General features: G+C 43.4%; 65 protein-coding genes (1 of these 65 cut by a window edge). 18 read left to right on the forward strand and 47 right to left on the reverse strand.

The features are described from left to right. The 29 genes from IT233_07650 to IT233_07790 form a co-directional block, all read right to left on the reverse strand. Positions 1–1586 (reverse strand): recombinase family protein (locus tag IT233_07650; protein MCC7302498.1); only part of this gene is annotated, 1586 nt, incomplete at its 3' end. After that, complete coding sequence (locus IT233_07655; protein ID MCC7302499.1) at positions 1583–1819, reverse strand: hypothetical protein; 237 nt, start codon at positions 1817–1819, stop codon at positions 1583–1585. The genes IT233_07655 and IT233_07650, both read right to left, overlap by 4 nt. 105 nt (positions 1820–1924) lie before the next feature. Next, positions 1925–3649, reverse strand: coding sequence for a hypothetical protein (locus IT233_07660; GenBank protein ID MCC7302500.1), 1725 nt, complete (start codon positions 3647–3649; stop codon positions 1925–1927). 12 nt (positions 3650–3661) lie between these two features. Continuing rightward, the gene (locus IT233_07665; protein MCC7302501.1) at positions 3662–8806 is read right to left on the reverse strand and encodes a strawberry notch C-terminal domain-containing protein; all 5145 of its coding nucleotides are present in this window, start codon (positions 8804–8806) and stop codon (positions 3662–3664) included. Between the two features lie 3 nt (positions 8807–8809). Beyond that, positions 8810–9337: a hypothetical protein gene (locus IT233_07670; protein ID MCC7302502.1), complete on the reverse strand. Its 528-nt coding sequence runs from the start codon at positions 9335–9337 to the stop codon at positions 8810–8812. Position 9338: 1 nt separating this feature from the next. After that, a complete protein-coding gene (locus tag IT233_07675; GenBank protein MCC7302503.1) occupies positions 9339–9542 on the reverse strand; it encodes a hypothetical protein in 204 nt (67 codons plus the stop codon). Next, a complete protein-coding gene (locus IT233_07680) occupies positions 9539–10186 on the reverse strand; it encodes a hypothetical protein (GenBank protein ID MCC7302504.1) in 648 nt (215 codons plus the stop codon). Before IT233_07680 ends, IT233_07675 begins: the two co-directional genes overlap by 4 nt. Next, the gene (locus IT233_07685; GenBank protein MCC7302505.1) at positions 10183–10446 is read right to left on the reverse strand and encodes a hypothetical protein; all 264 of its coding nucleotides are present in this window, start codon (positions 10444–10446) and stop codon (positions 10183–10185) included. Before IT233_07685 ends, IT233_07680 begins: the two co-directional genes overlap by 4 nt. Continuing rightward, positions 10430–11107, reverse strand: coding sequence for a hypothetical protein (locus IT233_07690; protein ID MCC7302506.1), 678 nt, complete (start codon positions 11105–11107; stop codon positions 10430–10432). The genes IT233_07685 and IT233_07690 overlap by 17 nt, the downstream gene beginning before the upstream one ends. Further along, positions 11107–11541, reverse strand: coding sequence for an N-acetylmuramoyl-L-alanine amidase (locus IT233_07695; protein MCC7302507.1), 435 nt, complete (start codon positions 11539–11541; stop codon positions 11107–11109). Before IT233_07695 ends, IT233_07690 begins: the two co-directional genes overlap by 1 nt. Beyond that, on the reverse strand, positions 11538–12419 hold the full coding sequence (locus tag IT233_07700) for a hypothetical protein (protein ID MCC7302508.1): 882 nt from the start codon (positions 12417–12419) through the stop codon (positions 11538–11540). The genes IT233_07695 and IT233_07700 overlap by 4 nt, the downstream gene beginning before the upstream one ends. A gap of 1 nt (position 12420) precedes the next feature. Beyond that, positions 12421–13107, reverse strand: coding sequence for a hypothetical protein (locus IT233_07705; protein MCC7302509.1), 687 nt, complete (start codon positions 13105–13107; stop codon positions 12421–12423). A gap of 4 nt (positions 13108–13111) precedes the next feature. Beyond that, positions 13112–13294 carry a hypothetical protein gene (locus tag IT233_07710; protein MCC7302510.1) on the reverse strand — a complete coding sequence of 61 codons (183 nt, stop codon included), beginning with the start codon at positions 13292–13294 and terminating at the stop codon, positions 13112–13114. Further along, positions 13291–13596 carry a hypothetical protein gene (locus IT233_07715; GenBank protein ID MCC7302511.1) on the reverse strand — a complete coding sequence of 102 codons (306 nt, stop codon included), beginning with the start codon at positions 13594–13596 and terminating at the stop codon, positions 13291–13293. The genes IT233_07710 and IT233_07715 overlap by 4 nt, the downstream gene beginning before the upstream one ends. Continuing rightward, positions 13583–14395 (reverse strand): hypothetical protein, encoded by an 813-nt coding sequence (locus IT233_07720; GenBank protein MCC7302512.1) that lies wholly within the window; start codon positions 14393–14395, stop codon positions 13583–13585. The genes IT233_07715 and IT233_07720 overlap by 14 nt, the downstream gene beginning before the upstream one ends. 5 nt (positions 14396–14400) lie before the next feature. Then, positions 14401–14682 carry a hypothetical protein gene (locus tag IT233_07725; GenBank protein ID MCC7302513.1) on the reverse strand — a complete coding sequence of 94 codons (282 nt, stop codon included), beginning with the start codon at positions 14680–14682 and terminating at the stop codon, positions 14401–14403. 16 nt (positions 14683–14698) lie between these two features. Beyond that, positions 14699–15301 (reverse strand): hypothetical protein, encoded by a 603-nt coding sequence (locus IT233_07730; protein MCC7302514.1) that lies wholly within the window; start codon positions 15299–15301, stop codon positions 14699–14701. Continuing rightward, the gene (locus IT233_07735; protein MCC7302515.1) at positions 15298–15681 is read right to left on the reverse strand and encodes a hypothetical protein; all 384 of its coding nucleotides are present in this window, start codon (positions 15679–15681) and stop codon (positions 15298–15300) included. Before IT233_07735 ends, IT233_07730 begins: the two co-directional genes overlap by 4 nt. A gap of 72 nt (positions 15682–15753) precedes the next feature. Then, entirely contained in the window at positions 15754–16482 is a 729-nt protein-coding gene (locus tag IT233_07740) for a hypothetical protein (protein MCC7302516.1), read from the reverse strand. A gap of 131 nt (positions 16483–16613) precedes the next feature. Then, positions 16614–17228 (reverse strand): hypothetical protein, encoded by a 615-nt coding sequence (locus IT233_07745; protein MCC7302517.1) that lies wholly within the window; start codon positions 17226–17228, stop codon positions 16614–16616. Positions 17229–17262: 34 nt separating this feature from the next. After that, a complete protein-coding gene (locus IT233_07750; GenBank protein ID MCC7302518.1) occupies positions 17263–18762 on the reverse strand; it encodes a hypothetical protein in 1500 nt (499 codons plus the stop codon). Next, the gene (locus tag IT233_07755; GenBank protein MCC7302519.1) at positions 18762–19241 is read right to left on the reverse strand and encodes a hypothetical protein; all 480 of its coding nucleotides are present in this window, start codon (positions 19239–19241) and stop codon (positions 18762–18764) included. Before IT233_07755 ends, IT233_07750 begins: the two co-directional genes overlap by 1 nt. Then, positions 19238–19438, reverse strand: coding sequence for a hypothetical protein (locus IT233_07760; protein MCC7302520.1), 201 nt, complete (start codon positions 19436–19438; stop codon positions 19238–19240). The genes IT233_07755 and IT233_07760 overlap by 4 nt, the downstream gene beginning before the upstream one ends. A gap of 119 nt (positions 19439–19557) precedes the next feature. Continuing rightward, positions 19558–19797, reverse strand: a complete 240-nt coding sequence (locus tag IT233_07765) for a MerR family transcriptional regulator (protein MCC7302521.1) — start codon at positions 19795–19797, stop codon at positions 19558–19560. 12 nt (positions 19798–19809) lie between these two features. Further along, a complete protein-coding gene (locus IT233_07770; GenBank protein MCC7302522.1) occupies positions 19810–20442 on the reverse strand; it encodes a hypothetical protein in 633 nt (210 codons plus the stop codon). A 217-nt stretch (positions 20443–20659) separates the two neighbouring features. After that, entirely contained in the window at positions 20660–21022 is a 363-nt protein-coding gene (locus tag IT233_07775; GenBank protein MCC7302523.1) for a hypothetical protein, read from the reverse strand. A gap of 1 nt (position 21023) precedes the next feature. Further along, on the reverse strand, positions 21024–21422 hold the full coding sequence (locus IT233_07780) for a hypothetical protein (GenBank protein MCC7302524.1): 399 nt from the start codon (positions 21420–21422) through the stop codon (positions 21024–21026). 27 nt (positions 21423–21449) lie between these two features. Next, positions 21450–21656: a hypothetical protein gene (locus IT233_07785; GenBank protein ID MCC7302525.1), complete on the reverse strand. Its 207-nt coding sequence runs from the start codon at positions 21654–21656 to the stop codon at positions 21450–21452. Positions 21657–21686: 30 nt separating this feature from the next. Further along, entirely contained in the window at positions 21687–22733 is a 1047-nt protein-coding gene (locus IT233_07790) for an ImmA/IrrE family metallo-endopeptidase (protein ID MCC7302526.1), read from the reverse strand. Between the two features lie 203 nt (positions 22734–22936). Between IT233_07790 and IT233_07795 the strand changes: the two genes are divergently transcribed. From IT233_07795 to IT233_07835, 9 genes are all read left to right on the forward strand, one after another. Then, positions 22937–23242 (forward strand): helix-turn-helix transcriptional regulator, encoded by a 306-nt coding sequence (locus IT233_07795; protein ID MCC7302527.1) that lies wholly within the window; start codon positions 22937–22939, stop codon positions 23240–23242. A gap of 236 nt (positions 23243–23478) precedes the next feature. Continuing rightward, entirely contained in the window at positions 23479–24063 is a 585-nt protein-coding gene (locus tag IT233_07800; protein ID MCC7302528.1) for a hypothetical protein, read from the forward strand. Beyond that, positions 24051–24578, forward strand: a complete 528-nt coding sequence (locus tag IT233_07805) for a hypothetical protein (GenBank protein ID MCC7302529.1) — start codon at positions 24051–24053, stop codon at positions 24576–24578. Before IT233_07800 ends, IT233_07805 begins: the two co-directional genes overlap by 13 nt. Then, positions 24568–26484 (forward strand): AAA family ATPase, encoded by a 1917-nt coding sequence (locus IT233_07810; protein ID MCC7302530.1) that lies wholly within the window; start codon positions 24568–24570, stop codon positions 26482–26484. The genes IT233_07805 and IT233_07810 overlap by 11 nt, the downstream gene beginning before the upstream one ends. Positions 26485–26505: 21 nt before the next feature. Beyond that, positions 26506–28374 carry a DEAD/DEAH box helicase gene (locus tag IT233_07815; protein ID MCC7302531.1) on the forward strand — a complete coding sequence of 623 codons (1869 nt, stop codon included), beginning with the start codon at positions 26506–26508 and terminating at the stop codon, positions 28372–28374. A 31-nt stretch (positions 28375–28405) separates the two neighbouring features. After that, positions 28406–29434, forward strand: a complete 1029-nt coding sequence (locus IT233_07820) for a hypothetical protein (GenBank protein MCC7302532.1) — start codon at positions 28406–28408, stop codon at positions 29432–29434. A 22-nt stretch (positions 29435–29456) separates the two neighbouring features. Beyond that, positions 29457–30212, forward strand: a complete 756-nt coding sequence (locus tag IT233_07825; protein MCC7302533.1) for a glycosyltransferase family 2 protein — start codon at positions 29457–29459, stop codon at positions 30210–30212. Continuing rightward, positions 30209–31228 carry a radical SAM protein gene (locus tag IT233_07830; GenBank protein MCC7302534.1) on the forward strand — a complete coding sequence of 340 codons (1020 nt, stop codon included), beginning with the start codon at positions 30209–30211 and terminating at the stop codon, positions 31226–31228. The genes IT233_07825 and IT233_07830 overlap by 4 nt, the downstream gene beginning before the upstream one ends. Further along, entirely contained in the window at positions 31228–31758 is a 531-nt protein-coding gene (locus tag IT233_07835; GenBank protein ID MCC7302535.1) for an AAA family ATPase, read from the forward strand. Before IT233_07830 ends, IT233_07835 begins: the two co-directional genes overlap by 1 nt. 33 nt (positions 31759–31791) lie before the next feature. Here IT233_07835 and IT233_07840 read toward each other — a convergent pair whose 3' ends face one another. The 11 genes from IT233_07840 to IT233_07890 form a co-directional block, all read right to left on the reverse strand. Continuing rightward, complete coding sequence (locus tag IT233_07840) at positions 31792–32451, reverse strand: NAD(P)H-binding protein (protein ID MCC7302536.1); 660 nt, start codon at positions 32449–32451, stop codon at positions 31792–31794. A gap of 3 nt (positions 32452–32454) precedes the next feature. Continuing rightward, positions 32455–32835, reverse strand: a complete 381-nt coding sequence (locus IT233_07845) for a DoxX family protein (protein MCC7302537.1) — start codon at positions 32833–32835, stop codon at positions 32455–32457. A 60-nt stretch (positions 32836–32895) separates the two neighbouring features. Continuing rightward, on the reverse strand, positions 32896–33348 hold the full coding sequence (locus IT233_07850; protein ID MCC7302538.1) for a hypothetical protein: 453 nt from the start codon (positions 33346–33348) through the stop codon (positions 32896–32898). A gap of 96 nt (positions 33349–33444) precedes the next feature. Beyond that, on the reverse strand, positions 33445–33810 hold the full coding sequence (locus IT233_07855; GenBank protein MCC7302539.1) for a nuclear transport factor 2 family protein: 366 nt from the start codon (positions 33808–33810) through the stop codon (positions 33445–33447). A gap of 84 nt (positions 33811–33894) precedes the next feature. Next, positions 33895–34161, reverse strand: coding sequence for a helix-turn-helix transcriptional regulator (locus tag IT233_07860; GenBank protein MCC7302540.1), 267 nt, complete (start codon positions 34159–34161; stop codon positions 33895–33897). Positions 34162–34308: 147 nt separating this feature from the next. Further along, on the reverse strand, positions 34309–34779 hold the full coding sequence (locus IT233_07865; protein MCC7302541.1) for a GNAT family N-acetyltransferase: 471 nt from the start codon (positions 34777–34779) through the stop codon (positions 34309–34311). A gap of 41 nt (positions 34780–34820) precedes the next feature. Beyond that, positions 34821–35588, reverse strand: a complete 768-nt coding sequence (locus tag IT233_07870; GenBank protein MCC7302542.1) for a menaquinone biosynthesis protein — start codon at positions 35586–35588, stop codon at positions 34821–34823. Positions 35589–35958: 370 nt separating this feature from the next. Continuing rightward, entirely contained in the window at positions 35959–39363 is a 3405-nt protein-coding gene (locus tag IT233_07875; GenBank protein MCC7302543.1) for an efflux RND transporter permease subunit, read from the reverse strand. A 34-nt stretch (positions 39364–39397) separates the two neighbouring features. Next, entirely contained in the window at positions 39398–40501 is a 1104-nt protein-coding gene (locus IT233_07880) for an efflux RND transporter periplasmic adaptor subunit (protein ID MCC7302544.1), read from the reverse strand. Between the two features lie 35 nt (positions 40502–40536). After that, positions 40537–41895, reverse strand: coding sequence for a TolC family protein (locus tag IT233_07885; protein ID MCC7302545.1), 1359 nt, complete (start codon positions 41893–41895; stop codon positions 40537–40539). A 16-nt stretch (positions 41896–41911) separates the two neighbouring features. Next, entirely contained in the window at positions 41912–42526 is a 615-nt protein-coding gene (locus tag IT233_07890; GenBank protein MCC7302546.1) for a TetR/AcrR family transcriptional regulator, read from the reverse strand. A gap of 250 nt (positions 42527–42776) precedes the next feature. Between IT233_07890 and IT233_07895 the strand changes: the two genes are divergently transcribed. Then, positions 42777–43418, forward strand: coding sequence for a hypothetical protein (locus IT233_07895; protein ID MCC7302547.1), 642 nt, complete (start codon positions 42777–42779; stop codon positions 43416–43418). A 51-nt stretch (positions 43419–43469) separates the two neighbouring features. Next, entirely contained in the window at positions 43470–43931 is a 462-nt protein-coding gene (locus IT233_07900) for a MarR family transcriptional regulator (GenBank protein MCC7302548.1), read from the forward strand. Positions 43932–44450: 519 nt separating this feature from the next. Here the strand turns inward: IT233_07900 and IT233_07905 are convergent. After that, positions 44451–45671 (reverse strand): DEAD/DEAH box helicase, encoded by a 1221-nt coding sequence (locus IT233_07905; protein MCC7302549.1) that lies wholly within the window; start codon positions 45669–45671, stop codon positions 44451–44453. A 60-nt stretch (positions 45672–45731) separates the two neighbouring features. Here IT233_07905 and IT233_07910 point away from each other — a divergent pair, with 60 nt between their 5' ends. The 6 genes from IT233_07910 (at position 45732) to IT233_07935 (ending at position 51245) form a co-directional block, all read left to right on the forward strand. Continuing rightward, positions 45732–47048: a M23 family metallopeptidase gene (locus tag IT233_07910; protein ID MCC7302550.1), complete on the forward strand. Its 1317-nt coding sequence runs from the start codon at positions 45732–45734 to the stop codon at positions 47046–47048. Between the two features lie 193 nt (positions 47049–47241). Beyond that, complete coding sequence (locus IT233_07915) at positions 47242–48399, forward strand: homogentisate 1,2-dioxygenase (GenBank protein ID MCC7302551.1); 1158 nt, start codon at positions 47242–47244, stop codon at positions 48397–48399. Between the two features lie 46 nt (positions 48400–48445). Beyond that, positions 48446–49606 carry a 4-hydroxyphenylpyruvate dioxygenase gene (hppD, locus tag IT233_07920; GenBank protein ID MCC7302552.1) on the forward strand — a complete coding sequence of 387 codons (1161 nt, stop codon included), beginning with the start codon at positions 48446–48448 and terminating at the stop codon, positions 49604–49606. A 10-nt stretch (positions 49607–49616) separates the two neighbouring features. Further along, a complete protein-coding gene (locus IT233_07925) occupies positions 49617–50129 on the forward strand; it encodes a hypothetical protein (GenBank protein ID MCC7302553.1) in 513 nt (170 codons plus the stop codon). Continuing rightward, positions 50126–50632 carry a hypothetical protein gene (locus tag IT233_07930; protein ID MCC7302554.1) on the forward strand — a complete coding sequence of 169 codons (507 nt, stop codon included), beginning with the start codon at positions 50126–50128 and terminating at the stop codon, positions 50630–50632. The genes IT233_07925 and IT233_07930 overlap by 4 nt, the downstream gene beginning before the upstream one ends. Positions 50633–50669: 37 nt before the next feature. Further along, positions 50670–51245 carry a nicotinate-nucleotide adenylyltransferase gene (locus IT233_07935; GenBank protein MCC7302555.1) on the forward strand — a complete coding sequence of 192 codons (576 nt, stop codon included), beginning with the start codon at positions 50670–50672 and terminating at the stop codon, positions 51243–51245. Here the strand turns inward: IT233_07935 and purQ are convergent. After that, the gene (gene purQ, locus IT233_07940; GenBank protein MCC7302556.1) at positions 51235–51927 is read right to left on the reverse strand and encodes a phosphoribosylformylglycinamidine synthase subunit PurQ; all 693 of its coding nucleotides are present in this window, start codon (positions 51925–51927) and stop codon (positions 51235–51237) included. The two genes, IT233_07935 and purQ, sit on opposite strands and share 11 nt — an antisense overlap. Positions 51928–51974: 47 nt before the next feature. Next, on the reverse strand, positions 51975–52964 hold the full coding sequence (locus IT233_07945) for a hypothetical protein (GenBank protein ID MCC7302557.1): 990 nt from the start codon (positions 52962–52964) through the stop codon (positions 51975–51977). Between the two features lie 54 nt (positions 52965–53018). Between IT233_07945 and IT233_07950 the strand changes: the two genes are divergently transcribed. Next, complete coding sequence (locus IT233_07950; protein ID MCC7302558.1) at positions 53019–53198, forward strand: hypothetical protein; 180 nt, start codon at positions 53019–53021, stop codon at positions 53196–53198. A gap of 10 nt (positions 53199–53208) precedes the next feature. Here the strand turns inward: IT233_07950 and purD are convergent, their stop codons facing one another. The 4 genes from purD to IT233_07970 all read right to left on the reverse strand — a co-directional run. After that, positions 53209–54483, reverse strand: a complete 1275-nt coding sequence (gene purD, locus IT233_07955) for a phosphoribosylamine--glycine ligase (GenBank protein ID MCC7302559.1) — start codon at positions 54481–54483, stop codon at positions 53209–53211. 53 nt (positions 54484–54536) lie between these two features. Beyond that, positions 54537–55166: a hypothetical protein gene (locus IT233_07960; GenBank protein MCC7302560.1), complete on the reverse strand. Its 630-nt coding sequence runs from the start codon at positions 55164–55166 to the stop codon at positions 54537–54539. Positions 55167–55247: 81 nt separating this feature from the next. Next, positions 55248–56027: an Omp28-related outer membrane protein gene (locus tag IT233_07965; GenBank protein MCC7302561.1), complete on the reverse strand. Its 780-nt coding sequence runs from the start codon at positions 56025–56027 to the stop codon at positions 55248–55250. A gap of 140 nt (positions 56028–56167) precedes the next feature. Next, positions 56168–57355 carry the 3' portion of an acyl-CoA carboxylase subunit beta gene (locus tag IT233_07970; protein MCC7302562.1) on the reverse strand. It continues 354 nt past the right edge of the window, so the window shows 1188 of its 1542 coding nt (coding positions 355–1542); the start codon falls outside the window, past its right edge; the stop codon is at positions 56168–56170.

Raw genomic sequence — 57355 nt, forward strand, 5'->3', positions numbered from 1 at the left:
TCCGCAAAAAGGGACTTCCAACTTAAAAAAGGGGGAAGTCCCTTTTCTTCTTCCCCAAAACTGCCTGATAATCGAGCGATTTCAGCAATTACCGAATTTATTTTTACGGTTCGAAATGCGCCTAAATTCTTGTCATAGGCTAAACCGGAAGGAAAGACAAGTTTCTGCAATTTCTCCCGTAAGTTCAATCCTCCCTGCGCCCATAATGAGGTGAGATTCAGGCAGAAATTTACTGCTTGCTTGAGTTTTCCTCCGAGGTTCGAAATGGCAACCCCCACTTTAGTCAACTCTGCGAGCATTTTCTCCCGATCACCCGCCAGTTTGCTCGTTAGGCGTTCAAAAACTTCCCTGGTCATTTCTTCCTTGACATAGAATTTTTCTTCCAGCACAACCAAGCCGTTTTCCAGCTCTCCTAATTGCTTTTGGAAGCGTATTTCCTTTTCAGAGCTATCCTTATTAGCTTCATTATAATCATGCTCCAGCTTCCATATAATAGCATCTATAAGGGATTCCTTCACTTGATACTTTCCCAACTCCTCCAGGAACAGTTTGTGCATATCCTTTGCGCTTTTATTACACTTGCATCCTACTTTGCGGCACTTGTAGTAATAAAGATTCTTTTTCTTAACGATGTAGCCTGTTAAGGGTTCGTTGCAATCCGCACATTTTAGAAACACCTTCAGCGGCACTCCCTCGTTCTCCCTTTTATGCGGTACTCCATATTTTGTGGAGCTAAGGCGAATGTCATTAACCTTATAAAACACTTCCTTGCTCACCATTGGCTCGTGTTTACCTTCAACCACCTTGCCGTCCAAAATTCCGTGTGCGATTAGACCAGCGTAAAATGGATTTTTAAAGATTTTATAAATACGCTGCTTGTAGGTTTTCACACCGATCTTTTCCAGCATCTTAATGATCTCTTCGTTCTTATACCCCTCCAGCTTCCATTCCCAAGCCTTTCGGAGCTTCTTGCCGTATTCATTCAACACGATCTTTCTCTCTCCATTGATCTTGACCGTATCATATCCGACAGGGGCTGGAATACACCATTCCCCTTGCTCATACTTTGACTTCAAACCGGCATGAGTTACCTGTTGTCGTTGTACGTTGTCCCATTTTGCGAAGATGAGTTGCATTTCCTGAAAGAGAACACCATTGCTGTTAGAAGTATCAATAGGTTCGGTTACAGCAATAATGTGAATGCCATACTTGCTTCTCAGTTCATCAGCAATAGAAATAGCTTTGCCTCCAGTGCGGCTGAACCTCGTCATTTTATAGACTAAGATAGTGCTGATCTTTCCCTTACTCCGTTTGCAGAACTCGATCATGCGTTGAAATTCTTTTCGCTCATCGGTCTTTGCGCTCTCATATGTTGCACCAAAGCCCGCTACGATTTGCAACTTGAATCTCTTGGCAAATTCTTCAATCGCCTTGTTTTGGTTATCTATGGATTCGTTCGTATCAAACTGTTTTTTGCCCGACACCCGTGTGTACTTAATGACCATACGCGAATCCACTTTTTTAATCGTGGTTTTACTCTTTCGCCCGAACTTGTGATTCAAAGCCGCTTGTACTTCTGTATTCATGCTGCCTGTTTTAAATTATCCTGGTTATTTTTTTCGTTTAGCTCCTGCTGATATTGGAATTCAACAATAATGCTCACCAATGCTTCAATAGCGAAAAGGATTTCTTGCGCCTGTTCGTCTGTTAGCTTTTCACCTTTCATCAGTTCCTTTAATTTTTGCACCGTTAACGGTTCCTTCTTTGGATTGATTCCCTGGTACTTTCTTAGCTCAACTATTTTTCCTTTTTCCTTCATGTTTCTATAATTGGAAAAAGGCCCCGCGTATCTTATTAATATATTGATTATCAACATATTACAAATGTACGGAGCCTTTTTGAATTGGCAAAATCCTAAATAATCCTACTCAAAAATGTCCATCGCCCCGCCCTGGTTATACCGTCCGAACTGCACGGCTTTACCGGGCTGGGGTATTTCGATCACCACGTCCACATCATGCTGGAATTCGTTCTTGCCCCGGAAGTTTCCGTCTTTGGTCGTCTGAAAAACAAAAATGAATGACTTACCCTTGTGGGTTTTGCGAAGCGAATCCAGGTGAGCAGGTGAAAGACCGAGCTTGTTCACGCTGTCCAGGAAAATAAAATCATAGCCCGATAAATCTTCAGGAAGGTAATCGCTCACAAAAAGATTCGGGTGCTTTACGTTTTTATCATTAAGTTTTATCTGTAAGGTTTTGTCAAGCCCTTCTTCCCTTGCCACATACAATACCTTTCCGTGATTACGGGCCAGATATCCGGCAAACTCCACGCACAGGTAAGACTTACCCATCTTTGGCCGTCCAAATACCATTGCTGAGAATCCTGGTGCGGGATCTCCTATCAGCTCTCTCCACTTTCCGGTAAAGCCGATGGAATCAAATGTCATATCCGCGAATTCCATGCTGCTCATCAGCTTATTGTCCTCGCCTTCCTCGATTCCATTCAATCCGCATTCGCACCCCTCAAGATCATCTCCGCTGTGAACTTGTTCCATCCATTCCCAATTAATCGCATTTAACAAGTCATCCATGCTTTTATACCAATCGGAATCAAAGCCGAATCCTTCGAGCTTAATGGCTCCAGATTTTTCCTTGCGAATACCTGTAATTAAAATCTGTATTCTGCTCTCATCGGAAGTTCCTCTCGGATAAAACGGCTTTTTGAATGTGACTATGTTTCCCTTTTTTATCGTCTTAATTCTTTTCTCCCGCGTATCGTATAGCTTTTCTCTTTTACGTGTTCCCAATAATCCTAACAAGCCATTCAGCTCTGCCGAATTCATCGGAAGGGTTTTTGCTTTTTTATCTTCTAAAAATTCTTTGAGGGATTTCCAGATTTCATTGAGCTTAACTGCGTACTTATCGTCCTTTACGATCTTTCCCTTTTTTACCGCCCGATTCATCTGCTCATAAAGCTTTGCTGCCTTCTCCTTTATACCGACCTTCCCATGCAGGCTCACGTATCGCTTGATAAACTGGATTGACTTGAAAACACTTTCTCCATTGATCTCTTCCTTGAACTCAGCAATGACCTTTCCAGGAATCTCGATTTCAGCCGTGCGGCCTTTCATTCCATTGTAAACTTTGAGCAGGTTCTCCTGGATATAAAGCACTTGCTTTGCCCATTCAGATTCCTTCCTTATTCTGCGCTCCAGTATCGCCCGCTGAAGGCCGTTGATAAACCGAAGCAGTTCATCTTTGGTCTTGCGCTTGCCATTCAGGTTGAGATACCTTTTCATAAAACGTAGTTCTTCCGGTATGCGTTCTACAAGCTCGACATCTTCTTCCTCCTCAGCCGCAGGTTCCTTTTCCTTGCGCTCCTTCCTGGGCTTTTCTTCTTTTGGTTTGCGCTCCTGCTTCTGCTCGGAGGATCGCTGCTTTTTCTCCTCCTTTACAGGAAGATGGCTCGACAGCTTTTCAAAATAGTCATCCACGACTTTCTTAATGGTGGGACTGGAGTGATAGGTATTCCAGTCCATTCCGCTTTGCGTAACCTTGTTCACGAATTCGTGTCCCTTCTGCAAAGGAGCAGGCAGGGATGAAATGTCGAGGGAGTTTACCTTGCTGTAATAATTGTCTGCGTTTATCATGGTAATTAGTTTTTATGCTGCCATTAGTTCGAGTTCAAGAGCCAGGGCTTCTGCTTCCAGCTCATATATTTTCATCATGTCGCTATTTTCTTCCTCTGCCGGAGGAGCCAGAATCTTCCTTCGGGACGAACTGCGCTTGTGCTTTTCATCCTTTATCATATCAAACTGGAAGTTGGTGAGGGTTATGGCGGAACTGAATTTGTCCTGGAGGATTTCAATAAAGGGTTCAATCTTTTTGAAAGGAAACGTAGAGACCATTTTATCTGAAACCTTATCGAAATTGTTCCCGTCCACGATCTCCAGAATATCTCTATCCAGGTAAATTTCTCCGCCCTTAACACGCGAAGCAGGTACGATCACCTTGAACCCTTCGCCCTGCCGGAATATCCCGATGTTATTATTGGTGTAGATAGCAGCACCGTTAGCCAGGGATTTTATAATCGTGATCGCTTTACCAATAGGAACAACCACTTTATCTCCGATATGCTCTGCTGGAATCCAGTTCTCAGGCATCAGGATTCCCTTCTTGACCTCTCCATCCTTCATAGTATAGCTCACCAGCTTTCCCTTGAAATCGCTGAACGCTTGGAGCAGGTTTCCGGTTATGATATGCCGGGTCTTGCGGTCCGTTACATTGTTCTTAATAGCCTTTTCCCAATCAGCCAGGAATTCTTCCTTCCCTGTGTCCTCAACCCCTGTGCTGGCTCCCATGATGGCTGTAATGTCATCCGAATAGCTGGCAGGAATAGCGATGTACTTGCTGCTGTTTGCAATGGCAAAGCGCAGCTTCATCGCGCTGGGTGCGTACGGATTCTTCTTTTTCTTGTCTATAATGAATCCCAAAAAGGTTGAAAGGATGAGTTCCTGCCCTTCACTATATGACTGAATGGGATAACTCAGCCTCTTACCGATATGGAAGTATTTGAATATCCGCTTTAGATACTGCGAACGATTTTCAAATGAGGTTTGCGTTTGCTCAAGCTGTTTCTCTCTTGCATCGTTGAGCTCTTTCTCGCGTTCATTTATAGCATCAAGCCTTTGCTTTTCGCTTTTGATCTTCTGAATTTTCTTTTCACCTGGAATCTCCTTTATCAGTTCATCATATTTATCATTCACTTCTTTCGTTTCTTCCTCCAGGCGTTTAGCAACGAAGATTTCATATTCGCTCTGAAGCTCTGCCTGTAACGCATGAGCGTCCATTTTGCCGAGCGATTCTTTAAGCAGGTTCTCCAACTCCGTTTTTGAGAAAGGTTTTTTCAGCACGTTAGCTTTTACCGTTTCCAGGATGCTGTCATCTCCGAAAGTGCTGTCACCGCCTTTGCCCATCTTGATAATGCTCCTGCCGGTACGCTCTGCTTGCAAATCCATTGCCTCCACTTCCAGATCATATTCGCCTATCTGTTTGAGGTATTCGGTAAAGTCATTGTACCGCTCCGCAATTTCATTGTAGAAGTCCTGCTGCATTTTGGTGGAAAGAACGGCTACTCGTCCGGAGACCTTGTGCGCTGCATCTTCCACCGTTTCCTTGTCATCACTTTTGGTTGTTTTCAGGTGAAGGGGATCATTGAGCAGTTCGTTTACTGCGGGATTCTCGATCAGGTATTCCTTCACGATCTTATCTCCGTATTTATTCAGGAAATCCGGCACATCAAGAATTTTAGTGCTTTGCTTTTGATTGGAGGTAGTATTTGCATCCAGGGACTTGAGTTTCTTCTGAAGCATCATCATCAGCCGCTTCTCTGCTGGTATTGCAGAGTTCACATAGTCGTAAATCGGTTTTAGAATTTGACCCGTGCGGTTAATGCGACCGCGCTTCTGCACTTCGGTATTGATGTCAAGCTCTGCCTGAAGCACGATCATTACACGCTGTTTTACTTCCGAGGCCGGAACCTTCGCAGTAGGAATTGCATGAGCCGATGCACCCGTGCTGCCGGACTGATTAATCATCAACACATCCACTTCGTTGTTGTTGAATTGACGGAAAGCATCATTGGTGTTGATGCGTTTGCGCTGAAGCACCAGCCCCTTGCTTGTTTTTGAATTGATTTGGAGTTCGTATTTCCTTCCGGTTACTTCGGCAACGGAATATCCTGCGTCCTGGATTTTCTTTATGACAATATCAATCGGAGAAATGGTGATCCCGGTGGAAGCCGCTTTTATCCTCTCCATGATCCGAGTGTACTCTACCTGGGCTTCTACCGATAAATCCGAAATCTCAAACTTTTTGTGAATGGGGTTTCCATCTACATCCCGCTCCGTATAGCGCAGAATTCCTTCAAGTCCGCGCTTGAGAACTTCGGTGAAGTCAGCATTGATAACATCTCCATCCGAAACGAACACGCCTTTTTCATTTTCCATTTGCTCAATGAAACTGCCCATTGTGGAAGCAAATGCAATGATGGGTTTCTTGCCTTCTTTGAGCCGCATGATCGCTCTTTCGGCAACCGCTTCGGCTTTCAGGGAGAAAAGCATCTGGTTAATGACGTTGAAGACCTTTGAGAAATAAGGTTGGCTATCAACTCCGGCCTGTGAAGTTCCTTCACGCAGTTCCACTTCCTTTCCCTCCGCAGCCGCTATTTTGTCAAGCTCCTCAACCTGCTTGTCAACGAAATGCTTTTGAAAGGAAATAATATCGCGGAGGATTTCCGTAATGTTATCGGCAATGGCGTAGTGTTCCTGCTCCAAGTTGTCCAGCGTGATGTAATTCACTTCCACCCCCTCGAATGAACGCTCCCTGCGAAGCATCTGTCCTTCGGCTACAAGCTGACTGGATAAAACCTCCTGCAAAGCCACGCCTCCCCGGATAATGGCCTCTACAAGTTCATCCTTTGTCATGTTCGCATCTGAGATTGCAGTCTTCATCGCGTAGATGGGCATATTGTCCGCTCGTTTGGCGAAAGTTGCCGAGAGAAACACCACGCCCTTTGTATCGGCCACGACAGACTGCATGAACTCTCCTGTGTTGGATGATCCGCTTGAGTTATGAGCTTCATCCAGGATCATAATGTTTCCCTGGGCAATTTCCCGCAGGAAGCCGGGCTTCTCCGGTTTTTTCTCCGGTGAATTGAACTGAGAATAGGTAGCAAGTACAAAGTGATACTTGCCGGGAACTTTGCGGCTTTCAAAAACCCTTTGCTGCTCATTAGCCGGTAATGCCTGGTGAATCACATTGCCGTCTTCGTCTTTTACATCTGTTTTGGATTCCCTGCCGTTCACAATAAACGGAATCAGGTTGGCCGAGCCTATTGCCGCAAGGTCGCGGTAGATGTCAGAGAAAAGATTGGCCTTTTCAGTAATAAAAACTGGCTTTAATCCCTGCTTTACCCCGTAACGGATCATCGAAGCTGCCACACGACCTTTGCCGATGCCTGTCTGATCCCCGATAATCATTCCCTGGCTTCGCGCCTCGATATTGTAGATAGCCATTGCAACCGCATCAATCTGCTCTGCGGATAAAGACTTGCAGAGTTCTGTTTTGGTGCGGTAACCCAGGCGATGACGCACAAAATTGTCAATATCCCCGCCAACTTCTTCCCGGATCAGCTCCAGGGCTTTCTGCGTTTCAAAGCTCATAGAATCGGGAACCTGGGTATTTAGCACAACGCAGGCTGCCGAAGCTGGAACATAGGGAGATCCCAAATCAGGAAAACCAAGCTGGCTTTGAAGTTCCAGGGCCTCTTTTTCTAACTGTGGTATATTTTGTTTCATGGCATTGGTTACTCTTTCGTATAGTGCCTCAAATGATTTTACAGTTTCAGCGATCACGCTGCTTTTAGTCGGGGCTGCGCCTCTGGCCGGACGTTTCCTTCCGTCAATAAGAATCATCCTCACGTCAAATGAAGTTCCCTGGCGGGAATAGAGGCTGCCGTCAATATTGATTACATCTATGACGTTATATCGGCTGTACAGGTAATTAAAAAAGATTCGATTCCTTCCGGCCTGAATCCTTCCCTTGTCGTCCCATCGCGTATGTCCCCCGATAATAATTGCAGCCCTGCCGCGATCCTTCATGCAGTCCAGCGCACGCAAAGCCATCAGGTGATCCAGCGTTCTGATCGGAAAAGTGTCGAACATCGCCTCCGTGTCCAGCGTTCCGAATGGTGGATTGGTAATGACTGCATCCATCTTCTGATAGAACTCCGGGAATGCACTCGTGGCATCACGTTTCATTACCTGCTTAAAGCCTTGCGTTTGTAAGTTCTCCCTACGGAAAGGATCAATTTCATTGACCACGATATTTTTCTCATCTCCCGCGATAGTAAGCAGGCCATTTCCCGCGCTTGGCTCAAATACCATTGCTCCTTTATCGGCTCCTACGAATATTCCTGCAAGGAATCCGATGGGAGCTGGCGTAGAATATTGCTGAAGCAGTATGCTTTGGCTGGTGCGGTGGGACAGATTCACCTGACTTTTATAAAGCTCTACAATGGAATCATACCGTTCCTTTACTCTACCAGGTGTATGAGCAAGAACTCTTGCCCTGCGAACAATGGCCAGTTCGGTAAGTTCCTTGACCTGGTTCTTGTCATTAATACCGAATGTGGCTGCAAGTTTCTCAATGGAACGCTTGGTGTAATGAACTTTATTTGCCAAATCCTTTTCGACCCTCTCCACAAACTTCAACTTGGTATCGAAGCCGTTCAACTCCGTGCCAAGCATACCTTCATCTGCAAATGAAAAATAACTGTCAGCCGTAATGATTACATGGTCGAGCAGTTGTATTTCCATCGTTGCCGCACTCTCCTTTATTTTTTTAGTCAACTCAATGTCTGCCTCGCTGGGTCTGGAATTTCCGCTCGGATGGTTATGGGCAACGATAATGGAGGTACTTGCGCTCTTGAGAGCAGCCGCCAGGATGATTCTTATGTCCGCTACTGTTCCCGTGATCCCGCCAACTGCGTGTCTGTAATACCCGATGATGTTATTGGCCCTGTTCAGATAGAGAACAATGAACTGTTCCTGCAACTGGATTTCGCCTCGCCTGTAAACTTTGCGAATGAAATCGGCTGCATCCTGTGATCTGCCAACTGATCCGTAATGCTTTTTCCTGGACGAGCGGTTAAGCCGAAGTTTCACTTCAGGAACCTCGCCTTCGCGCAAGACTCCCAAAGTGAAAATGGTTTCAGGTTTTTGAAAATATTTCTTCGGCCTCTTCATTAATCAGGAGTATGAAAGTGTTTTTCTGTTATTCCAGATTTTGTCGAAATTCTTGTTGCCTCCAGCCCATTGGGTTGTAATTACGTCATTGCTGCTCGTGATTTTTTGAATTGCCCAGACAGGTGCGGTTGTCAATGATCCTGGGGTTGCATAGCCCTTGTAAACTGTGTTGGGTGTTTTTTCATCAGTAATTAAAGGTTCCGAGAGGAGCTGATTGGTCTTGATGCTTTGCAACTCCACAATTTCTGCATCCTGTTTTGTCTCTGTTGATACGCCCGCAAGATTTGGAGTGTTGAGCAACATAGCGTTAATCGCTTCTACCAATGCTTCGGCTGAAGCCGTAGCAGGATTAGTTACATCCGCATACGCTACAAAGATGTTGTTGAGTGCGCCCATTCCGATGTCAATTTTCACAATGCCATCGTCAAGTGGACTTACTTCCCGTATCTGTTGTTTGAGGATATTTCTTGTTCCGTCTATCGTAATGATCTTCAGCGAAGCACCATTATTAATGATTTGAATAGCTGCCATATTATTTGAATTTTTTAGGTTTATTATTATCGTCCTTGCCTACTACTTGGGAGATTGCTTCTCCAATCATTGCTCCTAAAAATCCGCTCACCATCATGTACGGCACAACGTCCTTTTGTGCCGCTTTCGCATAGAAATATGCACCCAATGAGGTTATCAGCGTAAAGGATGAAACAATGACTTTCTCCTTCATTGAACTGTTCATTTTTGCAGTAGTAAAAAGGTTGTTGTACCTGATAAAATCATTGCTCCCACAGCAAGCAGTTTCGATCTTCGCTTTTCTTTTTTTAGCTGCTTGCTGGCTTTGTTCAGTTCGTCTGCCAGTCTGCTTTGCATTACTAAGGATGAATCCGTTACCTGTTTTAACATGGTAAACGAGCTTTGACAAACAATCATAGCTGAATCCTGGTTAAGGATGACTGTTTTCAGATCGGTAATTTCCGCGTTGCATAAACTGTCCTTTACATTTGTTTCCGCAATGAACTCCGTTATCTTCTCCTTCAGCGTATCGCAGTTTGATATAATGGAAATGGTATCGGTCAAGGTTCGGCTGTCTGAAATCAGGGCCAGTATTTTTCCCTGGATGGATTTTTCCTTCATCCTGGACCGTTCTAATTCCAGGTCAGTCTGCTGAATCCGGCTTTGCAAGGCCATGTTTTTATTGACCCAATAGCGGATCTGCTCCTGGTAACTGGTTTCGATGGAACTTACCTGCTGTTGCATTTCTTTCACTACAATTTTCGATTCTTTAATTTCCTTTCGGAAGCCTTCCATTGAATCGAAAAGCAAGTAGGTTGAAATGGCTGAAATAAGTCCGAATAAAAATGTTATGATAATCGTCTTCCTCATTGTTCTTCGTTTTTGTTGTTAATGTTTGTTTTTCCTTTCCGCTCGAATGAATAACCGAAACAACCGGCCCCGATGATGCTGACAAAGGAGTAGAACATATATTCGGGAATAGCTATCCCGAAAAACTGCTGTGCGATCCAGCTTATGAGTGTAGCGGCCACAAACACAAGTGTTACGACTTCACGCAGACTGTAATTGCCATCCTTGTCGCGTATCAGTTGTTTCAGAAATTCATTCATCGGTTTAGGCTCTTTCTTCATTCGTGTCATAGTTGATGTAACCAATCAGTCCCAATCCCAGGGTGAATGTTCCGACTAAAATTCGCTTGACAGATTCCCGCCTCATCGCCCGAAAGTCCAGGAGCGTATAGGTGAATTGATTTCCGTAAAGCGAGCTGTGTTTTTCGCACAAACTCATGAAGCGGTCGAAGTCTGCGGCATCCTGGAAAACCTGGCAGCCTGCCGAGAATTTGTCAATGAACTTCGTCTTTCCCTGCGCCAACGCCCGGTGAATATTTATCCCGAACAGCCCTGTGTCTTTTCTTCCATTGAAGAAGTCGAGTTTTGCATTTCGGTCATAGTCCCGGATAATGGTGACGGGGGCCGACTGGACAAGCGCCTTGTATTTCCTCTGGTGAAATCCTATCCTGTACGCATTCACATACTGACCCTGGGCCAGGATAGCCGTTCCCTGTGGTTGCATGGGATTTTGCAGCCAGTAGGTTCCGGGATCAGTAGTTGCTTTGAAGATGTGATATTCCCATTTGAGTGGTTTACTTTTGTAGAATACGTGAATCTCATCGTCAAAGCGGTTCGGCTTCGTGCTACGTGTACGCACACCTACAATATTGAGTTCGTAAGGTCGCGTGTGGAGCTTGTACCCGTTACTGCGTAGGATGGATTTTACCCTGGGAAATACCATCAGGCGGCTTGTTTGAGATCGGGTTCGTAATTGCGGAGCCATTCTCTTACATCGAAAGAAGGACAGGCTTTTTTCACTCCCTGAAAATCTCGGTGGCCGAGTATCTGAGCCTGGGGATATTTTTCGCTCAGTTCAACCAGCTTGTCGAACATCGCGTGTTTCTGAAGTGTGGAACGGTTGTCCACCGGGTTTCCGCTCTTATCAATTCCTCCGATATAAGAGATATGCACGGAATCCTGGTTATGGCCATAAGCTCCATAGGAAACTTCCTTTTCGTCCAGGAGTTGCATGATTTCCCCGTCACGCAGGATCAGGTAATGGTAGCCTGGCTTATCCCATTTGCGTACTTCTTTCCAGTATTTTTTTATCGCCTCAACTGTGGCTGTCGGCTCTGTTGCGGTGCAATGCACCACGATGTACTTGATCTTTCTCATAGGTATTTTATTGTTGAAGTTTTTACAATGAATTTTTGTCCGTTGTTTTCAAAGAGGGTAAATCCTCCGTTGGTAGCGATCTCTGTTCCCAGGATCATGTTGGCCGGTACTTTCGCTCCCTCACTTGGTGTTCTCCAAACCGTAGTGGCCGTTATGGTCATCACTTTGAATCCGCCCAGTCCTGAAAGCGACCATTTGGTTCCATCGTATTTCAGACCCATGCGTGAGAACTCCAGGCGTATCTGCTGCTTTTGACTTTCGTCCGAGAAGCTGCCGAGCAGTCCATTGACAAGAGTTTGGCTTACTCCGCGAAGCGGGTACTTCTTGAACTCGTTGCTGACGGCTGTGTAATCCTCCTTGCTTCGCATCTTTTTCAGAGAAGCGATCACACCGCTCAGGTTCTTATTAGCTGCATCTTTATAAAGTGTTTTAGCAAGCTCTGTGGCATTGATGCTCGGAGTGGATACAAGTACATTGAAGGTTGTTTCGTCAATGGATTCGGGCAGGTTCAGCTTTTTAAGGGCTACAACCATTTCACTTCCGAAATCTCCATCCGCTCCATAGCGCGGAAGTATCTCTTTCCCATTCTTGGCAATGAGGGCATCCTGCACGGCTTTCACTCTTGCGCCTTTACTTCCTTTCTTCAGAGGGACTTCATCGTTGCGCTTTGTAGGTTGTGTGAAATATCCCGGCTGAAATGTGCTTTTCTGAGGGACAGGCAGGTTGGTTTCAGGTGGATTGTCCTCTGCATTTTCTTCCTGCTTGCGCTTACGCTTCTGGTAATAATCCCAGCCGAAATAACTGAGCAGGCCGGTAGCGGCTACGCCCAAGCCGATCATCAGGAACTTCTTTTTCTTATTTGGTTTTTCCTTTTCCATTTTAATGCTGAGGTTTCGAGGTTATTATTTTCATGTAGTCCTTCCAGTCGTCCATTTCATCTTTCAGGTCGTCAAGCATATTGCTGTTGTATTCCTTGTAATATGCTTTTGCCGTTTCAACAAATGCGGCCTGGGTTGGCATTTCGGTGAACACCGCTTTAACCGCATCTTCGTCCGTGCCGGGGAATGGTCCGTAGGTTTTATCGAATGCCGCCTTCATACGCTTCGCCCATTGAGTGTAATTAACTGAAGTGAGTTGCAGCGTTTCTCCTTTTTTTCCTATCCTGTCAGGCTTCGCATTTATGATGGCAAGCATCTCGTTGTATTCGGTGCTTTGCAGTTCATCGCTCAAATCCTTGTACATACTGCTGTTGTAAAGTTTCTGATAGGAACTTGCCACTTTCGTTAAAACCTGCTTGCTTGGAATTGATCTCAACACAACCCGTAGCTTCTCTGTATCGGTTCCGAACCATCCGTCATTCTCAAAAGCCATTTTTATCTGTTTGGCATAAGTGGCGGGAGAATCTTCGGTAAGCGTTTTTTTCTCCTCACGGTTTGAAACAAGGCTTCGGACAATTTTTCGTCCCAAAAAGAAAGTACCTACCGTAACGATAACAGTACCACCCGCATAAAGGAGTTTTTCCTTCAGCGTGAATTCTTCCTGCTCCTTATGTTCAGCCGTCTTCATTACTTTACACTCCCAGGTAGGTCTTTGCCATTGAGGTTTTAATGGGATCGTTCTTTATAATCCAAGCCAGTTTCTCCAGTTCCTTTGCCGTGAGAAAAGTGGCCAGTACAGAAAGAGCTTTGAGCTTGGTTTCTGCCTCTGCCTGCGTATTGGCAGGCACAGAAAAATCAGAGTTGAATTTTTTCATTGCTTTGATGTTTGAGGTTTAACATTCACTCCGAGCAGTTCAGCGATCACGTCAATGTTCTTTTCGTCCATAACACATTTTTCGATGATGCCAACTACTTTCTCAAACTGTCGGAACCCTTTGATGAGGTTTTCTTTCGGGTCGTGTTTCGGGAATTCCGGCTCTTTGATCTTTTCCTGGCCGTACTTTCCGCTCAGAAGCTCAAGCAGCCCGATGTTTTCTTTGCAGATATGCTCCATGAGCATTTCAGCGATTTCCCTGCTGGGAGCTTCGATGGTGATGGTGTAATTAAACTTTTGCATTGGTTTGTTTTTTTAATGGTTGGATGTTTAATAGTTGGGTTACAGGTATGATGTTCGATTTATCTTTGCTGAATTCGCGGATGACGGAAAGGACCAGGTTGAACTCCTCCTCGGTAAAGGAGGCTTTCATGTTCCTGCCCAGACCGATGAAAAACTGATCTTCCTCCGATGCAGCTTCCTCGTCTGATGGTTTCATCTTAAAGCTGGCCTCCTCCTGGGGCTTCTCATTTCCCGAAAGGGATTTGTCTTCCGATTTTTTTCCAAACAGATGAGGCAGAGCCAGGTCTTTAATGGCTGAGGCTATTTCACCCATGCCTTTGGCTTCTGTCAGCTTGGTTTTGGTATCCTCGATGATGTCCTGGAGCTGACCGATGTATTCTTCAGCCTCACTCAGCTTCTCTTTTGTCGCGGTTAGGTCTTTCTTTACCTGGTCACATTCCCATCGTTCGCGCTCCTGGGAGACTTTTTCGCGTATTTGCTCCTGAATTTCTCCCAATCCGAACCCGTTTAATGCTCCACGCTTTTCCTCCTCTCCGAAAGTGAAATGATGTCGTCCGGTGATATGGGGTGATGTGGGCGATGCCGTATAGACATTGATGGTGATTTTTCGGGTATCGGGATAGATGAATTCCTCGTACCTACTGAACTCATTCAGGTCGGTTGTTCGGTCAACCACTTTCACTCCGTCCACCCATATATCGTAATAGGTCGGATTTCCTTTTCGCTCTGCGTTGACCAATGACATCCTGATTCTTTCGATACGGGAATGTTCGTATGTCTGTGTTTGCTCGTTATTCATATTGATTACTTGTGTTTTTTAGGGATGACCTGGATGAAACGGATATGCTTAATCGAATCAGACTTGTTTTTGACCTCTACCAAACCCTGATGCTCATAAAGCATTTCGTTTACATTGTCGAGGCTCAAGTCAAAAGTTCCCAGCTCCGATTTCACGCTCACGTCCTGGGCTTCTTCAATCAGGATATAGAACTGATTATAGGAAGGCAGTTCCACCTTCTCCGAAGGCTGAAGTACCAGGTGACGGAAGCGCAGGGAATACCTGTCTCCGTGTCCCAGCTCACGCATTCTGCGGGGTATGTATTCAAGCGCAAGGTTGACAGTCATCGGTTTTTTGCTTTATGATTTCTTCAGCTTCGTACCACACATACACTTTCACTGTGTACTGTGCATCTACATTGAGCCTTAATCCTGCGGCATCGGTATAGGTTCCCTGGATCACGGTGCAGCATTCATTCACGCATACGACATCTTCTTCTCTGCGATAGCCGTGTGTCCAGGCGCGTTGACGAAAGGAATTAGTTTGGGAAAAGTTGCCGTAGCCCAGGTTGTTATCCGTGAGCCACACATCTCCGGCATAGAAGATGTTGGCCTGTTCACAGCTTTGCAGCTTTAGGTAGCCCGCCAGGTAGGTTTCTCCCCAATGGAAATTATGTTGTGCAGAAGGCACTGCAAAAGCACCGAAAGCGGCAAAGGGAGCAAAACCTTCATCACCCAAACCTTCACTCGGTGCAGCCAGCGAAGGACCTCCGAAACCTCCTCCCGGAGTAATCAGCACGTCCAGATCCTTCACCGTTGTTTCGATGCCGATAATCCGCTTTGCATCTTCCGGCAGAATGATCTGAAAGGATTTGACTTCTCCTTTCTTCCTCACGGTAACGGGATATATGAGAACTTTTTCTTTCATGCCATTTCACATTTTTCGCACTCGAAATAGTAGGAGACGCGGTATGGCTGGAAAAAAGCCATCGGATTCTGAGTGTCCTTGTAGTCAATCTTGATGCTCTTGTTTCCGGGATTCACGTTGCCGAGGTCGTAATACCTTGAACCTACCGGGGCGTTCACACCCGACATGAGCAGTTTGCTCTCGTAGTCGTCCGGAAAAATTTCATCGCGGTTGATCTCTATGCGCTGCGATCCCCTGAAGTAGAGCAGATCATCCCGGTCGCTGGTAACTGTCAGGCCCCGGATGGAAACAATGTCCTTATCCAGCTCGAATGACTTCGAGAAGATTTTGTCCTGCTGGGTCACTTCGATGTCGAAGCGTTTCTTTACGATCTTATTCATGGTTGATCTTTATTGATTGTTTAAAAAAGGAGCGGGAGGGCATGGCTCCCTCTCCGCTCCTTGCCACGCGGATTAAGGCGTGGTGATGGTTCCGTGCAGGCCAGCCCATACCTGGGTGTTGGGCGCGATACCTGCCATTGTGCCAAGCTCAAGGGTCAACTCGATGAGGATGTCATCGTGAATGAGCCTGGGGTTAGCGAGCTTGTAGTAGCCCATCGGAACGAGGTGGTTGGCTTGTGTTTTAAACACGCTGTTGCTGGTGTCGGGAACGATCTGCTTTTTGTTCGCCTTCAGGTTGAACTCCCCATTAGCAATAGCCGGGAACAGTTCCACGAAGTTGTAGGGCGTGGACATGATCGCATCCTTACTCGGGTCGGCAGCAACACCGCCCAACAAGATGATCCCGCTTACCAGGAGAGCCTGGTTCTTGGGCAGCTTCGCATTAGAAATGTTGCGAAGTCCGATCTCTTTGTCATCTTGCGTTTCAAACAGCTTGATCGTTTTGCTTGTCACGGGTTTGATCGAGTAGATCACCGTGTCGGCCAGGCGCAGTTCGCCTTTAGCCAGGGCGGTTTTGATGTGCGGAGGAAGCTCATTGAAATGTTTCTCCATTTCAGCACGGCTACCCTTGCTCGGTGTCGGGTTGGTGGTGAGCTTGTTCAGCGTCCGCATCCTTTTCACAGGATTCATCTTCTGAAGTGCGCCCATTACTTCGCCCACGAGTTCATCATTTTCTCCGTCCAGTCCCAGCAACGCTCCCGCGTTGTTGTACTCTTCTGTTGCGTTTAATTCTCCAAACATGGTTTTTTTGGTTTTTAGTGGTTATTATTTTCGTTTTGGTCAAGACTCACGCTTAACCCTGCTATTTCAGGGGTCTTTGTAAGCTGTATTTTTCGGGATTTACTTTGCTGCGTATGCAGCCAATTCAATTTTTAGTAGTTCGTATCGCGTGGATCAATCTCGCCCATAAGGGTTCCCATGTTTTTCTGCTGAAAGGATTCTCCGCTTTCAACTACCTGCTTTTCCAACCTGTCCAGGGCAGTGAGATCAAGGTCCTTTCCCTGACCAAGCTCTTTGTTATCCGGGTAAGTGAAATATTGCACTTCACCTACGCCATTAGTGGCTTCTTTCTTTTCTTCTTTCTTCTTCATCACCTTATCCAGATAGAGTTTTTGGGAGAAGGTATCTTTGAATGCCACTACGCGATCCTTCGCGCCCTCGATCATGCCCTCCAGTCCTTCTTTCTGCGTTCCCTTCATTTCGGTGTTGCTTTGCTGAAAGCCATTTGCGGCCATCATGCCCACTCCGAATATGGAAGCGAGGCGGCTTTTGTAGTAGTGTCCGAGGCCGGTTATTGCTGCCCCTACGATCAGTGATGCCCTTCCGATTGCGGAACCGGCAACGCCTCCCGCCACCACGCCCACCACTACATCTTTCAGCGTTTCGATAGCGGAGTTCTTTGCATCGCCCTTCGTCTCCAGGTCTGCGGTAATGGAACCGAGTAGGGATTTTTTTTGGGCGGCTCGTTGATAAGAATTTTTGCTCATTGCTTTTTTTGTTTAATTGGTTTATGATTTACTTTTATCTGAGAGCCACCGCGTTTTTCTTCTCGTGGCCTTGCTTGCTTTTTGTTCCCGAAAGTGATTTTTGTTTTTGTTCCTTGCCGGATGAAATGGCCTTGTATCCGAGAAAAAGAAGGCCAACTCCAGTTGCACCGATCAGCGTAGGCTTGAGCCAGCTTTTGTTTTTGTCCCAGAAGCCTTCTTTTTCAGATGTATCCTGGCTGTTGCTGTCAGAGGAAGTTTTCTGATTGCTTTCCGGTGAGGAGGAATCGCTGCCGGAATCCACACTCATGGTGCTGATCTCATTTTTGTTCTGCTCGATCTCGGCAGTCAGGTTGGTGCTGTCGCTCTGTTTTTCAGCAGTCTCGTATTCTTTGGATTCGGGTGAATCTTTCTTCGGGAAAATGTTGCCTATGGATTTCAAAAGTCCGGCAATGACGGCCAGCGCACCGGAAGCGGCAGTAATCGAGGCTGCGGTAACAGGTTCTCCTAGTTCTCCCAGGGTTTCTTCATTTTCTCCCAGGAAAATGTCGTTTCCGAGCAGTTCAGGAAGTGGGGTAAGCTGGTTCACGTTACCCAAACCCTTTACGTCATGGTTCTTGTTGCCCTTGCCGGTGAGAATTGCAGCCTTCAGGTTTTCCGGCTTTCCGCCCGCACCGAAGAAAATGCTCTCCAGTTTGGTCTTGACCGTTTTCAACTTTTGAAACTTCGCCATGTCAACACCACGCTTCTGGGCTTCCGCATCACTCAGGTAAGCATACTTCAGGCGACTGGCCACATTCATCAGGTTCAGCTTCATCGCAGCCAGCACTCCGTTGCGAAGCAGAACGGTTGCCGGGTTTGCACGGTTCACCACATGGGCAGCCTTTTTCACGAACTGTTTCAGCCCGCCCTTCTTTTCCTTTTTTGGCGCAAAACTTCCTGCTGATTTTTTCTTAAAGAGTTTTCCGAACTCTTCCGTTTCACCAAATCCGCTGAGGTACTGTAATTCCATTTTTGTGTCTTTTATTTCTGTATAGGGTTCTTCGTAGTTGTAATAATCCACCACACAATCCAGGGTGATATACCTGCCGCCTGCCTTGTGTACAATCGGATAGATGTGCTGGAAGTAATCCTTCTTGTAGCGGGCTATCCGTAGGGAGTGCGGGATTTTCAGGTTCGTCAGAATGCTGCTGATGAATACTGAGTAACAATCGCAGTCAACTCCCCGGTGGCGGTCGTGCCACGTTCGGGCTGGGGATCGTATCTGTTCCTTCCCTTCCTCATCTTTGTGGTAGCGAATGTGCCTGTACACAAAATCCCAGATATTCTTACAGGTTTCATTCTGATTCTTTCCGCGAAGCATATCGGCAACATCCCTGGTTTGTGCAAGCGTGTCGCGTACCACTTTGGGAATGAACTTCACTGTATCGGAAACCGTAGCTCCCTTCTTCACCGTTTCCTCCTTGAGGTCAGCCGGTGGGAACAGAGCGTTATACTGCGTCCCTGATTCGATACTTCTATGCGTTAGTGCTTCCATTACTTTTTGAGCGTTGCTTCTTCCGTTTTTTCGTAAGGCAGTTTTTTCCAGCCCAGGTCAATCGTTGAAATCGTTTTGGTCGTGAGCTTGATGGATTCGCCTGCCAGTAGGGACTTAATCATGCCCGCGCTTATCGAAAAGATGTTGCGGGGCGGTATCGTAATCATGATCTTTTCCGCAACCGCTTCACCGTAGGCCGGGATTTCAATATCCTTGTTCACTACCTGAGAGCTGCCTACCGTTGCATCTTTGTAGATGAGCTTGATGAAAGGAAACTTGATCTTGAATTTTGTCGCAGTCGGGTTTTTGAGCTGCACGTCCACACGAAGCACCAGGCCGCTCAGATCGAGCTTGAAGATGTTCACCGTCACTACGGATTCCAGTTCCACACCTGTTCGTTTCAGACGGAACAGATAGGTTGCCCCCGCAATGATTCCTCCACCAATGGCAGAGCCGACAATGATTTTCTTCAAGTTCATTTTCCCTTCTTGTTTTTAATTCTTTCGCTCAGGTAATCGCTTGCAATTTTGAACACCAGCCAGATTGAGCCACCAATAGCGGCCTTCACCGCGTATTCAGCCAGGCCGGAAGCATCCAGGTTGGCAAACAGGATGGCTCCGGTTAAAAAGAAGTTGGAGCTTCCATCGTTGTGTGTTGTTGTGTGTCTTGGTTCCATTTTTATCAGCTTTACAAGGCAAAAATGTGACGGTATTTTAACTTCATTTCCAGTTCGCGTATGTTCATGTCAGTTCGTGAAAAACATTTCCATATCACGTAGAACATTTCCAGTTTGTGTTACCGTTTTTCATCCTTGTTGGGGTCCATTGTATGTGGAAAGCAGAGGTTCTGAAAGATGACCTTCACCTGCGGAATGGTATAAAAGCGGCCTTTCTTTTCACCCACTTCATTTTTAAATTCGTTGATCCACTTTTTTAATGTCCTGTTGCAGACCCCGTAGATTTTCGCAAGCTCCGTAAGCGTGTAAGGCTTTACTGGAACCTGCATTTTTGCTTCTTCGTTGTTATTCTTTTCCATGTATAGTTGTTTTTAAGCGCAGAAGTGAAAGTGATTGAGTATCGGGTTGAGATTTTCTTCGCAGCTCTGGCAGAACCTCGCCTGTTTCCGTCTTTCGAGGTTTCGGAGATACCATGCCTTCGTTCCGGAAAAGCCTTTGGGATTGTCCTTATGCAGCCAGATGCAGGGATGAGGGATGTAGCGGTGAGCAAAGCGGCTCACGTATTCCTTCGCCAGCAGGATTCTTTCGCAGTAAGCTGTAAAATGCTTATGGGCTGTGGCGGTGAATTCCTCGGCAGGAATTTCTTCATAGTATTCCCGGATAAAGAGTTTTGAAAGTTCTACTTCTGCTTTTCTGAAAGGATAACCACCCCACAGTATGCTGTGCGCGAAATCCCAGGTGGCATTCGTGAGAAGTTGGATCGCTGCCGGATGCACACGCATTTTTGAATTGTTCTTAATTGTTCTCATATTGTCTGTATTGTTTTCTGATTGTTCAGTATTTGTTCCGTAATTGTTCGGTGATCTGTACCGCGAAAATGGGGTGGCATTTTGACCACGATTCCAGTTCATGTCAGTTCGTGCAGGTTGACGCAGAACATTTCCTGTTCGCGTAAAACATTTCCAGTTCGTGTAAGTGATTTTTGATTTTCCTGTGTTTCTCATTGGTAAAATGATTGACAGGCCAAAGGTCTGGCAGCGCAATGGGACGCTTGCCGGAAAGAGGAAGGAAGGGTATAGAAGTGTGTACTGAGGTAGATTGTAGCCTCAGACTGTACTGAAATGTATCAGATGGTATTTTGGGGTACTAAACTGTACCTAACCGCACAGCATTGCATGGAACTGCACGGCTCTGCATAGGATTGCATGGAATTGCAAGGAATTATTGGTTCTCCAATCTTTTCTTCCAGATGGCGGAGAAACTTTTGCCAACCTCAAGAAATTCATCGTGAGAAAAGGTATCGGTTTTGGCGTTATTGCACCAATAACAGGAGAGAACAATATTGCTTAGATCGTTATAGGGTAATTCAGATTGCTTTCTGTCAAATTCAAGCCTGCGACCTCTGGTATCAATTCGTTTTGTAAAGAGAAGCTGTTTGTCCAGGAGAAATTTGATCTCGTCTTCGGTAATACCACAATAGCAGCATTTTTTCTCTATGGAATCATACCACTTCTTAAATTCTTCATACGGAGCTTCAATTTTCTTGCTCCGCCAGATAGCTATTAGCCGCTTTTCGTCCAGCATATCAGGTTAGCTTACTTATCTCCCAAATAAAATAATTGCAGCTATTCTTCAGGTATTGATCCTTTAGCTCAATGTAGTCCGCTTCCAGCTTCTCCGAAATATCTTTCCAGAAAAGAATGAATACTTTCCTTTCTTCGCCCTGCAAGTCGGAATTATACTGGATCAGCTTCTTTGAAAAGGATTCCATCTTCCGGGTGAGGTTATCGTAGCGCACGTTGTCAGTCCGTTCAAAATAGGATTGAAACATCCTATGAAAAGATGGCCCGGCCTTTATTAAATGTTCTTTTAAGTTCGTCAATGATTCTGCGGGCAATGAAACCCGGAGATCCGTGTACAGAAATTCATTGACCATTAAATTGAAGTCAGCAGGTGTATAATCCTCCCTGATAATTTTCGCCATAATTATTTTTCTTTTTCTGTTCTGCAATTATTCACCAACTGTACCAGGCAGGCCGATCAGTTTTATAATTAGTCTCACTTGATTCAGCGTGTAATACTTTCCCGTTTTAGGGCCTACCTGTGGTTCAATTTTTTTGAGCCAGGTATAGAAACAGCGGGGACTTATTCCGTAAATGATCGCCAGTTCTTTCTTCGTGTAGGGCTTAATTTCTAACAATTTGTTTTTACTCTCCATGACTAAATGGTATTTGTGGAACTTACATATTTACTCAGCGTATTTGGCCATAAACTCCTCCAGTTCCAGATGCAACGATGCTGCCAGCTCTTTGGAAGTGAATTTATGGACGTTCTTGTATTTAGTAATCAGGTCGCGCATCAAAATGGATTTCTCTTTCGGAAAATCCAACTCGATGGGTTCGCGCCTGCGTATTTTTAATTGGTTGAATTGCGAAAGCAGGTATTTCTTTTGGTTCTCAGTAAAAAAACCCAGGTCGGCAGCACGGTACAGGAGCGAGATCATGGAAACCTTCCATTTGCGCTTCAGTTCTCCGAGCAAGGGAATGGTAACGCCTTTTTCAAATTCCTTTCGCATTTCGTTTTCGGGCATCAAAAGGCCTGCTGCGAATAGGTTTGCCTCGTGCGAAATGTCCCGGTCATGTGATGGAAGCGTATGGCCGTGCATGACCAGGTGGCCCAACTGATAAGCCAGGCTGAACCGCTGCCTGTCGGCAAGGTGCAGTTTGTTCACTACAATGATCGGATGCTTGTCTTTGGTAAGAATCGTACGGCTATCCACACGCTCAGTTCCGAAATCGAAAGAAATAACAATGATCCCATTGGCCTCCAGCAGTTCTGTAAGGTTGGTGATAGGGCCTTTCGGCATCTTCCAGGCTTTTCGCAATTGCATCGCTACCTGTTCTTCGGAGCCGACCTTTTTCAAGTCTAAATCAGGGATATTGGGAACCGGGAGCTTGATCTTATGGCTGATGATTTCAGTATTGAGCCTGTAAATGTTGAGTTGAGCCTCCAAAGGCATCAGAACCTTTGCCGAAACGTGATCCCGTTTGCGGTAATTCAGGCTCATCGGCAGGTAGGCTTCTCCTTCCTGGTAAAAGAATTCCCTGGGATATTTGAGCAGCTTGCTCATCCGCTCCAGGGTAGGCTCAGGCATTGATTTATTATCCGTCTCGATCTTGCAAATAAAGCCCGGAGAAGTGTTTAGCTTCTCAGCCAATTCCTTCTGCGACATAGCCCTGGATTCCCGCGCCAGGACGACCATTTTAGGGTTAATCTGTATTTCGGTAGCAACCATAATTGGTGTGAATCATTTATGCGGCAAAAGAATGTATATTTTCTGAATTGACCAAATAATTGACCTATTTAATTTTATTAAAATTGATTTATGCCTGATTATGAGCATTTTAAAATTGTTGATAAATAGCACATCCTGATTATTGGAAATAATTTCGGTTTCTATACTTTTGACACGAATTGTCAAGATAATCCTATTCAAACATGAAAAGTCTCGGTGAGCAGATCAGGGAGCTACGCGAATCCCAGGATATACCTTTACGCATTGTATCCGCTTTTCTGGATGTTGACCCGGCCATCCTGAGCAAGATCGAACGCGGGCAACGCAGGGCCACAAAGGAGCAGGTTATAAAACTTGCCGGTTATTTTAAGGTAGATGAAGACGATCTTGTTGTTGCCTGGCTATCCGACAAAATCGTGTATGAAGTGGAAGACGAGGAACAGGCAATAAAAGCCCTGCACGTAGCCGAGGAAAAAGTTAAATACAAATCAAGATTAATAAAGAAATAATCCCAGTACTACGATTCAAAGAAAAAACTACGAATCAATTCATGTAAAACCCACATCATGAGTACAACCGCGCAAATAATTCTGGCAATAATAGGCCTTTTGACTGTCCTTGCAGGAGGAGCATTAATCTCAAAAAAAATATCGAAGAAAAGAAACACAAAATCGTTTCAATCGAACATTAAAATGAGTGGAACAGGAAATAAAGTTATTGGAGGTGATGATAATTCCGCGAACAAATGATTGAGAATAAAAAACAAGAAAATATTGAAGTAGGCGGCAGCGATAACAAAGTTGTAGGAGGTGATGATAATTCAAAGCACACGACCCACAACTATGTTTTAAGCAGTAAAGGAAAGCTGGGCAACCTTTTCAAGAAACTTACCGAAAAATACGAGAACAATGACACTATTAACCAAATATCCGAAGATTTAAAAAGATATACGGATGGCAGAGATACCATTGGCTTGGAAGAAAAATTAAAGCAAGCAAACAAGAGCCATTTGTTTGATGACTTTTCCTGGTTAAAGCAGGAATTCTACAAGAAACTTGTAAAATACCAGAACTATGAACCCGCGCAGGAAATATTTGCCTTCATTTTAGCCATTGTTCTTGAGAGGTATCGCAACTACATACGCCCGAAGATTGCTAATAATGAATCCGAAGAGCAAATACTAAACTGTTTGTCCTCGGAAGTAATTCAACCGATTTTAAAATTGATTCACGATGAGGGCTGCGATGATATAATGCAGCTTTCCGCAACAGAAATTGAAGGAATGTTTCATTATCTGACAGGTAATTGTCATATAAAGTGGTCATCATGATAGTCTATCAACAGGCATTTGATATTTATCATTCGGTATTCCGATTGCTTCGGCTTCTCGACTTTTTCAATCGATCAGAAAGTGTGGAGGTAGAAAGATTAAGAATTTGGGACTTCTACTTACTCTACCCAAACAAAATGTCGGAAATTAAATTACGGAGGGAGGAGGAAGATATAAGAAAGTTAATCCGAAACTATATTGTCAAAAAGGAAAATCCCTATGAAGAACTGAATGACTGCCGTATAATGTTTGAGAAAATACAGCCGTATCAAATTACTGCGATGAAGTGCCTTGCTTCCTATGGAGTAATCAATAAAGAAACACTATCTCTAAATAGAGTTTCTGTAATTAATAAAAACGAGTTACGTGCAAAGCTTGCGAATCTTCCTGTCTTAACAGACAAAGAAACGAATGCAGTAAAATTATTGACCTCACATTTTTTCTTGATGCCTTTGGCTGGAGAATTCGGATTAAAGCAGCGCACTGGGTTGATAGAAAGCAAATATGATGCATAACAACCTTTACATAAACCGATTGGTCATCCTTTCTAATGAAGGGAAAGTCGCTTATGATGAAAAATATCATAAAGGTGTAAATATTATCCGAGGCGAGAATAGTAGCGGTAAATCGACAATAAGCCATTTTATTTTTTATGTTTTAGGGGGAGCATTTCATGAGTGGGTTAAGGAGGCTCGTAAATGTAATTGCGTTTTTGCGGAAACAGAATTAAATGGAGCTACGGTAACTTTAAAGCGCCATTTAACTTTTAATGAGCAGGGCCGTGCTAATGACAAGGAGGGCATATACTTTTTCTGGGGGCCATACGAAGACGCAAAAAAAGCGGTGGAAGGTTGGCTTTACTTTGGCTACAATAGCACCTCCGATAAAAAAAGTTTTTCAAATGTAATTTTTGAGAATCTAAATATACCCGTAGTAAAAGGAGATAACAATATTACCATACATCAGCTCCTGCGTCTTATTTACGTAGATCAGGATTCTCCAACAAGCTCTTTATTCCTATACGAACAATTCGATACCACCCTTACAAGAGAAACGGTTGCAGAATTGCTTCTGGGCGTATATAATCAGGAGTTATATGACAAAAAACAGCGTGCATTGGAAGTAAGTAGTGAACTTGAAACAACACGGACTGAAATAAAAGTTATTAAAAAGTTTACGCCCGACCCGTACCACTTGATACCTGCGAATATTAAGACTCAAATTGAGCAAAAAGAAAAAGAGATCGAGGAGGTAGATAACGAGATAGTTGCCCTATCAACCAAAGCAAAGCAGGTGCGATATGCTAAGAGTACCAAATTGGAATTCGAGAAATTAAATGAGGAAGCGATTGCACAAAGAAAAAAAATAAAGGAGCTTGCCAATGATTTAAGTAAGCTGACGCTTGAAGTTGCAGATACTGAACTTTTCATTGATGCCCTTGAGAACAAAAAGAGAGCAGTTAGTAGTTCTATCAGTACCAGGGAGCTTTTAGGGGCATTTGAGTTAGATTTTTGTCCAGAATGTCTTAGTGAAATCCCTAAAATTGATAATAAGGAGATTTGTAAGCTATGCAAAACGCCCGTCCAAGATTCGATTGGAGTGACGAAAGCCCGAAAGATTGAGCAGGAAATTTCGTTTCAGATAAAAGAATCAAAAAAGATTGTAGAGCAACGGAAACGTTCAGAGCTGGAGTTGAAAAGCACATTTGATTCTGAACAAATTAAATTACATCAGATCCAGGAAAAGGTTAATCAGGCACTAAATGACGTAAGTTCTTATAGGGAAGAGAAGATAAATAGTCTATATACGGGGCGAGGGTTTATTGATGGAGAAATTATTCAGCTCCGTACACTTTTAGAAAATGCTGAGTTATATGAAAGGCTAATCAAAAAACAGAGTGAGCTTGAGCAGGAACAAGATGCTTTGGACTACTCGATTAAGATATTAATACAGCAACAGGAAAAACTCAAGAAAGATATTAATGTTGCAACTGAAGGTAAAGGTATATATCTGTTAAATAATGATCTTAAAAGGCAGGATGAATTTTTTGAAGCTAAGGAATTTCACATTGACTACCGTAACAACATTGCTTTTATCGCAGATAAGGAGGCAAAATATTCAGCCAGCTCCAGCTTTTATTTAAAAACATCTGCCAGGTATGCGATATTCTTTGCATCCTTAGAAATTGAACGCATGAGATTCCCTCGATTTATTTTATGCGACAACATGGAAGATAAAGGAATAGAAAAAGAGCGCGCACAAAATTTCCAGCGCATCATCGTAAAAGAAGCTGAAACTCATTCCGAAAACTCATATCAGGTCATTTATACTACGTCCTTTATACCTGACGAATTGAATAATGAAAAATACTGTGTTGGAGAATTTTATACAGAGCAATCACGTAGTCTAAAGAATGTATAGATATATGCTTCAAGGAAAATCATGGAGAATCAAACAGACAAATTTAATGAACGCCAAAGGAAGCAGAAATTTCTATCCTTCCTGCTCCATCTCCATAGGATTATTCCAAAAGATTCTTTCGTTTCTATTACTCTTGAAAAGGTAGTCGAAAAATTTTCGGTTCCTCCTACTTTTGTTCAAATTCTTCTCTGGAAAAAAATCATTTGTTTGGATGAAGGGAAGGTGGATTGTTACCGATGGGATAGTATTCATCCAAACGTCTATATGGCTGAAAAACTACTTGCTTCGGAGCAGGAATATATCGCTGGCCAGAAGCAAATAATAGAAGAAAGGAAAGAACAAGCCAAAGCGGAGCAAGTAGTTGTTACGAATGCAATAACGACCGAGACGTATAGAGTTTCCGGTGAAGAACTGCGACCCTATCAGAGAAATGGTATTGCTAAGATTTTTGAAAAGTGGAAGGAGGGAAAAAGAAGTGTTCTTTTCCAAATGCCCACCGGGACCGGAAAAACTGTCCTCTTCAATGAAATTGTGAAGATGGGCTTTGACAAGAACAGGAAGGTGCTGATTGTGGTGCATCGGATCGAATTGGTAGATCAAATAACCAAAAAGCTGATTAAAAAAGGTGTTAATGTGGGACAAATTATCGCTGGACAGAAGGTTGACTATTCAAAAATTGTTCAGGTGGCGAGCATTCAAACTCTCTCAAGGAGGGATCATCCTGAAGCGAATTTGATAATTATTGATGAATGTCACCATTCAAAAGCTGCCACATACAAGAAGCTCTGGGAGATTTACCCGGAAGCTAAATTCTTAGGTGTAACGGCCACGCCATATAGATTAAGTGGAGAGGGATTTGATGATCTGTTTGACGACTTGATCGTTTCAATGTCAATAAATGATTTTATCCAGAGGGGCTATCTCTCGGAGGTAACGCACTACTCGTGCTCAACTCCCGATTTATCGAGTGTAAAGCAGAGCAAGGGCGACTATGTTACCGGAATGCTTTCAAATGTTATGCTTGATAATTCAATTATGAAGGACATTGTTGAAAGCTATCAAGAGATTTGTCCGGGAAAGTCTACCATTGTTTTCGGTGTAGATGTTGAGCATAGCAAAGAAATGGTTTCCCGTTTTAAGCAAGCGGGGGTTTTAGCTGAACACATAGATGCTAAAACCCCAAAAGAACAACGAGAGGCGATTTTGAGTGACTTTAGGAAAGGTATTATCAAGGTCGTCAGCAATGTGGAGATTATTACTGAGGGATTTGATTTTCCAGAGTGCGAAGCGGTAATTCTTGCAAGACCCACGAAGTCTCTTTCCCTTTATCTGCAAATGGTAGGCCGGGTCATGCGGCCAGCTCAGGGAAAAAAGGAGGGCATCATACTGGACAATGCTGGATTGTGGTTGGAACACGGCCTATCTACTATCGACAGAGAATGGTCTTTATATCCGGTAAAGAAAAAGCGCAAGAAGGACCTTATGCCTACGAATGAAGTTGCCTTAGATAAGGACGGCATTATTCGGGAGGTAGATAGATTCCGGCCAACTGAGGTAAAGAATATGAAACTTGTGCCCGTTTCAGTAGCGTTAAAGCGACTGCTTCATTTTGAAACGCTGGTATCGAACGCAAAGTTCAGGGGCTATAAACTTCATAATGCTTATTATAAGTATGTCGAATATGTGGAGGAAGAAGAGCAAACAATTACAAAGGAGGAATTTGATTACATCAAGAAAAGGCTTTCATATCTCAGTACGTTGGTTGAGCCTGATAAGGCTATTCACCCTGGTTTTTGGTATCACGAGGATAAACGCATTACTAACGCTCTTGCTGAAGAAAGACAAAAGATTTTTTCTGAAAAATCCGTTCAAGCGCCTTTTAACATATAACCTATTTTTTTAATACTCTAATCTTATAACAATGGCAAAGACAAGTAAAAAACACAAGTGCCCCCTTTGCGGTTCACTCCTGGCAGAAATTAAATATTATGAAATTGTTGGGGTATGGGACGCTAAGGCTAAGGCCGAACAGCAAATAAAAAAGGAACTGGCAACAGCGCGACAACAGACACAGAAATTGGCTGCCGAGCATAAAGCCACTATGAAAAAACTGGAAAAGGAAAAGCGGCTTGCAATCAAAGATGGAATTGAAAAAGGAAAGCAGAAAGAGAAATCAAGGGCCGATAGACTGTCAAAACTTGTGAACAAGCAATCTGAAGATTTACAGCAGGCAACCAGAAAGATCAAAGAACTTGAGAAGCATCTGAAAGACGGGACAACTCCCCAAACCGCTGGACACGATTTTGAAAGGGAAATTGTCAAGCAACTTGAAAAGGAATTTCCTTCAGATAAAATTGAACATCATGGAAAAGGTGGTGACATTTTTCATAGAGTATTTTTTAAATCGAAGGAAATCGGAAGTATTTTGTACGAGTGCAAGAAAACAACCAAATTCCTTCCCGATTACGTGCATCAGACAAAACGAGCAATCTCGTCCCGAAATGCGAGTTATGGTGTTTTAATAACATTTGCAACGAGAAAAAATGCACAAGGATTCTTTGTGGACAACGACATAATTGTTGTCCATCCATACGGCACGATTCACATTGCTCAGGTTTTACGCAATTTCCTGCTGGGGCAACATACATTAAATCTTAGCCAGCAACAGCTCGAAGAGCGGTCGCGTAATCTTATGGAATTTATCAAGGGCGATGACTTTAAAAACTCAATGGACAACACAATTTACCGAACACAGGAGCTTGCCAAAATTCTAATGCAGGAGCATAAAGATCACATGAAAAGTTGGGGAAAGAGATTTCAGCACTATAATGGCATACATGGCAACACAAGCGGGCTGCAAATCGCTACTAAAAATATTCTCAATGGATTGCCTATCAATAAAAATCTGATTAAATCGGAAATTAAGCAGTTGCCTTCACCTGAACTGTGACATTTCTCGACTGTTATGTAAAATGAGTGCCTTAATCATTCCATGCTATATAAAATCACAATGGGACATTGACTGCCTGAACAGGCTGCTGAACAGCGTTAGGGAACAAAATCAACCCTTCGAGAGGGTTTATCTGATTGACGATGCAAGCCCTTTGAAATATGCCCCTCGACATGATTTTATCGAACACATTATCTTGAGTGTAAACGGAGGCCCTGCAAGAGCAAGGAATGCGGGAATTGACCGCGCCCTGAAGCTCGGCATTCAGCATATTCTTTTCACCGATCACGACTGCATACTTGACAAGCAATGGAATGCCCAAATGGTTTCATTCCTGGATCAAACCGACTTTGCTGCGGTAGGTGGAATGACCCATTCCTGGGGGAACACATTCCTGGATCACTACCATGACATTAACGGAACCCTGGCAGGTAAATGGCTTTTGCCGGATAGAAAAGAGCTATGGTATATGCCTTCCTTGAATTTCGGCATGAAGGCATTTGCGGCTGAACAATTTCCCTTTGATGAAAGATTCCCAACTGCTGCCGGAGAGGACGTTGATTTGTGTTTGAGGCTACGCAGCAAATACAAGATCGGCTTTTGTCCCGATGCAAAACTATGGCACGACTACGGGTATAAAAACTCGATTTCAGGTTTCGGTAAGTTCGTTAAGCTATTCAAGAAATACAAAAGCTCCAGCGCAACGGTTTACGAGGGGCATACTGTACTGATGTGGGATTCTTCCGAATCGATCTTTAAAGGGAACATGATACAATGAGTTTGATTTACCGGCTTAGGAAAAAGCAACCCAATTTAACGCATGGCTTCTTCGATTATCTCGGAGAAATCAGGCCATTTGTGAAAAGAGTGAGGAAACCTCACCTGGTTATTCCTATGGTTCTATTAAAGTCAATAGAATGGAGCATTTACAGATGGTATAAAACCCCTATAAGACGTTTTTACGGGATCAAGGGGAATGAGCTGATCTACATGATAACAAACGCCTGTAATGACCGCTGTCCGAAATGCGGAATCTGGGAAAGGCCGGAACCGCAAAGCCAGCATTTGATAGTTGCTCACTTTATTAATTGCTTAAAGAGGCTTCATCACAATTTATATCAGGTTACATTGACGGGCGGTGAACCATTGCTGTTTAAAAAAGACGTAATGCTGATTGCTGAAGAAGCGAAGACGTTGAATGTTCCTATGGTAACTGTTACCAATGGACGATTTCTTGACGAAGCATTTTTAACGCGATATAAGGAGCTTGGTCATATACTTGTGATTTCGGTAGATTCGGTAAATAAGGATAAGTGGAATGAATTTAGGGGCAGAAAAAACTTTGGCATTGTAATGCCTAAGATCATGCTTGCAAAACAAATTTTGGGCGATCAACTCAGAATTCAGGGAGTGCTTTCAAAGGAAACAGCAGAGGAAATACCAAAAGTAAGAGACTGGTGTAAACAGCATGGTCTTCAATTCAACGTCCAATTCAACCAGGACTTTGGCGGCCATTGGAATAACGCTTCGGGGGAGCAAGTCAATTATGAGAACGATACCCCATGTGCTGCACGGAAAAATATTTGCATCTATCCGAATGGAGATGTCGTAAAGTGTTTTGACCATCGGAGGATTCCTTTGGCAAAAGAGCCATTGGGTAACATATCCAGGCAAGATATTATCGAAATCCTCTGCACCAAGCAATCAACAGAGGTGTCAAAAATTATGAAGACCTGCAATTTACCCTGTAAGAATATGTCGTGCAATAAGCCTCAATCCCTGCTTTTCAACTGATGCCGGAGAATAAAACTGACATAATAATCCTTCGGGGAGCGCCTGGATCGGGCAAGTCGCAAACCGCAAAAAGTTTATCCAGGTATTTTCCGAAAGGGGCCCGGCTGGAAGTTGACACGATCCGTCAAATGGTGATCTCCGTTGACTGGAAAAACCAGCAAGAGCATATCAATATGTTGCAAGTTTCAACTGGCTTGGTGAATGATTTCCTCAAGCATGGTTTCAGACCTGTCATCGTGGTTGATACCTTTAGCGGAAATAAAATCGAAAAATATCTGGAAACACTTCGTAACCTGGATGGTAATCTCATCATTAAAATATTCGGCCTTTATGTGTCGGGCGAGGAGTTGAAAAAGAGACTGGAACTTCGGTCGAATGATGAGTTTCGGGATTTTCCAATATGCAGAAAACTGAATAATGACGTTCAGAATATAAGGTACGAAAGCGAATTTCAAATTGATACTACGGGTCTTATAGCGAATAAAACGGCTGAAATAATATTTAGACAACTCTGCAAGGTGAAGATATGATACAAATACTTGTAATATTTTTTCTTATCCTGCTCAATCCATAGAAATGGATGGAGTTGTTTGAAAATACTTTTTATCCTCCAAAATATCGAGCATAAATTTTGCTACATCTTTTCTGTTAATTGTCATCCGTAATTTATTTTCTCCTTTAAAACTCACTCTTATAGGAGAATGCCAATTCTCGTTGGTAAGTCCGACCGGGCGAACTGCCGTCCAATCAAGCCCGCTTTGACGAAGCACCTTCTCCTGATCCTCATGCCCGGCATAAGCAATGCCAACCTTTGTTTTATTAATGAGGAAACGAAACATCCAATTGACTTCGCTGTAACTATCGCCTACTCCCCATGCAGAAACAGTTATAACTCTTCGAACACCGCTATCGTTCATTGCTTTTACAATATTTTTCATAGCTATATCTAACAAGTTTGGAGGCGTTACAACTTTTGCCCAGGGCCAGTCGGATTTCCGAGCAATGTTCAATGCTACTAAAACTGCATCGCAACCTTCTATGGTTGCAAGTACATCTTCATATTCTAACGGAGAACCAATAATGGAAAAGGCTTTCCTCTCTGTAATTTTTTCTTTGGATTTTTCCCTAACGAGGCAAATAGGTATAATGCCCCTCGCTGCAACTTGCTCTACGAGATGTTTCCCTGTTCTTCCGGTTCCACCGAAAATGGCAACTTTTTCCATTCATTACTTTTTAAAACTCGCCAGCATTTCGGGGTTACGCAAATAGTTGGCAACCCAAACCAATAACAGCATTATTGCTTGTGGAATGTACATTTCTCCGTGCTCCATGTGTGTGGCTATTGAACCGCCTAAATGCGCAGATAGCAACAAAACGCCTAATGATGATGTTCGGGGAATTAGAAATAAAATTGCTGCAATGAGTTCGCCCAATCCTATTAACATCAATTTGCCTTCCAAGCCCCATTTGACAAAGTTAACAGCAATTTCTGCATCCTTACCTGCCATCAATTTCATGGTTGCACTCATTATGAATAATGCTGACATTAGTCCGACAAATATCCATGCGGTTATTTTTCTGCCTTTTGATAATGGTTTTGTTTCCATAGTTGTTTGAATTTATTGATTAATGTATTTGGTTGCTTTCACCCACGATAATTGCTGCATTTACACAGGCAAAAGATAGTATAAGAAACCCGCCAGCAGTCCAAACCCGACACCCGAAATAATCATTTGCCATGCTTTTATTCGGTCTTTCCTGAAATCTTCCTTTTGATCTATTGAAAATGATTTGCCAATGTCTCCGAAATTAAACACGCCCTTTATTCCGAAAGCCACGCAAAATTTAAAATACCACTGTTGGAAACTTACGCCAAGCGAAGCCGCAGGTATGAATAAAAGGAGTTTCCAGATTTTATCCGCCTCATACCATTGCATGAAGGCAATGAAAAGAACGCAAAGCGTAAAACTGAAGATAGCAGCTCTTTTTCTACGCTCAATTTCTTTTTTACCGATATTGCAAGTTCCGGGAATGTAACCCTCCTGCTGCTGTTTTGGCGAACCTGAATCCGAAGCTGCTAAGCTCATAAACAGCGGTTCATTTTTTACTGTTGTTATCATTTGATTTGGTTTTAAAAATGGTGGGGAAGCAGGCAATTTTAATAATGAATGCATGGAACAACAATCACAACGCAATTGCCAGTTCCCCGTATATTGTTAATTGGCTGAATAATAAAAACGCTCATGGATTATTTTTCCGTCTTTCCATTTCTGAACAGCAACCTGTTCCATTTTTGAACGCTGTCCGCCTTTGTAGGTCATATCAAACGCCCATTCTACCATTGTTGTATCATCGCCAATTGCCACCGCTTTAGCCTGTGCCCCGTGAAACTGTTCTATGGATGCCATCATCTGCTCCTGCGCCTTTTTCTCGCGCTCGCGGTTAGCTGCCTTTCCTGCGGTGGGCGGATGATTATTTTCCTGCATGACCACATCATCATGGTAGTATTTTTCAAATGCTTCCATGTTATTACCGCTTATTATCATGCGGTTCATTTCTTCAATTTTTTCTTTAAGATTCATAATTTCGGTTTTTAGGTTTAAAATGGTTTTTACCAGTCAAATGTAATAGATATATTTATATGTATCTATATATTTATTAAAAAATTATTTAACCAAGTCGCCTTCAATGGTCTGAAGATATTTTTGAAGTGTTTTCTTATTGACGGACAATAACGAATGTTGTCCATCCTTCTGAGCAGTGATAAGTCCGCAATCATAAAGTATTTTAAGGTGATGCGAAATGGTGGGTTGGGAAAGCGTAAAATGGCTCTCTAATTCACCGCAACTTATTTCACCTTTATCCATAAGAGTTTTCAATATTTTGTAGCGGGTTCCGTCAGCTAATGCTTTTGATATCTTCAGTAAGTTCATTTTTGGGTTTATTTAATCAAATAGACGAGCAAAACAGCAAATGCTTTACCAAGCAATAAGTTTTCCATGAACACAAGTATAGTTAATTTAATTAACAGTTCATCCTATTAACTGTTTTTAAATAATTTTTAAGTCAAATTTTCCAACCTATCCCAGTTTTGTTTCCATTACAGCGATGTCTCTGTCTTTAGACCTAATTCTCGCTATTTCTTGCCAGCCAAGTCGTTTATAAAGCGTTTCTCCGGTGTATGCAAATAGAAAAATTTCTTTTAGCCCAAACCCTTTTGAAAGGTCTTTTATTTTTTCACAAAGCAATGCCCCATAGCCACGATTCCGATTTTCGTTTGTTGTGTACATCAGGGTAAACCAAGCTCCGGAAATTTTAAAGTATGGTTCATGGTCGTGTTGTGCAATGTGGTTATAAAGCCCCCCTGTTGCTATTGGCAATCCGTCAAGTGTCATCATTACTTGAAATGGCACACTTTCAAGCGGCAAGGCTGTCAGTCGTTGAATTGTTGTATTTGCAGGAATGTTCCATTCCTTTAAATACCAATCGGCAATAAGTTCAATTGCTTTTATGTCGTCAGGTTTTACGATATAATATGCGATGCTGTTCATCTTTTTGGATTAAGTGAATTGTCTTTATGAATTATAGTAAGTTAAAAATGTCCGACACCAAATCCTGCAAAGGCAAGGAAAACACGCACTCCGTCCTTTTTCTCCTCATCAAAATTATATTTGATGCAATTGGTAAAATAATCATGCAGGTCAATTTTTTCATAAGATTTTTCCTTTTTTATTTCTCCAATCATTTTCTCAATCTGATTTACTCCGTTACAAAGGGCTGAATTGAAATCGTTCACAAATTGGGGAGGGAGTTTCTTGTTTGCCACCCAGCAGGCAAAAGTGAATGGGAAGTGGGTTACTTTATTCCATTCAGTTACCAGATCATATTTATAAGTGAATTTATGAGATAAAAGTAACGCCCTGTCGCCAATAATTAATCCGGCAGTATCATTTTGTATTTCCTTCTCATATCCCTCGCTGGCATCAATCCATTCAGGAGAGATACACCAATGGTGCTTTGCCAAAAATTTAACAAGAAGAACAGATGTTTTGGATTGGTAATCAAGGTATATTCTTTTCACTTGGTGGATAGGCACATGGCTGAACAACATGACAGAAGCAACTATTTTTTCGGCACTTATGCAATAATCCGATACTATGATTTTTCTTTTCAAGAGAGGAAACTCTCCAACCGGAATCAAGGCAAGGTCAACTTCTCCTGAAAGGAATTTCTCAGCACAGCGGGCGGGATTGTCAAGAGTAAGGTCAATCGCATGAATCAAAGAAGATTTTTTAAGTCCGTATATGAATGGCTTTGCATTGAGGTATGATACACATGCTATTTTAATCTTTTCATTCATGTATTTTTAACTCTGTTTCAATATGGCGAAGGTTTTACCTAATAGTTATTTTTGGCATCTATTTTTTAAATCGACAGCTTATTGATTGGAAAAGTTTCTTTTCTTTCTCCCAAAAGAAGGAAAACTGTCCTAACAGGAATCCATAAAGCAATAACAATAACTGGTAAGCAGGAAAGATAAACAGTATATAGGTAATTGTTTTTATCCATAAAGCGGTATCGTCTTCTATCCCTACAAGCATGAAAAACAGTTTGCGAAATTTAACTACAGAGAACCCTGCAAGTGAGAAAACAAGAAAGATCAACAACAACTGCCAATTGCTGTTAATCTTCCATTTTGTTTTCAGCTTATTGAAATACAACTTCATTTATCAGTTTCCGTTCCTTTCCACTGATTTCGGGCTGAAGCGTTTGCCTGCATCGGAAATTTTAACTCTCACTTTTTTTACGCGCTCTTTTGTTTTGGCCGCCATTAAATAAAGAACAGGAACAATGATGAGTGTGATGAAAGTGGCAAACAACAAACCAAAAATGATTGTCCACGAGAGAGGACCCCAAAAAGCAACGCTGTCTCCCCCGAAATGAATTTTAGGATTGAGTTCGGAGAACATCGTTACAAAATCAATATTGAAACCGATGGCAAGCGGTATCATTCCAAGAACAGTAGCGGTTGCGGTTAAAAGAACAGGGGTCATCCTGATTCTTCCTGCCTCAATAATGGCATCTCTAACAGGTTTGCCTTCTTCCATGAGCATATCCGTAAATTCCACCAGCAAAATTCCGTTCCGAACCACAATTCCTGCAAGAGCCACTATACCAATTCCAGTCATTACAATAGTCAAATCCATACGGAAAATGGCTAAACCGAGAAGCACACCAATAATGCTGAAAATAATTTCACTCAGGATGATGAGTGTTTTGCTTATGGAGTTGAATTGCATAATCAGGATAAGCAGAATAATTCCGATAGAAATAAGGAGGGAGTTTCTTAGAAAGGTGGCGGCTTCCATTTGCTCCTCTCGTTCACCCGTCATGTTTATTTCCACACCTTCCGGAACATTTAATCCCACCAATGCTGTCTGAATACCTGAAACTACATTGTTCGGATTATAACCGCTTAGTACATTTGAAGTAAGAGTTACCACCCGCTTCTGATTTTTTCGTTTTATGCCTCCATAAGTATTTGTATATTTTACCTCGGCAAAGGCGGAAAGAGGTACTTGGCGGATTGCGCCTCCCATGTTCATATCGCGGTAAGTGATTTTAAGGTCCTTGAGCACTTCGATGTTTTTCCTTTGTTCTTCAAGATACCTGAGTTGAATTGGATAATCGTCATTTTCATCTTTGTATCTCGAAATTTCTTTTCCAAATACCGCATTTCGTATTTCCATCCCAATTTGCCCTGTTGAGATGCCTTCGCGGTTGGCGCGTTCTCTGTCCAGCACAAATGCTATTTCCGGCTTATTGGTTTGCAAATCGGATTTTAATTCCTCAACTCCCGGAATCTGCAATGAATCAAGATACTTTTTTGCCAATTGTGAGGCATAAATCAGGTCTTCAAATTTTTCACCGCTTATTTCAATATTTATGGGTTTACTCACGGGTGGTCCGAACTGCTCCTGGTCAACCGATATTTCAACACCGGGAAAATCTTTTACCGCATCGCGTATTTTGTTAAGATATTCCATAGTGGATTCTCCATGCCGTTCTGCAAACTGAACGAATTCAACTCCCACTTTGGCTTTATTAGTATATGCGCCTCTGTCATCCCTTGATTCTGATGCGCCAATGGTTACATTAGTAATTACCGATTTTACCATCGGGTTGTTTTCACCGATAACTGAATATACTCTTTTCTCCACAATTTTTGCAACCGAATCGGTATGCGCCTGATTTGTACCCACAGGAAGCGTTAAGTAGACATACACAAAGTTTGGATCTGCTTTAGGAAAAAAAACAACCTTCGGATTTCTGATTACGGTAAGAAAAACAGCCAGTACAAGCAAGCCGATAGTTCCAAATACAATTGTTCTCGGTTTGTTCAATGCCCAGTTCAAAAATTTCGCGTAGATGTTTTGTACGGAGGGCCATGTATGTTCCTGAAACCTGAAAATTACTTTTTTAAGGAATAAATGATAAACGAGATAAAGAATCAACATCAATACAATAAAATTTCCAATGCCGAAGGAGCCAAACAGGTAAAATATAACAGAAATGGCAAGGAAGGGAATGGTTCTGATAAAAATTGCCCTGCGATTTACAGCGGTAGCATTTTCTTCATCCTTTTTCATAAAATCAACTGCAAAAACAGGATTTATTATGTATGCTACAACAAGAGAGGCAGTGAGGGTAATAATAAGCGTGATAGGCAGAAAGTGCATGAACTTGCCGATAGTGCCGCCCCAAAACGCAAGCGGGAAAAAAGGAGCGAGGGTCGTGGCGGTTCCAGATAACACAGGAAGAAACACTTCGCCCACAGCTTTTTTAGCGGCACTCTTAATATCCAATTTGCCCTGCTGATAGATCCTGTGTGTGTTTTCAATTACAACAATAGCATCGTCCACCACTATACCCAAGCCGAGAAGGAATCCAAAAAGCACAATCATATTGAGTGTAAATCCGATTCCCGGAAGAATAAGGAATGCGATGAACATAGAAAGCGGAACGGATAATCCGACAAACATGGCATTGGTCGCTCCCATAAAAAACATAAGGATAATGGTAACAAGTATGAAACCGATGACAATCGTATTGATGAGGTCATGAAGCGTAATTCTTGTTCTGTCCGACAGGTCTCCTGAAACGCTCACATTCAATCCTTCAGGAAAGGACACTTTTTTCATCTGTTCAATAATGTCCTTAATCTTATCAGAAGAATTGATAAGATTTTCTCCGCCTCTTTTGATTACATTGAGGGTAATTACATTTTTTTTATCCAGCCGTCCATAACTTTCCTGCTCTTTGTAACTGTCTTTTATTTCAGCAACATCTTTTAGATAAACCGGAGCGCCTGACATGGAATTGACCACCATGTTTTTCAGAGTTTCAATATCCCTTAATTCTCCGCTTATGCTGATGGTGCGGTTCATTTCGTTCATGGTAACATATCCTCCCGATACAGTCTTGTTTTCAAATGAAACAGCCCTTTCTATATCTCCCATAGTAAGTTTCACGGCATTCATCTTGTGCATATCCACATTAATCTGTATCTCACGGTCAAGAGCGCCAACAATATCAACACGGGTGATTTCCTTTAACGCTTCTATTTTATCCTGAAGTTCATCAGCATATTTTTTAAGTTGAGCAAGATCATAGTCACCCGAAATATTTACAAAAAGTATCGGAAATTCAGAGAATTCAACTTCCATTACATTGGGGTCGGCTGGCAAATCGGTGGGCAAGTCCTTTTTTGCTTTGTCAACTGCATCCTTCACTTTTTGCTTTGCAACGGGCACATCCACATTGGTATTGAATTCCACAATAACATTGGAAAAATCCTGTATGGAGTTACTCGTTATTTTTTTTACACCCGATATGGATTTCACCTGTTTTTCAATCTGTTTTGTAACAAGATTTTCAATATCCTTCGGAGAAGTTCCGGGATAGGGTGTGCTGACATAAATTGTTGGTATTACGATGTCAGGAAACTGCTCCTTGGGCAAACTATTGTAGGACATAAGCCCCGCTATAGTTATGAACATGGTGATAATATATATGGCGCTTTTATTATTTATCGCCCAGCTGGATGGTTTGAATTCTTTGAATTTCTCTATCATAATATTGTCTTATATATTTTAATGTTTCCCTGAATTAGAATTTTATCAATGTGCCATCGTTCAAATCCTGAAATCCGGTAACAATAAGTTTATCTCCTTTATTTAAGCCGCTCTTGATTTCTACAATTCCGTTGTAAAACTGGCCTACGGAAATTATTCTCTTTTTTGCGATTGTTTTTCCTCCTTCGTTTACGGCAACATACACATAATCGCTTCCGTCCGTATTCTGAATAAGGTTTAAAGGAACAACAATGCTTGAATCCTGTTTGTAATCAACAATTTTTAATACCGCTATCATGTTGAGTTGATATTCCGAATCATTTTCCAAAGGGCTTTCTACCATAAATGTACGCGTGGTATTGTTAATCATTTTTGTGGAATATCCGATTACCGAGCGCACTTCCCTTTTCATATCGGGGAAATAGATAAGCACTTCATTACCCTTTTTTACCTTGGGGGAATATGATTCAGCCACTTCAGCTTTCACTTTCAAGTTGGAGAAATTCACTACGCGAATAGCAGGCATACCGGGCATGATGGTTTGACCTATTTTAATGTCAATTCCGTCAACGGTTCCGTTTATGGGTGATTTTAATTGCATCATTTCCAATTGCTCCTGTAATGTTGCAAGTTTCTTTTCCAAACTTTCCTTGTTGCTTTTTGCCGACAGGTATTGCACTTCGGTCCCGATTTTCTGTTCCCATAAATTTTTTTGTTTATCGTACATCGTGCTGGCAAAATTCAGAGCTGTTTTTACTTCTTCCATTCCCTGCAAAATCACCTGATTGTCTAATTCGGCAAGAACCTGCCCCATCGTTACATTATCACCCACTTTTACAATGATTTTACTCACTGCGCCACCCATCTTCGCACTAACCACTACATTTTCGTCTCCATCTACTTTTCCCTGCACCTCAATGTAATGCTGAAACGGCTGATAACCGAGTGTACTTATTGATACACTTTTTGTTCTCACATTTTCTTTATTGCTGCCCGATAATTCTGACTCAAGAATTTTAATTTGGGCATCTATCTCCGAGCGCTGCTTTTTCAGTTTGTCAATTTGAGCTTGCTTATCGCTATTTCCGCAAGAAGCAAGTATGCTAATGGCCGCGATTGAAAGAATCAGTTTTTTCATAAGGGTATGGTTGTGTTTTATATTCATAATTAAATTTATTTGATTAATCCTGTTGCTTTATCCAAGTCCACCTTTGCCACATAGTATTCATACAACGCGTTGTAATAATTGGTCTGCGATTCTTTTAATGATGTTTCCGCATTCATTACTTCAAGGTTTGAACCCACGCCTGCATCATATTTCTTTTTAGCGGCATCATAAACCCCTTCTGCGAGTTGCATATTTTTCTTTTGCGTTGTCAATGATTGAATCGCATTTTGGTAAACAGCAAGCGTAGAACTTATCTCCAGCTTCATGGCGTTTTCCGTATAAGAGATAAGATTCTGAGTTTTTATCAGGGAAAGTTTTGATTGTTGAATGCGATAATTTTTCTGAAGCCCGTCAAATATTGGAACATTCATGGTGAACCCGATAATCCCTATCGGATACCACTTCTTGCTCGTATTGAAAATATCAAACTCGTTTCGCTGTGCTTGCGTGCTGAGATTACTGTAAAGAAAAACGGTAGGCAAATAACCCATTCTGTTTCTTTTCAAATCCAATTCATTTAATTTTCGTTGGTTCAAAAGAAGAGAATACTCAATGCGGTTTTTAAAATCAAATTTTTCGGCAACAGATGTATCAGGCATCTGTGGAATTTCATTAAAGTTCATAGTATCGGTAAGCAGGATAGGAGTTGAAATATCAAGTCCCATCTGGAATTTCAGCAAACACTCTGTTACAGTAATCAGGCGCGATACTTTTTCTTTTTCAGAAATCAGATTGTTATAGGACACTTCCACGCGGTCAACATCTATTTTTTCCACAAAGCCGTTTTGACTCAGCGTTTTGGTGTCGTCAAGCAGTTTTTTTAACCGTAGTATGTTGGCTTCCAGCAATTGCATTCGCTGCCGGTTAATCAGAACGGCATAATAGCCTTTTGATACTGCTACAACGGTTTCGATCTTGGTGCGCTGGGCATTTTTTTCGGATAGTTCAAGAAATGTTTTTGAGGACTGGAGCGCAACGATATAATCGCTGTTGAATATTCCGAGTGTGGCTTGGATTCCACCGGTTGCATTATATTTTGTTCCGAACTGTACCGGGATAAACGAACCCGGAGGCCCACCGAAAACTTCGCCCGGTAAAAGCTGGGTAGGCAATTTTTCGTAGTCCTTCAAGTCGAAACTGCCGCTGATTTGCGGAAAACCAAGACCCCTGATTTCATTTTTCTTTGCAACAGACATTTGCACATCAATCCCGGCATTCACATTGAGCGCATTATGCAGTAAAGCATAATCAATGGCTTCTTTCAAAGAAAAAGATTGGACTTGTTCGGTCGTGGATGTTTGAGCCGTTATACACATGTTCACCCCGAATAAAGCAGCAAGGAATAGTATTTTTACTCTGTTCATATTTTTTTTATGGTTTCTATTCATCTTCATTAATGTTTTTGTACTTGTTTAAGAGCTTATGTCCTTTAAGGGTTGTTATCCCATGAAGAAAATGGTCAATCATGGTAAGCTGAACTTCCATAATATTAAATTTATCAGGCGGGAATGTCATCGGATTCATTGCCATTTCCACCTGCTCAATACGCATTTTTGCGAGTATCTTCACATCTATGTCATTCCTGAAATATTTTTCCTGAATTCCTTGTTTAAGATTCGTCTCCACCATTTTAATCATTGACTGTTGCTTGAATTCCTGAAACCGTTTCCATGCTTCAGGATAATACTTCTGCATATCATAAAAGAGATTGGGATTAATCCGGGAGAACATTTCAGAAATATGTTTCATAATGAGAATAATCTCCTGAACTGCATCCTTTGAATCCTTCTCTAATTGTTTTAAACGCTCATCGTTAATTTTAAGACTTGTTGCCAATAGCGTATTGACAATCTCGTCTTTATCTTTGAAATTTTGATATACGGTTTTTTTAGACATCCCCAGGTGGCGCGCGATGTCGTCCATAGAAACACTCCGTATGCCATAGCTGAAGAATAATTCTCTGGCTCCTTCAAGTATTCTATCTCCTGTTTCCACTCTTAATCAAAAATGAGCGGCAAAACTACGGAAACTTTTTTATGTTTTATAGTTTCCTGCAAAATTAATTTTCGTATTAAATGATAAAAAAGTGTTAATTTTAGACTATTATATAAATGAATATCAGCTATTTATGATTATTTGGAATAGATTATTTCAAAATTAACGAGCAATAATTGTTTAAACAAACAACGGTTAGACAAATGTGTTGAATTAATCATAAATTCGCTTCCCATAAAAAAAGATATGCATGCTTTGGTTTAATCAATTATTATCAGACCTAACCCACGATACCGCTTTTAGTAAAAAGTGTGCTGCCGCGCTGGTGGAGGAAAAAAGATATACCGATATTAAAACATTAATTCTGGCATGTGAAGAGGAAAATGAAGATGCGTGTTTAGTTGCTTCAAGCATTATATATGAAATAAGTCAAATCAATCCTTCTTTACTGGAAAAAGAAGTTGATTCATTTATTAAAATATGCGTAGGAGAAAAGGATATACTTTATAATAATTCCCTAAGAATCCTGATTGCTCTTGCTCCTGCCAAACACAAAAAAATATTTAAGAAGTTGGATGTGATTTCAGATGTTATATTGAAAGGCGGTGATGATGTAAGAGATAGTCTCCTTGAACTTCTGGTAGTGCTTGCTAAGATTTCCCCCGATTATTATAAAGAAATTTGCGATGCTTTAAGAGTGGTGCTTGAATTTTCTCCCTCAGACGCTTTTATTGCCTGTGTAGAGAAAATACTTCCGGTTGTAGATAAAAACAATTTTGAATGTTTTCAAAAGATATTAATGAAGCGTAAAAATGACCTGCATATATCAGATCAAAAAAAGGCTAACAGGATTCTATCCCATATTTTACTCAGAATATCTTCGGAAAATTAAAGCACCCTTTCAGGGAAGCCAATTAACCTTAAATTTGTCAAAAGAATATGTATGAGGTTAGAAAAAGAGGTTAATTACCATCACTTCAGAAGTGAATACGAAAAAATTCTTGTAAATATATATTATACTAACAGTTGGCTATTTGACAACTACCAGCAAATTCTGAAAAAATACAACCTGACAGCACAGCAGTTTAATGTCCTTAAAATTTTATTTGCCAGTTACCCTAAACCCATAATGATTTCAAATATTAAAGGACGGATGCTGGATAAAAATTCTGACATAACACGCATTGTGGAAAGGCTTTTGGGGGAAAATCTTATTGCAAGAAGGCGAGATCAATCTAATCGCAGAAAAGTAATTGTTAAATTAAATGTCATAGGCTATCACCTGATGGAAAAAATGAATAAGGAAGTTCAGGTATTTGAAAAACTTGTTAGCCACCTCACTCCCAAAGAGGCAATTGAACTAAATAGGTTGCTTGATAAAACACGGAAAAAATCCGGGAAATAGTTTTGTATTGGTACGACATAAGGTTAAAATGACATTGTTCTTTGAGTGACTTTCAAGAAATCATTTCCTCTGTAATTGTATGTGGCAGGGCTGTTTTACTCAGGTTATTAAAAGTTCTCTTTATATTAGCTAAGCCAAGAGCGAAGGTGGAGAAGAATAGAATTTGACTAAGGCTGTTGGAAGTTTTTACGAGGTTTCATTATTAAAGCATCCTTTTTGTACCTTTGAGTTGTTTAAATCAAATTCATGTCCATATTGTTCAATAAATGCAATTATTAACTCTAAATCTTGGGGATTGAGGTTCGAACTGTGAACCTCCTTTCCCGCCTGATGATCAAATCAGTCAGGCCCAATGGAATGAAGGAAAAGCAAGCTTGCTTGAATTTTCTGAAATGTAATGGGGCCCGACGCGTAAGCGTCACTGATTTGATCCACTGCATGGGAGAGCAGGGATCACGCAAGTAATCCCACCCTCTCCGCAAAAAATCTATATTAAATCTGAACGGCGGAAACAGCCGTTTATCGGTTCCCGCGAAAAGATTTCTTTCCTCCCCGGTGAAAACTTTTCTTTCCTCCGCCGGGTGGTTTTTTAGAAGGATCCCAAACGGGTCCGGGAGCCATGCCCTGCGGCATGGGAAGTTTGGGCACTTCCTTTTCCATAAGACGTTCAATCCGCTGAAAAGATCGTTGATCAAAACCATTGATAAAAGTAATCGCACGACCCGTTCTTTCAGCACGCGCTGTTCGACCGATGCGGTGGATATAATCCTCCGCATCCGGCGGCACATCGTAATTGATCACCAATTCTATATTCTCAATGTCGATGCCGCGCGATAAAATATCTGTTGCTATTAAAATACGCACACGTCCGGATGAAAAATTCCTCAGGGTCTCCTCCCGTTCATGCTGCTCCCTGTCTGAATGAATCGCATCTACATCCAACCCAAGCTTTTTCAGATCAAACCGCAACACCTTCACTTTTTCCTTACGGGAACAGAAGATCAGCACACTCTTGTAATCTGTTTCCTTCAGAAGACGGGTGATCAGCTCGTTTTTCTGGGGATCATGAACCAGAAAAGCTTCCTGCCGGATCTTCTCGGCGGGTTTGGAAATAGCTATACTTATTTCCTCCGGGGCATTCAAAATCTTCTTTGCGAAAGATCGTATCTCCGGTGGCATGGTCGCGGAAAACAAAAGCGTCTGGCGCACTTTGGGAAGATGGCTGATGATCTTCAGAATGTCTTCCTGAAAACCCATATCCAGCATACGGTCTGCCTCGTCGAGAACAAGATGTTTGAGTTCCCCGAACTTCACATATTGCTGATTGATGTGCGCGATCAACCGGCCGGGGGTGGCAATAATCACATTGGCGCCTTCGGTAAGCGCTCTCTTTTCCCTTTCAAAGGTAATGCCGTCCGTTCCTCCGTAGATCGCAATGGAACTTACGGAAGTAAAGTAGGAGAAACCATCCAGCGCCTGGTCAATCTGCAGGGCGAGTTCCCGTGTAGGAACCAGTACAAGCGTATTACACGTAGCAACCCGATGATCCGTTAGCCTGCTGAGAATGGGAAGTAAAAAGGCGGCGGTTTTACCAGTACCTGTCTGGGCGCACGCAATCAGGTCCTTTCCGGAGGTTATAACGGGAATGGCCTTTTCCTGGATCGGGGTGGCTGTTTCAAACCCGATGGAGGCAATGCCTTCCATCAGATCCTTGTTCAGATTAAACTCTTCAAATCGCACGTACAGCTAATTCGGCCCTAAAGGTAACTGATTTATCGGCGGCAAGGATTATATTTGCCTATGCTGAAACTGTTCCTTCCTTCCCTGCTCCTTATGGCGGCAATGCCTCTGTACTCCCAAAACAGCGGCTTCGGACAAATCCACTCCCATGATCCCGGACATTCTGAGTGCCTCAATGATGAACAGCGCACAATGATCATGGCAAAAATTGAGGAAAACCGTGAGCGGCTCATGGCAGAAGGTCTCCTTCCCCCTCCTCATCCTGAAATGCTTACCCTCCTGAACTGGCCTATGCAACTTCGCAGCGGCCTGAATCAGTACGGGTATCATTCCATCTCCGGCGGCGTAGATCACAATCCTGCCTATCCCAACCAACTTCTGGATTATAACTGCGGAACACGAACTTATGACACACCCAGCGGCTATAACCATAAAGGCACAGATTTTTTTCTGTGGCCCTTCTCCTGGAATAAAATGGACAGTCTGGATGTAGAAATTATCGCCGGAGCCGCAGGAATCATTGTGTACAAATCGAATGGGAATTTTGACCGGAGCTGCGGCTTCAACAACAATAACTGGAACGCCGTTTATGTTCAGCATGCCGACGGATCCGTGGCCTGGTACGGGCATATGAAAAACGGTTCTCTTACCTCCAAACAGGTAGGCGATGCTGTGGCACAGGGCGAATACCTTGGCGTGGTAGGAAGCTCCGGCAATTCCACCGGTCCTCACCTTCACCTGGAAGTGTATGATTCCGGCAACAACCTGATCGATCCCTGGCAGGGAAGCTGCAACTCCATGAACTCGCAATCCTGGTGGGCAGCACAGCGACTTTACCTCGACCGCGCCATTAACCATATTCAAACCAACAATGCACCTCCGGTATTCAGCAGCTGTCCGAACCAGGACATAAAAAATGAACAGGATCTGTTTCTTGGAACGGATACCATCTTCCTGATGACCTATTACCGCTTTCTCCAAAATAACGATGTGGTGAATATCACCATCACGCAACCCAATAATGCCGTATGGTCGAGTTGGCCGTGGACCAATACCTGGGGTAATTTCAACGCAGCTTATGTATACTGGTGGATGATTGCAGGAAGCAATGCCATGACCGGTCAATGGAAGTTTGAAGCCACATACAACAATATTACTTACACAGATTATTTCTGGATAGGACTCACCGGTATGCAGTCTGCACAGGAATTAAACACCAATCAACCCATAGAACTCTTCTCTCCCGAGGGAAAACTCCTGCGCCGGACTACTGTTTTACAACTTGATCCGGAAGAAATTCTGCGAGATCTTGCTCCGGGAATGTACATCTGGAGGAGTGCCGATGGCAGGACGGGTAAGCTAATGAAAATCAAGTAGCTGCCTATTTGCAATTCCGTATTGAACTTAGTAGCTTTGTTTCATGCAAGGACCCTGCTTTTCCCGTACATGGGAGTTGACGAACTACAAGCGTATCACCAGGCGCAATCCGGAATGATTCTGTTCTCATCCGCCCATTCCGTTCTTTACAGCCGCCTCATCTATCAATATTTTTTTCTATTCTTTTTGACCTATGCCTATCTATCATAAATCCGGCAGAATCCCGCATAAACGACACGTGGTATTCCAGTCGCCCGGAAAGAAACACTATTACGAGCAGTTGTTCGGAACAGAAGGATTTTCAGGAATGTCTTCCCTGCTCTATCATGTGCACCGGCCTACGCAGATCAAGGAGATTTTGAAGTCTTATTCCGTGGAACCAAAGATTGCCGTTGGTAAAAATATCCGCCCAATGCTTCTGGAAGGTTTCAGCGTTAAGCCAAAAGAAGATTTTCTGGAAAGCCGTGTTCCGTTGCTCGTAAATAACGATGTATATCTCGGATTGGCAGCACCTACGAAAAGTTTGAAAGGCTATTTCTACAAAAATGCAGATGCAGATGAACTGCTTTTCATTCACAGAGGTTCCGGAACATTGCGTACCATGATGGGGAATATTGATTTTAAATACGGCGACTACCTGATCATTCCTCGCGGGATGATCTATCAGATCGAATTTGACGGAAAAGACAACCGTTTACTGTATCTCGAATCTTTTTCACCTATTTATACCCCTAAGAGATACCGGAATCACTTCGGACAATTGCTGGAACATTCCCCTTTCTGTGAACGCGATTTCAAACTTCCCAAAAAACTGGAGACTCATGATAAGAAAGGGAACTTTCTTATAAAGATCCGAAAGGAAGGCATGATCCATGAAGTGGTGTATGCCACACATCCTTTTGATGTTGTTGGATGGGACGGATACAATTTTCCATATGGATTCTCCATCCATGATTTTGAACCAATAACCGGAAGAGTACACCAACCTCCTCCTGTACATCAGAATTTTGAAACAGATACTTATGTTATTTGTTCCTTTTGTCCGAGATTGTATGATTACCACCCAAAAGCTATTCCGGCACCTTACAATCACAGCAACATTGACTCGGACGAGGTGCTGTATTATATTGACGGGGATTTCATGAGCCGGAATAATATCAAGCAGGGTCATATTACATTGCATCCAAAAGGAATTCCTCATGGTCCTGCCCCCGGGGCGATGGAACGATCCATCGGTCAAAAAGAAACTCAGGAATTGGCGGTGATGGTTGACACGTTCAAACCTCTCAAAGTCACGGAAGCAGCCATGAAAATTGACGATGGGAAATATTATAAAAGCTGGACGGAATAAGTAAATGGGTAAATGGCAAGTAAACTAAAACGGGAAAATTAAGAATATGTCAAAGCAGGTTAAAAATGTAGAATACGGACTGGAGAAGATCTTTGAGGGAGCTCAGGATTTTTTGCCTTTACTGGGTACAGATCATGTGGAGTTTTATGTGGGAAATGCAAAGCAGACCTCTCACTATTACAAAACTGCATTCGGTTTTCAATCTCTGGCGTATGCAGGCCTGGAGACCGGAGTACGAGACAAAGCTTCTTATGTACTGAAACAAGATAAGATCCGGCTGGTGCTAACCACTCCCCTCAACAGTGCTTCTCCGATCAATGACCATCTGCGAAAACACGGCGACGGGGTAAAAGTGATTGCCCTTTGGGTAGAAGACGCTACAGCAGCTTTTGAAGAAACAACCAAACGTGGAGCAAAACCGTTCATGAAACCTACGCTGGAAAAAGATGAACATGGTGAAGTTGTTCGCAGCGGAATCCATACTTATGGAGAGACGGTTCACATTTTTGTTGAACGGAAAAATTACAAAGGCCCCTTTTTACCGGGGTATCAGGAATGGAAGTCTGACTACAACCCTTCGTCTGTTGGATTAAAATTTATTGATCATATGGTGGGAAACGTAGGCTGGGGAGAAATGAACACCTGGGTGAAATGGTATGAGGATGTCATGGGCTTTGTGAACTTTCTATCGTTCGACGACAAGACCATTCACACCGAATATTCTGCTCTGATGTCAAAGGTGATGTCTAATGGGAATGGCCGGATAAAATTTCCGATCAATGAGCCGGCAAAGGGAAAGAAAAAATCTCAGATTGAAGAGTATATCGACTTTTACGAAGGTCCCGGAGCGCAGCATATTGCTGTGGCCACGGATAATATCATTGATACCGTTTCCCAATTACGTGCACGTGGTGTAGAATTTTTGTCAACCCCTCCCCCCGCCTATTATGAAGAAATTCCGAAACGACTTGGGAAGCACATGGAGATGATGAAAGAAGACATCAAGGTGCTCGCCAGTTTGGGAATTTTAGTGGATGCGGATGAAGAAGGTTATTTATTACAGATCTTCACTAAGCCGGTTGAGGACAGGCCCACCCTATTCTATGAGATCATTCAGCGCATGGGCGCACGCGGTTTCGGTGCAGGGAATTTCAAGGCCCTCTTTGAGTCCATTGAGCGGGAGCAAATGAAACGGGGAACATTGTAACTTTACCGGCATGTCGCGACGATCGGTTTTCCTTCTCACCTGCGTACTGGGGCTTCTGACTGCCTGCGGACCAACCAGTTCTGATGCTGCGAAATACAACGACCAGCTGATAGAAGAACAGAATAAAGTAGCGAACAAAGGTGAAGCCTTTTTTACCGCACTGGACGGGGGCGTGGAAGACATGGAAAAAGCTTACGGCGAATTCCGGGAGCAGGTGGCCTCCAGCCTCAGCGCCACAAAGGAGATCAAACCTTTTCCTGAAGACAAAACGTTTCTTCCTGCCTGCGTGCGTGCGCTTGAACTTCAGCATTCTTTATGCGAAAATGAGTATAAAACCATTGTTGCCCTGCTTTCCAAACCGGACGACCAGATATCAGAGGAAGATACGGACGAATACGGGAAACTGATCGCAGACATTGACCTGCGTCAGAAAAAAGCGATGAATGATCTGGATAATGCCCAACGCGACTTTGCCGCGAAATGGAATTTCATAATTGATCCGACCAAGACCTTCTCCGAATGAAGTATTTCCTTCCCGTGCTGCTGTTCTTCGCAGCCTGTTCCGGTGAACCGGAATGGAAGGAAGTCACGGTGAATTCCCGCGTACAATTCGCTTTGCCGGAGGGCCTCATGCTGAGCGCCGACCCGAATCCACACGCGCTGGCTCATTATGAGGATACCATGAAAAGCATATTCCTTCTGATAATTCCTGAATCAAAGGATACAATGAAGGCATATGAATTGGATCATAACCTGAGTACCTATTTCGACGAGGTATGCCGGGACATATCTTCCCGGTTGAGCGGTCCTTCTATTCATGGAATGCACGCGGAAAAAATCGGCAACCAGGATGCCTATATGGCCATTATCAGCGGTACCTCGGGAACAAAAAAAGTACACTACGTTCTGGCGGGTATTGAAAGCCCGCGGATGTTCTACCAGCTGATCACCGCTTATCCTGCGGAAGACTCGGTAAAACTCGGTCCGCAAATGGAAAAGATTCTTCGCTCGTTCAGGGAATTATGAAGTCGTGCGTTAGGAGATAATAGGGTAAATTAGGGCAGTGAAGATCGGACTGTATTTCGGCACATTTAACCCCATTCACATTGGCCACATGGCCATTGCCGGTTACATGTTAAGTTTCGGTGGGCTCGACAAAGTCTGGTTCATCGTAACCCCCCGGAATCCTCTTAAGAAAAAAGACTCGCTTTTGCCGGAGGTGCAGCGGTTGCGGATGGTGCGGGAGGCGATTGGTGACGATACCCGTTTTAAAGCATCAGATGTAGAGTTCAAGCTGTCGCAGCCCAATTACACCATCCATACATTGACCTACCTGCAGGAACAGTTTCCGAAAGAAGAATTTCTACTGATTCTGGGCAGCGATAACCTGGAAGGTTTCCTGAAGTGGAAAAATGCCGGCCGGATTCTGGAAAAGCACCAATTACTGGTCTATCCGAGGCCCGGGCACGAGGGCGGAGCGCTGAAGGATCATCCCCGGGTAAAATTGCTCCCCGCCCCCCTGATGGATATCTCCAGTACTTTTATCCGGGGTGCCATTGCCGCAGGGAAAGATGTGAAGCACTTTCTTCCGGAAGCTGTGTGGAAATACATCGGCGAAATGGGATTTTTCAGGCCGTAACCATACGGATCATGCTTTCGAAAAGAAAGCGACCATCCGTGTTGCCCAGGTTCGGATCTGAGGCACGCTCCGGGTGAGGCATCATTCCGAATACATTCTTCCCCTCATTGCAGACACCGGCAATATTTTCCAGTGATCCGTTGGGATTGGATTCCGGAGTAACATTACCGCTCTCATCGCAGTACCGGAAAAGGATCTGCCCGTTCTCATTCATCTTTTTAAGTGAAGCCGCATCGTTGAAATAATTTCCTTCTCCGTGGGCGACCGGAATTTTCAGCGCCTTGTCGCGCGGAACGGCAGAGGTAATCAGCGAATCATGGTTTTGGGCTTTGATGAAAACATTTCTGCAGGTAAATTTTCTCTCTGTGTTATGGAGTAGAGCGCCGGGTACCAGGCCTGCTTCACAAAGGATCTGGAATCCGTTACACACCCCGAGGACCGGTCCGCCTTTTCCCGCAAATTCCATCACTTCGTGCATAACGGGAGAAAAACGTGCGATCGCCCCGGAACGCAGGTAATCACCGTAGGAAAACCCGCCGGGCAGTACGATAAAATCACACTGCTTCAGAGAGTGTTCCTTGTGCCAAAGCTCCTTTACCTCCTGTCCCATGATATCCCGGAGAACATATATCATATCCTGATCACAATTGGATCCCGGAAAAATAACAACACCGAATTTCATATTTCTGCTTTGATTTTCAGTGTTAAAGTTAATAATTATCAGCGCCTTCAGTGGCTGAAAATATGAACCGCATGATGTACTATGGAACAGGCAGATAGCAGATAAAAAAGAAAGTTTGACCAGCCTGCACTTTTGGTTGCCAGCAGATAATTGGAAAGAAAAACCGCGCCAGACACCGCAACAAACGAAAAAGCCGATGCATTCCAGACCGGACTAAACAGCACACTTGCCAGTCCGAATAGGCCGGACCATATCAGGAGATTCAGATTTTTCCTTGCACGCAGTATCGAATAGGTGACTCCACCGTAAAGCCGGCTGAGAGAAAGCAGAATGACCACTGCCAGTGTTCCCAGCGTAAAATATTCCGTGTTTCCGAAGGTAAGGTTGCCGGGAAATTTCATCCAGTGCGGAATATATATGTCCGGTTGCAGCAAATCCGAACGATCAAAAAGGTAGAAAACAGAAAGAACCAGGACAAAAGATAATAAGAAGCCAATCAGGCCGGTTACCCACTCCCGCCATACAAAGGGCCGGATAAGAATGAGAGCGATCCAAACCACAGGCATAAATACAAAGGAAGGAATGTAAATGAGCGTGGCCAGTCCGAGAATGAATCCGATGTCGAAATAATCGCTGATTGCCGTCTCTTTACGATAGGAGCTGATCAGCTTTTGAAGAATCACCAGCACCAACACGCATGAAAGCATCAAGGGATGAAAAGTAGTTTGAGCCGGCGTAAGGCTCATCAGGGAAACATAACAAAGTCCGGTAACGTGAGTGGTACTGTTGAGCACCTCCTGCCCGATGGCCAGCCGGTTTACAAGGTAAGCACCGGTAACCAGGGTGCATAAACCGACAAGTGTTCCCACCACAGGCAGCATATACAGGCCCTTGTGCATTAGCCGATAAAGCGGTCCGCCGCTCTCCGGGGAAGGAATTTCAGGAGAATATATAGATAATGCCCACAAAATCAGGGCAATAAACGGCAAGGCAATAATGGATGCCGGGCGAGAAACCTTAAAAAAGGAAATGACCATTGCCCGGGAGACTTTCGGCTAAACTTTTTACTTTTGGTAAAAATACTCAAATCTATGGACGCTGTTTGGTATTGCATTGCGGATGTCTCCTACCAGGTATTTGGTATCCTCGAAAAGCTGGGTATGTTACCTAATTTCTTTTTCATGGCCTGCGGCGGTTGTGCGTTCCTGTACTGGATGTACTCGCAGAAAAAGTATAACGACGAGGCGGACGCCCGCGGTACTTTGAAGTGAAAGGAAGGCCTCAGAGGAGATCTTTTCCTATATCTGACCGGTAGTATTTTCCGTCGAATTTTATTTTAGCGGCATTCGTCAGCGAGGCGGAGACCGCTTCTTTTATATCCTGTCCTAAAGTTGTAACAGCCAGCACACGTCCTCCTGCAGAAAATATTTTACCCTCCTTTTCCGAGGTGCCGGCATGAAAGATTTCAGAACCTTTGCACTGATCCAGGCCGGTGATCTCCTTTCCTTTTTCATAATCGCCCGGGTATCCTCCGGACACAAGCATTACGGTAACGGCGGTACGGGGATCTGTTTTAAGCCGGTGATTCGCTAAAGTTCCGGTGCCCACAGCCGAGAGCAGTTCAAGGAGATCTGACTGGATTCGGGGAAGTACAACTTCCGTCTCGGGGTCTCCCATTCTGCAGTTATATTCAATCACAAACGGATCTCCGCCGCAATTCATAAGTCCGATGAAAAGGAATCCTTTATAATCGAGTTTTTCCTCAAGCAAGCCTTTCATAGTAGGTTTCACAATACGTTCCTCCACTTTCCGGAGGAAAGCATCATCGGCAAAAGGCACCGGTGAAACTGCGCCCATACCTCCTGTATTCAGACCGGTATCGCCTTCACCCACTCTTTTATAATCCTTGGCAGAGGGCAGGATCATGTATGTATGCCCGTCCGTAAGTACAAACACGGAGAGTTCGATACCCTTCAGAAATTCTTCAATAACCACCCGTGAAGAAGCTGTGCCGAATTTGGCATTACCCAGCATATCCCTCAGTTCCTGCCGGGCCTCATCCAGTGTTTCCGGAATCACCACTCCCTTTCCTGCGGCAAGCCCGTCGGCTTTGAGCACGAACGGTGGCTGTAGTGTTTCCAGAAATGCCATCCCCTCCTCCATTTCATCTTTACGGAAAGTTCGGTACGCTGCGGTGGGAATGGAGTGGCGGAACATGAACTGTTTGGAAAAATCCTTAGAACCTTCCAGGCGGGCTCCTGCCATAGAAGGACCAATCACCGGTATATCTGCAATGGAATCATCCGATTGAAAATAATCCCGGATCCCTTTCACCAGTGGTTCTTCGGGACCTACCACCACCAGGTCTACCTCGTTGTCGGTAACAAAGCGGCGGATGCCGTTAAAATCCGTGGGAAGCAGAGCAACGTTTGTTCCGCAAGAGGCAGTACCGGCGTTTCCGGGGGCAATATAGAGTTTAGAGAGAAGGGGGCTTTGGGAAATTTTCCAGGCAAAGGCATGTTCCCTCCCGCCCGATCCGAGTAACAATACTTTCATTTAAGATCAATTCAGTACAAAGAAAACGAAATATCGCGCAGGGAAGGAATTTGTTAAAATCTTAGTGTAAGACCTGTATTTACGATATTCACACCGTAACCGGCCTCCACATAGAATCCCAGGGGCTGGAAGAAATAGATATTCGCTCCTACCTGTATATCAAATGCAAAGCCTCCTTTCTGAGGATCAAGGTAATTGGCATCGCCAAAAGGTGTTGAACCCAGAGCATGCATTCCAACCATTCCCTGTACGTAAGGATCAAACCAGAGCATTGATTTTCCCATATAAGCGTGATAGGCCCCGTTCACTCCAAAAGTCCAGGATTTATAATTCCATCCGTTCACGTTGTAATCATTCGTACGGTCGCGGATGCTGGTACTTGCGCCAAATTTATTCACAAATATCCCTGCGGAGATCTGATCTGTGACGCCGTAATCCACCCTTACATTAATGGGCATCTGGTACTCGCTGCTCACTTTGCCATAAACCAGGTAATCGTCGTGTGAGGGATACTGCAGAGAAAAAAATCCAACACCGGCATGAACAGCGGTCTGCCCTTTGAGAAAGGCGTTTCGCAGAATGCCTTTCCCCTTTACAGCAGTTACCCTATATCCTGTGCTGTACCCTGCAGTGGAAGAAGTGGCAAGAGTCAGTAACCATGCGTAAAGAAGAACCTTTTTCATACCACAAAATTAAAATGTTACCCGGATTTTCAATAAAAAAGGGAGTCCCTCCGGAACTCCCTTAAAATGATTATAAGCCTATCAGTTATTACCGTTGGTGGTATTGCAGTTTATCACCTCAACAGGGTCTGCCCCGTTCATCTTGTAAATCACCGCTACTACCTCCAGATTTGAAGCATTCCAGTACTCCACACCAATGGTACCCAGATTATAAGTAAAGCTGTGATCAGTGATGCCACCCTTGCTTGTTGCGGTGAAGTCCGAACCCCACATGCCATTCGCAGAACCTCTCAGCACACGGCTGTGCTGAATATTGCCTGCCCCCACCTGATCCGCCCAGCATCCATTCTCCACAATGTAGATGGCCATGTTGTATTCACCGGAAGGAAGATCCTTGAAACATTGAGTTTTCACTTTAATGTTCATTGTATTTCCGGAAACAGATTTATGAATGCCGATCCCCACATCCGCTGGCTTATCAATAGTAGCCAAAGCCGCCGAACGTGCTACGCCCCAGGAAGTATCCTGCTTCATAAAACTACCCTCTGAGAAACGGGGAGTTCCGGGTATATCGTAAGCATTGGTAAACCACAGAGAAAAACTGGTGTTCAGGGTGTCATCTACTCCGCAATGGACGTGAAGGCCAACCATTTTTCCGGCGTTTGTATCCAAACATCCTTCATAAATTGGATGATACGCTGTACATGCTCCGCAGTTCACCCCGGTGAACTTGAAAAGCAGGGCTTTACGGGCGGTGGATAGATTGGTGATTTCATTTTCATCTACCGGTGCCTCCACAACTTTGGTACAGGAGTAGGCAAAAATGGAAACGGTGGCTACAAGGAACAATCTGAACTTCATAAGGACGATTTTTGTTTTATCAAATATAACCAGAAAACTCTGGGTTTCATTGTATAAGACCCGAACAAGAGAGTAAAAGTTGCCCCCTGTTGTAGAAATTTAAATCTCTGAGTAAATGTAAGTTAATTATAATCAATCACTTACAATGGAATATTACCATGTTTTTTTCTGGGCAGGCTAACGGATTTGTTCGCCAGCATTTGAAAGGCAGAGATCAGGCGCAAGCGGGTATCCTCCGGCCTGATCACTTCATCTATAAAACCTCGTTCGGCAGCGCGGTAAGGGTTAGCGAACATTTCGTTGTACTCTGCTTCCTTTTCCTTCCATTTCTCTGCCGGATCCTTTGCCTTGGAGATCTCATTTTTGAAGATGATCTCGGCGGCACCTTTGGCTCCCATCACAGCGATCTCTGCGCCGGGCCAGGCGAAGTTAAGATCCGCGCCAATGTGTTTGGAGTTCATCACATCATAAGCTCCGCCGTATGCTTTCCGTGTGATTACGGTGATGCGAGGTACAGTGGCTTCACAGAAGGCATAGAGCAGCTTGGCTCCGTTGCTGATGATGGCATTCCATTCCTGATCTGTTCCGGGAAGAAACCCGGGAACATCTTCGAATACCAGCAGCGGAATATTAAAACTGTCGCAGAAGCGAACAAATCGTGCCGCTTTGGTTGACGCATGGATATCGAGTACTCCGGCGAGGTAGGCAGGCTGATTGGCCACAATGCCTATGCTGCGGCCGGCCATACGGCCGAAACCGACCACAATATTTTCTGCAAAATTCTTATGCACCTCAAAAAAAGAATCATCGTCCAGCACTCCGTTGATCACATCCCGCATATCGTAGGGCTGGTTGGGACTTTCGGGAACGATAGTGTTCAGTGCAGGACGGGTTTCCGTTCCGGATTCATAGGTAAGCGAGGGAGCCTCTTCCTCGCAGTTCTGGGGAATATAACTGAGCAGTGATTTGATGTTCCGGATGCATTCAATTTCGTTGGCACAGGAAAAATGGGCCACGCCGCTTTTAGCAGAGTGTACCGAAGCACCTCCCAGGTCTTCGGAGCTCACCTCCTCATGGGTAACTGTTTTCACCACATTAGGGCCGGTCACAAACATGTAGGATGTATTCTCCACCATCAGGATAAAATCAGTGATGGCAGGGGAATAAACTGCTCCACCTGCACACGGTCCCATAATAGCAGAAATCTGCGGCACCACACCGCTGGCGATGGTATTCCTGTAAAAAATATCAGCGTATCCTCCGAGCGAAACCACGCCTTCCTGAATGCGTGCTCCTCCACTGTCGTTCAGGCCAATCACAGGAGCACC

It is taken from the genome of Bacteroidia bacterium (assembly GCA_020852255.1).
Lineage (GTDB): Bacteria > Bacteroidota > Bacteroidia > JADZBD01 > JADZBD01 > JADZBD01.

Coding starts and splice junctions, on each gene's coding strand:
- IT233_07655 (MCC7302499.1), bottom strand. CDS start 1,819: ATGAAGGAAAAAGGAAAAATAGTTGAGCTAAGAAAGTACCAGGGAATC.
- IT233_07660 (MCC7302500.1), bottom strand. CDS start 3,649: ATGATAAACGCAGACAATTATTACAGCAAGGTAAACTCCCTCGACATT.
- IT233_07665 (MCC7302501.1), bottom strand. CDS start 8,806: ATGAAGAGGCCGAAGAAATATTTTCAAAAACCTGAAACCATTTTCACT.
- IT233_07670 (MCC7302502.1), bottom strand. CDS start 9,337: ATGGCAGCTATTCAAATCATTAATAATGGTGCTTCGCTGAAGATCATT.
- IT233_07675 (MCC7302503.1), bottom strand. CDS start 9,542: ATGAACAGTTCAATGAAGGAGAAAGTCATTGTTTCATCCTTTACGCTG.
- IT233_07680 (MCC7302504.1), bottom strand. CDS start 10,186: ATGAGGAAGACGATTATCATAACATTTTTATTCGGACTTATTTCAGCC.
- IT233_07685 (MCC7302505.1), bottom strand. CDS start 10,446: ATGAAGAAAGAGCCTAAACCGATGAATGAATTTCTGAAACAACTGATA.
- IT233_07690 (MCC7302506.1), bottom strand. CDS start 11,107: ATGGTATTTCCCAGGGTAAAATCCATCCTACGCAGTAACGGGTACAAG.
- IT233_07695 (MCC7302507.1), bottom strand. CDS start 11,541: ATGAGAAAGATCAAGTACATCGTGGTGCATTGCACCGCAACAGAGCCG.
- IT233_07700 (MCC7302508.1), bottom strand. CDS start 12,419: ATGGAAAAGGAAAAACCAAATAAGAAAAAGAAGTTCCTGATGATCGGC.
- IT233_07705 (MCC7302509.1), bottom strand. CDS start 13,107: ATGAAGACGGCTGAACATAAGGAGCAGGAAGAATTCACGCTGAAGGAA.
- IT233_07710 (MCC7302510.1), bottom strand. CDS start 13,294: ATGAAAAAATTCAACTCTGATTTTTCTGTGCCTGCCAATACGCAGGCA.
- IT233_07715 (MCC7302511.1), bottom strand. CDS start 13,596: ATGCAAAAGTTTAATTACACCATCACCATCGAAGCTCCCAGCAGGGAA.
- IT233_07720 (MCC7302512.1), bottom strand. CDS start 14,395: ATGAATAACGAGCAAACACAGACATACGAACATTCCCGTATCGAAAGA.
- IT233_07725 (MCC7302513.1), bottom strand. CDS start 14,682: ATGCGTGAGCTGGGACACGGAGACAGGTATTCCCTGCGCTTCCGTCAC.
- IT233_07730 (MCC7302514.1), bottom strand. CDS start 15,301: ATGAAAGAAAAAGTTCTCATATATCCCGTTACCGTGAGGAAGAAAGGA.
- IT233_07735 (MCC7302515.1), bottom strand. CDS start 15,681: ATGAATAAGATCGTAAAGAAACGCTTCGACATCGAAGTGACCCAGCAG.
- IT233_07740 (MCC7302516.1), bottom strand. CDS start 16,482: ATGTTTGGAGAATTAAACGCAACAGAAGAGTACAACAACGCGGGAGCG.
- IT233_07745 (MCC7302517.1), bottom strand. CDS start 17,228: ATGAGCAAAAATTCTTATCAACGAGCCGCCCAAAAAAAATCCCTACTC.
- IT233_07750 (MCC7302518.1), bottom strand. CDS start 18,762: ATGGAAGCACTAACGCATAGAAGTATCGAATCAGGGACGCAGTATAAC.
- IT233_07755 (MCC7302519.1), bottom strand. CDS start 19,241: ATGAACTTGAAGAAAATCATTGTCGGCTCTGCCATTGGTGGAGGAATC.
- IT233_07760 (MCC7302520.1), bottom strand. CDS start 19,438: ATGGAACCAAGACACACAACAACACACAACGATGGAAGCTCCAACTTC.
- IT233_07765 (MCC7302521.1), bottom strand. CDS start 19,797: ATGGAAAAGAATAACAACGAAGAAGCAAAAATGCAGGTTCCAGTAAAG.
- IT233_07770 (MCC7302522.1), bottom strand. CDS start 20,442: ATGAGAAACACAGGAAAATCAAAAATCACTTACACGAACTGGAAATGT.
- IT233_07775 (MCC7302523.1), bottom strand. CDS start 21,022: ATGCTGGACGAAAAGCGGCTAATAGCTATCTGGCGGAGCAAGAAAATT.
- IT233_07780 (MCC7302524.1), bottom strand. CDS start 21,422: ATGGCGAAAATTATCAGGGAGGATTATACACCTGCTGACTTCAATTTA.
- IT233_07785 (MCC7302525.1), bottom strand. CDS start 21,656: ATGGAGAGTAAAAACAAATTGTTAGAAATTAAGCCCTACACGAAGAAA.
- IT233_07790 (MCC7302526.1), bottom strand. CDS start 22,733: ATGGTTGCTACCGAAATACAGATTAACCCTAAAATGGTCGTCCTGGCG.
- IT233_07795 (MCC7302527.1), top strand. CDS start 22,937: ATGAAAAGTCTCGGTGAGCAGATCAGGGAGCTACGCGAATCCCAGGAT.
- IT233_07800 (MCC7302528.1), top strand. CDS start 23,479: ATGATTGAGAATAAAAAACAAGAAAATATTGAAGTAGGCGGCAGCGAT.
- IT233_07810 (MCC7302530.1), top strand. CDS start 24,568: ATGATGCATAACAACCTTTACATAAACCGATTGGTCATCCTTTCTAAT.
- IT233_07815 (MCC7302531.1), top strand. CDS start 26,506: ATGGAGAATCAAACAGACAAATTTAATGAACGCCAAAGGAAGCAGAAA.
- IT233_07820 (MCC7302532.1), top strand. CDS start 28,406: ATGGCAAAGACAAGTAAAAAACACAAGTGCCCCCTTTGCGGTTCACTC.
- IT233_07825 (MCC7302533.1), top strand. CDS start 29,457: ATGAGTGCCTTAATCATTCCATGCTATATAAAATCACAATGGGACATT.
- IT233_07830 (MCC7302534.1), top strand. CDS start 30,209: ATGAGTTTGATTTACCGGCTTAGGAAAAAGCAACCCAATTTAACGCAT.
- IT233_07835 (MCC7302535.1), top strand. CDS start 31,228: ATGCCGGAGAATAAAACTGACATAATAATCCTTCGGGGAGCGCCTGGA.
- IT233_07840 (MCC7302536.1), bottom strand. CDS start 32,451: ATGGAAAAAGTTGCCATTTTCGGTGGAACCGGAAGAACAGGGAAACAT.
- IT233_07845 (MCC7302537.1), bottom strand. CDS start 32,835: ATGGAAACAAAACCATTATCAAAAGGCAGAAAAATAACCGCATGGATA.
- IT233_07850 (MCC7302538.1), bottom strand. CDS start 33,348: ATGATAACAACAGTAAAAAATGAACCGCTGTTTATGAGCTTAGCAGCT.
- IT233_07855 (MCC7302539.1), bottom strand. CDS start 33,810: ATGAATCTTAAAGAAAAAATTGAAGAAATGAACCGCATGATAATAAGC.
- IT233_07860 (MCC7302540.1), bottom strand. CDS start 34,161: ATGAACTTACTGAAGATATCAAAAGCATTAGCTGACGGAACCCGCTAC.
- IT233_07865 (MCC7302541.1), bottom strand. CDS start 34,779: ATGAACAGCATCGCATATTATATCGTAAAACCTGACGACATAAAAGCA.
- IT233_07870 (MCC7302542.1), bottom strand. CDS start 35,588: ATGAATGAAAAGATTAAAATAGCATGTGTATCATACCTCAATGCAAAG.
- IT233_07875 (MCC7302543.1), bottom strand. CDS start 39,363: ATGATAGAGAAATTCAAAGAATTCAAACCATCCAGCTGGGCGATAAAT.
- IT233_07880 (MCC7302544.1), bottom strand. CDS start 40,501: ATGAAAAAACTGATTCTTTCAATCGCGGCCATTAGCATACTTGCTTCT.
- IT233_07885 (MCC7302545.1), bottom strand. CDS start 41,895: ATGAACAGAGTAAAAATACTATTCCTTGCTGCTTTATTCGGGGTGAAC.
- IT233_07895 (MCC7302547.1), top strand. CDS start 42,777: ATGCTTTGGTTTAATCAATTATTATCAGACCTAACCCACGATACCGCT.
- IT233_07900 (MCC7302548.1), top strand. CDS start 43,470: ATGAGGTTAGAAAAAGAGGTTAATTACCATCACTTCAGAAGTGAATAC.
- IT233_07910 (MCC7302550.1), top strand. CDS start 45,732: ATGCTGAAACTGTTCCTTCCTTCCCTGCTCCTTATGGCGGCAATGCCT.
- IT233_07915 (MCC7302551.1), top strand. CDS start 47,242: ATGCCTATCTATCATAAATCCGGCAGAATCCCGCATAAACGACACGTG.
- hppD (MCC7302552.1), top strand. CDS start 48,446: ATGTCAAAGCAGGTTAAAAATGTAGAATACGGACTGGAGAAGATCTTT.
- IT233_07925 (MCC7302553.1), top strand. CDS start 49,617: ATGTCGCGACGATCGGTTTTCCTTCTCACCTGCGTACTGGGGCTTCTG.
- IT233_07930 (MCC7302554.1), top strand. CDS start 50,126: ATGAAGTATTTCCTTCCCGTGCTGCTGTTCTTCGCAGCCTGTTCCGGT.
- purQ (MCC7302556.1), bottom strand. CDS start 51,927: ATGAAATTCGGTGTTGTTATTTTTCCGGGATCCAATTGTGATCAGGAT.
- IT233_07945 (MCC7302557.1), bottom strand. CDS start 52,964: ATGGTCATTTCCTTTTTTAAGGTTTCTCGCCCGGCATCCATTATTGCC.
- IT233_07950 (MCC7302558.1), top strand. CDS start 53,019: ATGGACGCTGTTTGGTATTGCATTGCGGATGTCTCCTACCAGGTATTT.
- purD (MCC7302559.1), bottom strand. CDS start 54,483: ATGAAAGTATTGTTACTCGGATCGGGCGGGAGGGAACATGCCTTTGCC.
- IT233_07960 (MCC7302560.1), bottom strand. CDS start 55,166: ATGAAAAAGGTTCTTCTTTACGCATGGTTACTGACTCTTGCCACTTCT.
- IT233_07965 (MCC7302561.1), bottom strand. CDS start 56,027: ATGAAGTTCAGATTGTTCCTTGTAGCCACCGTTTCCATTTTTGCCTAC.